The organism is Sneathiella sedimenti, from assembly GCF_017313765.1.
Classification (GTDB): domain Bacteria; phylum Pseudomonadota; class Alphaproteobacteria; order Sneathiellales; family Sneathiellaceae; genus Sneathiella; species Sneathiella sedimenti.
In genome coordinates this window covers 286956-344626 of sequence record NZ_JAFLNC010000003.1, presented here as the reverse complement: position 1 = coordinate 344626, position 57671 = coordinate 286956, and the positions used below count along the sequence as shown (strand labels likewise).

Annotated in this window: 54 protein-coding genes (2 of these 54 cut by a window edge); 22 read left to right on the top strand and 32 right to left on the bottom strand. The window is 51.4% G+C overall.

The window, feature by feature from the left end; translation table 11 throughout:
- The 9 genes from J0X12_RS10960 to J0X12_RS10920 form a co-directional block, all read right to left on the bottom strand.
- Positions 1-2709: the 5' portion of a sensor histidine kinase gene (locus J0X12_RS10960; RefSeq protein ID WP_207045589.1), read on the bottom strand. 42 nt of this gene lie to the left of the window's left edge; only the first 2709 of its 2751 coding nucleotides appear in the window; it begins with the start codon at positions 2707-2709; its stop codon lies off the left edge, out of view.
- Positions 2709-2978, bottom strand: a complete 270-nt coding sequence (locus J0X12_RS10955) for a hypothetical protein (protein ID WP_207045587.1) — start codon at positions 2976-2978, stop codon at positions 2709-2711. The genes J0X12_RS10960 and J0X12_RS10955 overlap by 1 nt, the downstream gene beginning before the upstream one ends.
- A 45-nt stretch (positions 2979-3023) precedes the next feature.
- A complete protein-coding gene (locus J0X12_RS10950) occupies positions 3024-3413 on the bottom strand; it encodes a response regulator transcription factor (protein ID WP_207045585.1) in 390 nt (129 codons plus the stop codon).
- A gap of 184 nt (positions 3414-3597) precedes the next feature.
- The gene (acs, locus tag J0X12_RS10945; protein WP_207045583.1) at positions 3598-5538 is read right to left on the bottom strand and encodes an acetate--CoA ligase; all 1941 of its coding nucleotides are present in this window, start codon (positions 5536-5538) and stop codon (positions 3598-3600) included.
- Between the two features lie 130 nt (positions 5539-5668).
- A complete protein-coding gene (locus tag J0X12_RS10940; RefSeq protein ID WP_207045581.1) occupies positions 5669-6394 on the bottom strand; it encodes an ABC transporter ATP-binding protein in 726 nt (241 codons plus the stop codon).
- Entirely contained in the window at positions 6394-7152 is a 759-nt protein-coding gene (locus J0X12_RS10935) for an ABC transporter ATP-binding protein (protein ID WP_207045889.1), read from the bottom strand. The genes J0X12_RS10940 and J0X12_RS10935 overlap by 1 nt, the downstream gene beginning before the upstream one ends.
- 11 nt (positions 7153-7163) lie before the next feature.
- Positions 7164-8321, bottom strand: a complete 1158-nt coding sequence (locus tag J0X12_RS10930; protein WP_207045579.1) for a branched-chain amino acid ABC transporter permease — start codon at positions 8319-8321, stop codon at positions 7164-7166.
- Positions 8314-9330, bottom strand: a complete 1017-nt coding sequence (locus tag J0X12_RS10925) for a branched-chain amino acid ABC transporter permease (RefSeq protein ID WP_207045577.1) — start codon at positions 9328-9330, stop codon at positions 8314-8316. The genes J0X12_RS10930 and J0X12_RS10925 overlap by 8 nt, the downstream gene beginning before the upstream one ends.
- A 110-nt stretch (positions 9331-9440) precedes the next feature.
- The gene (locus J0X12_RS10920) at positions 9441-10793 is read right to left on the bottom strand and encodes an ABC transporter substrate-binding protein (RefSeq protein ID WP_237688102.1); all 1353 of its coding nucleotides are present in this window, start codon (positions 10791-10793) and stop codon (positions 9441-9443) included.
- Positions 10794-10997: 204 nt separating this feature from the next.
- On the opposite strand from J0X12_RS10920, the gene J0X12_RS10915 reads away from it, so the two are divergent.
- On the top strand, positions 10998-12614 hold the full coding sequence (locus tag J0X12_RS10915; RefSeq protein WP_207045575.1) for a helix-turn-helix transcriptional regulator: 1617 nt from the start codon (positions 10998-11000) through the stop codon (positions 12612-12614).
- Between the two features lie 15 nt (positions 12615-12629).
- Here the strand turns inward: J0X12_RS10915 and J0X12_RS10910 are convergent, their stop codons facing one another.
- The 6 genes from J0X12_RS10910 to J0X12_RS10885 form a co-directional block, all read right to left on the bottom strand.
- Complete coding sequence (locus J0X12_RS10910) at positions 12630-13175, bottom strand: hypothetical protein (protein WP_207045573.1); 546 nt, start codon at positions 13173-13175, stop codon at positions 12630-12632.
- A gap of 144 nt (positions 13176-13319) precedes the next feature.
- Entirely contained in the window at positions 13320-15962 is a 2643-nt protein-coding gene (locus J0X12_RS10905) for a VWA domain-containing protein (RefSeq protein WP_207045571.1), read from the bottom strand.
- A 258-nt stretch (positions 15963-16220) separates the two neighbouring features.
- Positions 16221-17438 carry an MFS transporter gene (locus tag J0X12_RS10900; protein ID WP_207045569.1) on the bottom strand — a complete coding sequence of 406 codons (1218 nt, stop codon included), beginning with the start codon at positions 17436-17438 and terminating at the stop codon, positions 16221-16223.
- 75 nt (positions 17439-17513) lie between these two features.
- Entirely contained in the window at positions 17514-18461 is a 948-nt protein-coding gene (locus J0X12_RS10895) for a Gfo/Idh/MocA family oxidoreductase (RefSeq protein WP_207045567.1), read from the bottom strand.
- Complete coding sequence (locus tag J0X12_RS10890) at positions 18458-19372, bottom strand: NAD(P)-dependent oxidoreductase (RefSeq protein ID WP_207045565.1); 915 nt, start codon at positions 19370-19372, stop codon at positions 18458-18460. The genes J0X12_RS10895 and J0X12_RS10890 overlap by 4 nt, the downstream gene beginning before the upstream one ends.
- A gap of 117 nt (positions 19373-19489) precedes the next feature.
- Entirely contained in the window at positions 19490-20707 is a 1218-nt protein-coding gene (locus J0X12_RS10885; protein WP_207045564.1) for a LysR family transcriptional regulator, read from the bottom strand.
- A gap of 154 nt (positions 20708-20861) precedes the next feature.
- Between J0X12_RS10885 and J0X12_RS10880 the strand changes: the two genes are divergently transcribed.
- The 8 genes from J0X12_RS10880 to J0X12_RS10845 all read left to right on the top strand — a co-directional run bounded on the left by J0X12_RS10880 (position 20862) and on the right by J0X12_RS10845 (position 27648).
- Positions 20862-21599 (top strand): PIG-L deacetylase family protein, encoded by a 738-nt coding sequence (locus J0X12_RS10880; RefSeq protein ID WP_207045562.1) that lies wholly within the window; start codon positions 20862-20864, stop codon positions 21597-21599.
- On the top strand, positions 21599-22270 hold the full coding sequence (locus tag J0X12_RS10875) for a 4-carboxy-4-hydroxy-2-oxoadipate aldolase/oxaloacetate decarboxylase (protein ID WP_207045560.1): 672 nt from the start codon (positions 21599-21601) through the stop codon (positions 22268-22270). The genes J0X12_RS10880 and J0X12_RS10875 overlap by 1 nt, the downstream gene beginning before the upstream one ends.
- Positions 22263-23318: a 4-oxalomesaconate tautomerase gene (locus J0X12_RS10870; RefSeq protein ID WP_207045558.1), complete on the top strand. Its 1056-nt coding sequence runs from the start codon at positions 22263-22265 to the stop codon at positions 23316-23318. The genes J0X12_RS10875 and J0X12_RS10870 overlap by 8 nt, the downstream gene beginning before the upstream one ends.
- A gap of 10 nt (positions 23319-23328) precedes the next feature.
- Entirely contained in the window at positions 23329-24216 is an 888-nt protein-coding gene (locus J0X12_RS10865; protein WP_207045556.1) for an amidohydrolase family protein, read from the top strand.
- A gap of 13 nt (positions 24217-24229) precedes the next feature.
- Positions 24230-24595 carry a protocatechuate 4,5-dioxygenase subunit alpha gene (locus J0X12_RS10860; RefSeq protein ID WP_207045554.1) on the top strand — a complete coding sequence of 122 codons (366 nt, stop codon included), beginning with the start codon at positions 24230-24232 and terminating at the stop codon, positions 24593-24595.
- Positions 24588-25436: a class III extradiol dioxygenase family protein gene (locus tag J0X12_RS10855; protein ID WP_207045552.1), complete on the top strand. Its 849-nt coding sequence runs from the start codon at positions 24588-24590 to the stop codon at positions 25434-25436. The genes J0X12_RS10860 and J0X12_RS10855 overlap by 8 nt, the downstream gene beginning before the upstream one ends.
- A gap of 92 nt (positions 25437-25528) precedes the next feature.
- The gene (glpK, locus tag J0X12_RS10850) at positions 25529-27028 is read left to right on the top strand and encodes a glycerol kinase GlpK (protein ID WP_207045550.1); all 1500 of its coding nucleotides are present in this window, start codon (positions 25529-25531) and stop codon (positions 27026-27028) included.
- A gap of 20 nt (positions 27029-27048) precedes the next feature.
- Positions 27049-27648: a 2-hydroxychromene-2-carboxylate isomerase gene (locus J0X12_RS10845; protein WP_207045548.1), complete on the top strand. Its 600-nt coding sequence runs from the start codon at positions 27049-27051 to the stop codon at positions 27646-27648.
- Here J0X12_RS10845 and J0X12_RS10840 read toward each other — a convergent pair.
- From J0X12_RS10840 to J0X12_RS10830, 3 genes are read right to left on the bottom strand one after another with little or no spacing between them, the layout of a single operon-like run.
- On the bottom strand, positions 27645-28472 hold the full coding sequence (locus tag J0X12_RS10840) for an ABC transporter substrate-binding protein (RefSeq protein WP_207045540.1): 828 nt from the start codon (positions 28470-28472) through the stop codon (positions 27645-27647). The two genes, J0X12_RS10845 and J0X12_RS10840, sit on opposite strands and share 4 nt — an antisense overlap.
- Positions 28469-29185 carry an ATP-binding cassette domain-containing protein gene (locus J0X12_RS10835; RefSeq protein WP_207045538.1) on the bottom strand — a complete coding sequence of 239 codons (717 nt, stop codon included), beginning with the start codon at positions 29183-29185 and terminating at the stop codon, positions 28469-28471. Before J0X12_RS10835 ends, J0X12_RS10840 begins: the two co-directional genes overlap by 4 nt.
- Positions 29179-29883 (bottom strand): ABC transporter permease, encoded by a 705-nt coding sequence (locus J0X12_RS10830; protein WP_207045529.1) that lies wholly within the window; start codon positions 29881-29883, stop codon positions 29179-29181. Before J0X12_RS10830 ends, J0X12_RS10835 begins: the two co-directional genes overlap by 7 nt.
- A 233-nt stretch (positions 29884-30116) precedes the next feature.
- Between J0X12_RS10830 and J0X12_RS10825 the strand changes: the two genes are divergently transcribed.
- The gene (locus J0X12_RS10825; protein WP_207045527.1) at positions 30117-30881 is read left to right on the top strand and encodes a DeoR/GlpR family DNA-binding transcription regulator; all 765 of its coding nucleotides are present in this window, start codon (positions 30117-30119) and stop codon (positions 30879-30881) included.
- 119 nt (positions 30882-31000) lie between these two features.
- Positions 31001-32503 (top strand): glycerol-3-phosphate dehydrogenase, encoded by a 1503-nt coding sequence (glpD, locus tag J0X12_RS10820; RefSeq protein ID WP_207045525.1) that lies wholly within the window; start codon positions 31001-31003, stop codon positions 32501-32503.
- Here glpD and J0X12_RS10815 read toward each other — a convergent pair.
- A complete protein-coding gene (locus J0X12_RS10815; protein ID WP_207045523.1) occupies positions 32500-33402 on the bottom strand; it encodes a DMT family transporter in 903 nt (300 codons plus the stop codon). The two genes, glpD and J0X12_RS10815, sit on opposite strands and share 4 nt — an antisense overlap.
- A gap of 297 nt (positions 33403-33699) precedes the next feature.
- Here J0X12_RS10815 and J0X12_RS17415 point away from each other — a divergent pair, with 297 nt between their 5' ends.
- On the top strand, positions 33700-34761 hold the full coding sequence (locus J0X12_RS17415) for a DegT/DnrJ/EryC1/StrS family aminotransferase (protein WP_207045521.1): 1062 nt from the start codon (positions 33700-33702) through the stop codon (positions 34759-34761).
- Between the two features lie 54 nt (positions 34762-34815).
- On the opposite strand, the gene rffA is transcribed toward J0X12_RS17415, so the two are convergent.
- Positions 34816-35946: a dTDP-4-amino-4,6-dideoxygalactose transaminase gene (gene rffA, locus J0X12_RS10805; protein WP_207045518.1), complete on the bottom strand. Its 1131-nt coding sequence runs from the start codon at positions 35944-35946 to the stop codon at positions 34816-34818.
- 275 nt (positions 35947-36221) lie between these two features.
- Between rffA and J0X12_RS10800 the strand changes: the two genes are divergently transcribed.
- From J0X12_RS10800 to J0X12_RS10790, 3 genes are all read left to right on the top strand, one after another.
- Complete coding sequence (locus J0X12_RS10800) at positions 36222-37769, top strand: AMP-binding protein (RefSeq protein ID WP_273543414.1); 1548 nt, start codon at positions 36222-36224, stop codon at positions 37767-37769.
- Positions 37770-37858: 89 nt separating this feature from the next.
- The gene (hspQ, locus tag J0X12_RS10795; RefSeq protein WP_207045514.1) at positions 37859-38200 is read left to right on the top strand and encodes a heat shock protein HspQ; all 342 of its coding nucleotides are present in this window, start codon (positions 37859-37861) and stop codon (positions 38198-38200) included.
- 108 nt (positions 38201-38308) lie between these two features.
- A complete protein-coding gene (locus tag J0X12_RS10790) occupies positions 38309-39367 on the top strand; it encodes an alcohol dehydrogenase (RefSeq protein ID WP_207045505.1) in 1059 nt (352 codons plus the stop codon).
- 63 nt (positions 39368-39430) lie between these two features.
- Here the strand turns inward: J0X12_RS10790 and J0X12_RS10785 are convergent, their stop codons facing one another.
- The 6 genes from J0X12_RS10785 to J0X12_RS10760 form a co-directional block, all read right to left on the bottom strand.
- Positions 39431-40648, bottom strand: a complete 1218-nt coding sequence (locus J0X12_RS10785; protein WP_207045503.1) for an ABC transporter substrate-binding protein — start codon at positions 40646-40648, stop codon at positions 39431-39433.
- A 68-nt stretch (positions 40649-40716) separates the two neighbouring features.
- A complete protein-coding gene (locus tag J0X12_RS10780) occupies positions 40717-41724 on the bottom strand; it encodes a branched-chain amino acid ABC transporter permease (RefSeq protein WP_207045501.1) in 1008 nt (335 codons plus the stop codon).
- 4 nt (positions 41725-41728) lie between these two features.
- The gene (locus tag J0X12_RS10775) at positions 41729-42601 is read right to left on the bottom strand and encodes a branched-chain amino acid ABC transporter permease (RefSeq protein ID WP_207045499.1); all 873 of its coding nucleotides are present in this window, start codon (positions 42599-42601) and stop codon (positions 41729-41731) included.
- Positions 42602-42610: 9 nt separating this feature from the next.
- Entirely contained in the window at positions 42611-43324 is a 714-nt protein-coding gene (locus J0X12_RS10770; protein WP_207045497.1) for an ABC transporter ATP-binding protein, read from the bottom strand.
- Positions 43321-44082 (bottom strand): ABC transporter ATP-binding protein, encoded by a 762-nt coding sequence (locus tag J0X12_RS10765; RefSeq protein WP_207045495.1) that lies wholly within the window; start codon positions 44080-44082, stop codon positions 43321-43323. The genes J0X12_RS10770 and J0X12_RS10765 overlap by 4 nt, the downstream gene beginning before the upstream one ends.
- Positions 44083-44438: 356 nt before the next feature.
- Positions 44439-46778 (bottom strand): methyl-accepting chemotaxis protein, encoded by a 2340-nt coding sequence (locus J0X12_RS10760; RefSeq protein WP_207045493.1) that lies wholly within the window; start codon positions 46776-46778, stop codon positions 44439-44441.
- Between the two features lie 227 nt (positions 46779-47005).
- Between J0X12_RS10760 and J0X12_RS10755 the strand changes: the two genes are divergently transcribed.
- From J0X12_RS10755 to J0X12_RS10745, 3 genes are all read left to right on the top strand, one after another.
- Positions 47006-47776, top strand: a complete 771-nt coding sequence (locus J0X12_RS10755) for a class II aldolase/adducin family protein (RefSeq protein ID WP_207045491.1) — start codon at positions 47006-47008, stop codon at positions 47774-47776.
- Positions 47777-47961: 185 nt separating this feature from the next.
- On the top strand, positions 47962-48603 hold the full coding sequence (msrA, locus tag J0X12_RS10750) for a peptide-methionine (S)-S-oxide reductase MsrA (RefSeq protein ID WP_207045489.1): 642 nt from the start codon (positions 47962-47964) through the stop codon (positions 48601-48603).
- 168 nt (positions 48604-48771) lie between these two features.
- Positions 48772-49686 (top strand): DMT family transporter, encoded by a 915-nt coding sequence (locus tag J0X12_RS10745; RefSeq protein ID WP_207045487.1) that lies wholly within the window; start codon positions 48772-48774, stop codon positions 49684-49686.
- A 22-nt stretch (positions 49687-49708) separates the two neighbouring features.
- Here J0X12_RS10745 and J0X12_RS10740 read toward each other — a convergent pair whose 3' ends face one another.
- Complete coding sequence (locus J0X12_RS10740) at positions 49709-50290, bottom strand: HD domain-containing protein (protein WP_207045485.1); 582 nt, start codon at positions 50288-50290, stop codon at positions 49709-49711.
- A gap of 128 nt (positions 50291-50418) precedes the next feature.
- Between J0X12_RS10740 and J0X12_RS10735 the strand changes: the two genes are divergently transcribed.
- Complete coding sequence (locus tag J0X12_RS10735; RefSeq protein ID WP_207045483.1) at positions 50419-51027, top strand: 2-hydroxychromene-2-carboxylate isomerase; 609 nt, start codon at positions 50419-50421, stop codon at positions 51025-51027.
- Positions 51028-51060: 33 nt separating this feature from the next.
- On the opposite strand, the gene J0X12_RS10730 is transcribed toward J0X12_RS10735, so the two are convergent.
- Positions 51061-51504 carry a hypothetical protein gene (locus J0X12_RS10730; RefSeq protein ID WP_207045481.1) on the bottom strand — a complete coding sequence of 148 codons (444 nt, stop codon included), beginning with the start codon at positions 51502-51504 and terminating at the stop codon, positions 51061-51063.
- A gap of 205 nt (positions 51505-51709) precedes the next feature.
- On the opposite strand from J0X12_RS10730, the gene J0X12_RS10725 reads away from it, so the two are divergent.
- Both J0X12_RS10725 and J0X12_RS10720 read left to right on the top strand, forming a co-directional pair.
- Complete coding sequence (locus tag J0X12_RS10725) at positions 51710-52117, top strand: hypothetical protein (protein ID WP_207045479.1); 408 nt, start codon at positions 51710-51712, stop codon at positions 52115-52117.
- 41 nt (positions 52118-52158) lie between these two features.
- On the top strand, positions 52159-52563 hold the full coding sequence (locus J0X12_RS10720; RefSeq protein ID WP_207045477.1) for a hypothetical protein: 405 nt from the start codon (positions 52159-52161) through the stop codon (positions 52561-52563).
- Between the two features lie 42 nt (positions 52564-52605).
- Here J0X12_RS10720 and J0X12_RS10715 read toward each other — a convergent pair whose 3' ends face one another.
- From J0X12_RS10715 to J0X12_RS10700, 4 genes are all read right to left on the bottom strand, one after another.
- Positions 52606-53835: an NADH:flavin oxidoreductase/NADH oxidase family protein gene (locus J0X12_RS10715; protein WP_207045475.1), complete on the bottom strand. Its 1230-nt coding sequence runs from the start codon at positions 53833-53835 to the stop codon at positions 52606-52608.
- A 91-nt stretch (positions 53836-53926) separates the two neighbouring features.
- Complete coding sequence (locus J0X12_RS10710; protein WP_207045473.1) at positions 53927-54766, bottom strand: pirin family protein; 840 nt, start codon at positions 54764-54766, stop codon at positions 53927-53929.
- A gap of 81 nt (positions 54767-54847) precedes the next feature.
- Positions 54848-55606 (bottom strand): SDR family oxidoreductase, encoded by a 759-nt coding sequence (locus J0X12_RS10705; protein ID WP_207045471.1) that lies wholly within the window; start codon positions 55604-55606, stop codon positions 54848-54850.
- Between the two features lie 30 nt (positions 55607-55636).
- Positions 55637-57004, bottom strand: a complete 1368-nt coding sequence (locus J0X12_RS10700; protein WP_207045469.1) for an MFS transporter — start codon at positions 57002-57004, stop codon at positions 55637-55639.
- Positions 57005-57305: 301 nt separating this feature from the next.
- Here J0X12_RS10700 and J0X12_RS10695 point away from each other — a divergent pair, with 301 nt between their 5' ends.
- A protein-coding gene (locus J0X12_RS10695; RefSeq protein WP_207045467.1) for a hypothetical protein crosses the window boundary here: on the top strand, positions 57306-57671 show its 5' portion. 177 nt of this gene lie beyond the right edge of the window; 366 of the gene's 543 nt are visible here — the first part of the coding sequence; its start codon is at positions 57306-57308; the stop codon falls past the right edge of the window.

Below are 57671 nucleotides of genomic sequence, written 5' to 3'. Positions count from 1 at the left end.
GACGGTGAAGGCAAAGACAGCTCCGCCCTCATGCTTGTTCGTGACCCAAATATGACCGCCCAAGAACGAAACAATCTCCCGGCAAATGGCAAGGCCGAGCCCTGATCCTTGCGGTTTGTCTTCATCGCGTCCAATCGACTGATGGAACTTTTCGAAAATATGCTCCATCATATTCTCCGCAATTCCTTTTCCGTTATCGGCAACACTCACCTTCAACATATCGTCTCCTGCGGATACCGAGAGGTCGATATGACCATTTTCCTTGTCACAGAACTTAATGGCGTTTGAAACGAGATTAATGACCACCTGGATAAGTTGGTCGCGATCCGCCCGCACCAATGGTAAATCCTCGGGAATTCGCGTTTCCACCTCGACTTCATTTTCCTTGATCAGACCGGCAAGCGTTGCCATTGCCTCGCGTATTGTGGCCGCGATATCGACTGTGTCCAGCGACCAGTCCATCTGTCCGGCTTCCATGCGGGCGAGATCAAGGAGCTGGTCAATTAGCCGGGTCAGGCGTGAGCTTTCCTTGATAATGACATTCAGAAACCGTTCTCGTTCCTCCGGTGATACCTCTGGATTATCTATCAATATTTCGCCAAATGCGCGAAGTGACGTCAGGGGGGTCCGGAGTTCGTGACTCACCATGGAGAGAAAGTGATCCTTCAAGGAATCAAGCTCTTTCAGTCGCTCGTTGGCGTTACGGAGCTGGGCCGTCGCCCGCTCCAGTTCTGCTGATTTCTGCTCTAGCCGATGGCTGTATTCAATAACCTGACTGGTTTCATCAAGAATACGATACACCTCTTCGAGTCCAACGATCTCACCTTTCACTACAGAGCCTACCATCACCCGGGCCGTTGCGGAGCCGATGGCGCCGGCCAGCATTTTCTCCGCAAAGTCGAGCAAGGCGGCATCAGCGGAATGACTTTTACGTAAATTAATGTCCCGCTCAGCTGCGAAATCCGCGAATGCCTGTGCCGCCCGCTGCACCCCGACAAATCGACCCACGAGTTGCTGCAAGTCCGCGACCGTCGCAGAACCACGCCAGTAACGGCTGTCGCGCTCATCATCTGTATGCCCGAAAACATCGACAAACAACGTTCCCTGAATTCGTTCAATCGCGGTTTGGTGAGACACCAGGGAGACGATCCAGTATGCCCCGATGTTAAAAAACATGCTCCAGAACAAGGCATGGGTCAGACGATCAAACCCTTCCATACCGAAAAGCGCATAGGGCTTTAAAAGTGAAATGCTATAAGGTCCCTGTTCTATAAAGCTAATTGGAAGCCATCCTGACTGGGCAAACGACGGGAGCAGCAATGTGTATAGCCAGACGATAAAACCAAGTGCGAGACCGGTCATTGCCCCCCGATAGGATGCCCCTTTCCAGAAAATGCCGCCTATGATGGCTGGCGCGAACTGTGCCGCCGCCGCAAAGGAGACAAGGCCTATGGTAACGAGAGAGTATGACTCACTCGCGATCAGATAATAAACATAACCAAGGATCAGAATGAGAAGAATACTAACCCGCCGGATGGTGAGCAGTAACCCGGTCAGGTCATCATTCTTGTTGATATTGAGGCCACGCCAGCGCAATAGCAGCGGCATGATAAGGTCATTGCACACCATCGTCGCCAGTGCGATCGAGGCGACGATGACCATTGACGTTGCCGCTGACAATCCGCCAATGAAGGCGATGAGCGCCAAAAACGCCTGGTCATGAAAAAGCGGCACGGTCAGCATAAACATATCCGCATCGGCCGAGGCGCCGCCAAACGACAATCGACCTGCGAGCGCGATTGGTAAGACAAATATATTAATGACCAGCAGATAGAGTGGAAACAACCAGGTTGCCTTGCGGAGAAATGATTCATCCGGATTCTCCACGGCTGTCATATAAAACTGCCGGGGCAGACAGATGATTGCCGCCATGGATAGCACGGTCATTGTCATCCACACACTGTAGTCATTATCCTTGGAAACCGTGAAAAGCGAATCCAGCCCCCTATCCGCGGCCGTTGAGAAAAGGTCTGCGAATCCGTTGTAAAGACCAAAGGTGACGAAGAATCCGACAGCCAGAAAAGTGACCAGCTTGACCACGGATTCAAAGGCGATTGCAGCGACCAGCCCCTCATGATGTTCGCTTGCGTCGATATGGCGTGTCCCGAAAAGAATAGCAAAAAGCGCAAGCGCAATAGCCACGATCAGCGTTGTATCGATGAAGAAGATGGCTTCGTTCGGGGCATGCAAAATTGCCGTTTCCGAAGAGCTGACGAGGATTCTAAAGCTGGTTGCGATGGATTTTAGCTGAAGCGAAATATAGGGCATAGTGCCGACCACAGCGATGATCGTTACCAAACCGCCCAATTTCGCCTGCTTGCCGTAACGTGAGGCGATAAAATCCGCAATCGACGTTATCCGATGCACCTTACAAATACGGATAATCTTAACCCAGACGACAGACCAGAGGACAAAAACCAGCGTCGGACCAAGATATATCGGCAGGAATCCAAGCCCTTCCGTGGCGGCAAGCCCGACACTGCCGTAAAATGTCCAGGAAGTACAATAAACGCCGATCGATAAGGTATAGATAAAGGGGTTTCTGGTTAGCTGGCGTCCCTTCGCAGACTGAAGGTCGACAAATTGGGCGATGGCGAAAAGGAGCCCCAGATAGAGAATGGAAACAGTGAGGACCAATCCGCCAGACATTACTGTTTTCCCCGGCCGGGGTCAGTCGAGCTGGGCCCTCCCCTTTCCGCTTCTGGCGGTCCGATCGCCTTCTCGGGTCCCCGCCTTGCGCCCAACGCCGTCATGGCGATTGCGAAAGCCCAGACTCCAAACACGAACAGATAGCTGAGAGGGATGCCAAATACACGGATAGAGCTATCAAACAGGGCAATAACCGGCGGCAGGAGGGCGACAAGACAGGCGACGAACAGAAGAACTGACCATTCCTTTTTTCGCCCTGTCCTTATCATCCAACCTCACCCGTCAAATGGTCAAAACCCGAACTTCAGATTTACTTAGCGTGCTAATGACGTGTTCGCCGGTGCCACAATTTCCTTCACCATCTTGCCAAGGGCACGCGTGGAAAAAGGCTTTGTAACAAATTCATCCGCGCCGAGCGCGACCGCTCTTTCCTTGTCTGCTTCCCGGCTTTTTGCCGACAGCATGATAATTTTTACATTCGCACAGGCCGCATTCGCTCTGATGGCTTCACAAACCGCAAAACCGTCCTGCTTGGGCAGCATAATATCCAATATCACCAGATCGGGCACATAGTCCTCAACGGCCCGCAGTGCCTGTTCCCCATCGCGCGCCACCCGCACAGTAAACCCGGCTTGCCTCAAAATAAATTGTAAAGACAGTACGATATTCGGCTCGTCTTCCACCACAAGCACTGTATGAGTCATGCTCCCGTTTGCTCCCTAGATGATCTCGAGAACGTATATAGGCTGACGACATTACCCGGCTCCTTATGAAGCTCTTCTGTGTCGGCACCCTCATTCTTCGGTTCCCTGCTGAACAATATTACTCCATTTATTAGGATATTGTCATTGGTCAATCTCGCAGGAACAGGCGGACAGGTTTGCTGCGTTACTTGTTCATCCTGTTTTCGATCAGTTCTTCAACTACCGCGGGCTCTGCCAATGTTGACGTGTCGCCGAGACTGGCATAGTCATTCTCGGCCACTTTACGCAAGATACGTCGCATGATCTTGCCCGAGCGAGTTTTAGGAAGGCCGGGGGCCCACTGAATCAGATCCGGTGTGGCAATGGGACCAATTTCATTACGGACCCACTTGACCAATTCGGCGCGCAATTCCTCTGACGGGGCAACCCCTGCGGTCAAGGTGACATAGGCATATATCCCCTGCCCCTTGATATCATGTGGATATCCTACAACGGCCGCTTCCGCCACCAGTTCATGTGCAACAAGCGCGCTCTCAACCTCGGCCGTCCCCATCCGGTGACCGGAGACATTAATCACGTCGTCAACGCGACCTGTAATCCAATAGTAACCGTCTTCATCCCGTCTCGCCCCATCACCACTAAAATAGAGACCGGAGAAATTGCTGAAATAGGTCTGAACAAAGCGTTCATGGTCGCCATACACTGTTCGCATTTGTCCGGGCCAGCTATCCTTGATACACAGCATACCTTCGCAGGGCCCCTCCAGAACAGCGCCCTCGGTATCGACCATTACGGGTTCTATTCCAAAGAATGGAAGTGTGGCGGAGCCTGGCTTCAAGTCCATAGCGCCTGGCAGCGGCGAGATCAGAATACCGCCTGTCTCCGTCTGCCACCAGGTATCGACGATCGGGCAGCGCCCCTCCCCAACGACATCATAATACCAACGCCAGGCTTCCGGATTAATTGGCTCACCGACAGACCCCAGCAACCGCAGCGATTTGCGGGATGTCTTCTTGACCGGTTCATCACCGTCACGCATTAAGGCGCGGATCGCTGTCGGCGCCGTATAGAAAATATTGACGTTGTGTTTGTCGCATACCTCCCAGAAGCGGGAGACCGTCGGATAGTTCGGCACCCCTTCAAACATCAAGGTCGTTGCGCCATTCGCAAGGGGTCCGTAAATGATATAGCTATGACCTGTTACCCAGCCGACATCGGCTGTACACCAGTAAATATCGCCATCGTGGTAGTCAAACACGTACCGGTGAGTCATGGCCGCGTAGACGATATAGCCACCCGTTGTGTGCAACACGCCCTTCGGCTGGCCAGTAGACCCGGAGGTATACAGAATAAAAAGTGGATCTTCCGCGTTCATTTCCTCGGGCGGGCAAACGGCATCGACCTTGTCCATTGCCTCGTGGTACCAGACGTCTCGGCCGTCGACCCAGTTAATAGTCCCGCCAGTGCGCTTGACAACAATACATGTCGTGCAGTCGGGGCAATCCGCCAGCGCCGCATCCGTATTGGCCTTGAGGGGTATCGGCCGCCCTCCGCGAACTCCTTCATCCGCGGTAATCACGCAATTCGATTTGCAATCCCTAATTCGACCGGCCAGAGCATCTGGGGAAAATCCGCCGAACACGATCGAATGAATGGCACCGATGCGTGTACAGGCGAGCATGGCAACCGCGGCCTCGACGATCATCGGCATATACAGGGTCACGCGGTCCCCTTTTTTGATGCCTTGAGCCTTGAGCACATTGGCAAACTTGCATACCTCGGCATGCAATTCGCGATACGTCAGGGTTTTATCGTCATTTGGATCGTCCCCCTCCCAGATAATGGCGGGACTATCGCCACGCGTTTCAAGGTGACGATCAAGACAGTTGTAGCTGACGTTCAAGGTCCCGTCATAAAACCATTTGATATGCAGGTCGTCCTTTGCAAAGGAAACATCTTTCACTTTGGTGTAGGGTTTAATCCAGTCAATCCGCTTTCCATGCTCGCCCCAGAAAGCATCGGGATCTTCAACCGACGCACGGTACATCGCCTGATAACTCGTCTTATCGGCCCAAGCTGTCTTTGCAAGTTCCTGAGGTACGGGATATAGATCCTTTGCTGACATCCTACTAAGTCCTTTCACCCAACATACAGTTTTTTCAATGTTTAATTTTCGGCAGTATGTGACAGGATATTTATGCGTTCGTCTCCATCTAAATACAACCTAAATGTCAGAAAATACTGAATTTCCGCCGTCAAATCGCGAGATATTCATGCCGCAATTCCTGGTCTTCCAGCACTTGCTGCGCGGTGCCGCGAAAGGCAATTTGCCCCATGTCCAGGATGAGCGCCTTGTCGGCAAGCTGTAACGCCGCAACTGCATTCTGTTCAACAATAATCGTGGTAATCCCGAGGTTTTTAACTTCGAGTAGAATTTTCTCGATTTCCTGAACAATGACCGGCGCGAGGCCTTCATAGGGTTCATCAAGAAACAACAATTTCACATCACGCGCAAGCGCTCTGGCAACTGCCAGCATCTGCTGCTCTCCACCAGACATAGTAACGGCATCCTGGTTCCGTCTTTCGCCAAGACGCGGGAAATGGTCATAAATACGCTCTATTTCCCACCCTTTCGGTTCCGCTACCTGGGAAAGCAATAAATTCTCCTCCACCGTCAGCCCGCCAATAATGCGGCGGTCTTCCGGAACAAGCTGGACACCTGCTTGCGCGGCTTGATATGCCTTGAGGGGATGAATCGCCTTACCATTAAGATAGATCTCTCCGCGCTTCAAAGAGGGGCTGTCGACGCGGGCAAGCGCCCGCAATGTAGATGTTTTTCCGGCACCATTCCGCCCCAGCAACGCAACGATATCCCCCTCTTCAACGTCGAAGGAAACCCCTTGCACAATGTAGGATTCACCATAATAGGCGTGAATATCCTTTACACTGAAATATGGCATTGCTTCTGAGGTCTCAGACATTAAGTGGTCCCTCCCAAATACGCTTCCTTGACCTTCGGATCCTCACGTACACTCTGCGGATCTCCGCCTGCTATAATCTGTCCGCGCGCCAACACACTGACCTTGTCCGCAAGACTGAAGACAACATGCATGTCGTGCTCAATAATCACTTTTGTCATCCCGCGAGACTTGATCTTCTTTAACAGTTCAATGGTCTGGTTGGTGTCATGGCGTGCCATGCCTGCAGTCGGCTCGTCGAGCAGCAAAAGACGTGGCCGCAAGATAAGACACATGCCGAGCTCCAGCCTGCGCTTGTCACCCCGGCTTAAGCTTGCCGCCTCGACCATCATCATGTCCTTTAACCCGACATCTTCAAGGATATGTTCTGCCTCTTCGCGGACTTCCCCCTGCTTGCTTAGAAGTTCAGTTGCGTTCAGCCGAAAAGCCCCGTCGCGATGGGAAAGAGCCGGAATCATTACATTCTCAAGCAGCGTCATTTCCTGAAAAATCTCTGGCGTCTGAAAAACTCGGGCAACGCCAAGCTGGGCAATTTCATGCGGTTGCCTGCCGGTTAGAACCTCACCCGCAAAGGTCACTTTCCCTGTATCCGGCTTCAGCCGGCCGATACAAACATTCAGAAGCGTTGATTTTCCCGCTCCGTTGGGGCCAATGATGGCATGCGTCGTCCCTTCCTCCACATGCAGATTGACATCGGACAGAGCACTGAGGCCGCCAAAGCTTTTATTGATATTATCCAGATGAAGAACGAGATCGCCCATGATATTTCCTTTTACTCGCCAGCCTGATTTTGCGCTTCCACGGATTGTTGCTTCGCGTTTCCACCTGACCTGAAATAATTGACGACACGGCGGAATCCTTCCACGAGCCCGCCGGGCAGGAATATCACAATGACCATAAACAACAGGCCCAAAGTCAGATGCCAACCACTGCCGACAAATAGGCCCACCACCGGCACGACAAACTCGACGACGCTGTCGGGCAGGAAGGAGAAGGCCTGTGCAAGCACATTGTCATCGAAGGCAGAGAAGATATTTTCAAAATACTTGATCAAGCCTGCGCCCAGCATCGGCCCGACAAGCGTGCCGGCGCCGCCGAGAATTGTCATCAACACGACTTCACCCGAGGCAGTCCATTGCATTCTTTCAGCGCCGGCCAATGGATCCGTGACCGCAAGCAGGCTCCCCGCCAACCCGGCATACATGCCGGAGATTATGAACGCCGTCAGCATGTAGGGGCGTGTGTTCAGGCCCGTATATTTCATTCGGTTCTGGTTGGACTTGATCCCTTTCAGCATCAGGCCAAAAGGAGAGCGGAATATCCGCATGGAGATGTAAAAACAGATAATCAACAGAACGGCACAGAAATAAAAGCCGGGATAACCGCTCATCGTTTCGCCGAACAAGTCCGTGCTCGGTAGTCCCGCCGATGCCTGGCTGTCTGAGAACAGGTGATCCAGGATGCGTGGATCGGATCGGGCCAATTGCAGCCCCGTTTCCCCGTTTGTAATCGGCGTTAGTACTGAATAGGCGAGATTATAGGACATCTGGGCAAAGGCCAGCGTGAGGATTGAGAAGTAAATGCCCGATCGGCGCAGGCTTAGAAAGCCGATAACCGCCGCAAGAATTCCTGCGAACAGGACGCCAAAAATAACGGCCGGAATGACGTTCATCGTCAACAGCTTGAACGACCAGACAGCGGCATACGACCCGACACCGAGAAAAGCTGCGTGACCGAAAGAAAGATATCCGGTCAGACCGAAAAGGATATTAAAGCCAATGGCGAAAATTCCGTAAATGGCAAATTTCTGCAGCAGGTCCGGATAGTTGCCGCCAATAGGATCCAGCCAGATCGGCATCGCCAAGATGGCGGCGGCAAAAATGATCACGATAAATGTGTCATTAAGTAGCGGCTTCTTGGTATCAGTCATCCATAACTCCAGCCCGGCCCATAAGCCCACGTGGCAAGACCAGTAAGATTACAACAGCGACGAGATATAAAATGATCTGGTCGATCCCCGGAAAAATCTCCTTTACTTCATTCATAGAGGCAAAAGACTGCACAACACCCAGCAGGAAACCGGCAAACACCGCCCCCCCTAGCGACCCCATGCCGCCGACGACCACAACAACGAAGGAAAGCACCAGAAACTCCATACCAAGATGATAATCAGGCGGAAGGATTGGCGTGTACATTACGCCGGCGACACCGGCGACGACGGCGGCGATGGCAAAAACGATAGTAAAGCGACGCTCAATATTGATGCCGAGAATCCCGACGGTTTCGCGATCGCGCATCCCGGCGCGGACCACCATGCCATAGGTGGTGAACTGCAAGAACGCGAACACCGCGAAAATGACCGCACCGGAAAAGCAGAGGTAGATAAGGCGCCACCACGGATAGACGAGGTTATTGCCAAGCCCGACCCAGGAGCCAACATTCGCGCTGCCCGCCAGAATTTCAGGCGCGGGCTGCGGTATCGGGTTGGCGCCAAAATAAGCCTTGATGATTTCCTGAATAACGATTGCAAGGCCAAAGGTAACCAGAATTTGCTCTGCATGAGGACGCTTGTAGAAATGCTTGATCAGTCCCCGCTCCATGACATAGCCGACCAGCAACATGAATGGGATGGCCAGCATGATGGAAAGTGGGACGGAATAATCAATAATTATCCGACCAGTGTCGCCAAACCAGGTTTCGAGGTAAGGCTGCTCCTTGTAGGCAACGAACGCCGTAATCCCTTCATCACGAACCTTAACCGATAAAGTGACAAGCTTCTGAAAGGTAACGGCGCAAAATGCTCCAAGCATAAACAATGCGCCATGGGCAAAATTCACAATTCCCAATGTTCCGAACACCAGTGTCAAGCCAAGCGCAATCAGGGCGTAAGCCGCCCCTTTATCCAGTCCATTTAATATTTGAATAAAAATGGCATCCATGAAACCTACCCCAAACAATCCCGCAAGTTTTATTGCCGGCTAATCCATTGCAAAAGTTCGCGGGTTGGCTGCCCTCCCGACATCTGCCAACCCGCGTGCGGTAATAGAAACTACATTTTTACTTCATACGGACCAAGAGATCCGCCGAAAATGGTCCAGTCATACTCAACCTGGGCCCGCGGGGTAATATCAACCACCTTCAGGAGGTCGAATTGACTACTCGGGTTTTCGTTACCGCGCACCACAAGAACATCCTTGAAGCATTGATGATCTTCTGCACGATAAAGTGTCGGGCCGTTGCCCATGCCGTCAAAATTGAAGCCCTCAAGCTGCTTGATGACTTCCGGCGGATAGAATGTACCAGCCATCTCGCAGGCGTTTGCATAAAGCAATGTCTGGACATAGCAGGTATGGGCTGCCATTGACGGCGGTGCCCCATATTCCGCACCGAAAGACTGAACAAACGCCTGTGATCCTTCATCCTGTAAGGACCAATTCCAGTTCGTTGTTCCAAGAATACCCTTGATCGCATCGCCTGCACCTTGCGCCATCAGACGCGAAAAGAGCGGCACAACAATTTCAAAATTCTTGCCGTTGGCCTGTTTTTCACGCAAGCCGAACTGTACGGCCTGGCTCAGTGAGTTGACCATATCCTTACCGTAGTGGTTGAGGATAAGAACGTCCGCACCTGAATTGAGAACCGGCGTGATATATTGCGAGAAGTCACCAGCGCCGACAGGCGTCTTGACCGTATTGACGGTTTCCCAGCCAAGTGCTTCGGTGGAGTTCTTGATGGATTCCTCCTGTGTCCAGCCCCAGGTATAGTCCGCTGTCAAGTGATAGGCCCGGCGATCGGATCCATATTCTTTATTCAGCACCGGTGCCAGTGCGGCCCCGGACATATAGGCATTGAAGAAGTGGCGGAAACCATAGCGGCGCTTGTCTTTACCCGTGGTATCGTTGGAATGGGTCAGACCCGCCATAAAAATGATGCCCTGTTCCTGGCAGAGGGATTGCACCGCGATAGCCACACCAGAGGAAGACCCGCCGGTCACCATCAGCACGCCATCTTTCTCGATCATGCGTTTTGCCGACGCGCGTGCGGCATCAGACTTCGTCTGCGTATCGCCAGTAGAGTAGGTCACTTTTTTGCCAAGAACACCGTTACCGGTCAGCATGGATGGCTTGAATGTGTTCAGCATACCACCGTCACCTTCACCATTCAGATGCTTAACGGCCAGCATGTAGGCGCGAAGTTCATCCGCCCCTTCATCCGCATAAGGGCCTGATTGTGGTACGTTAAAGCCAAGCTTGAGTTCGCCTGAATTTTTCGGATTGTTACGGAATTCTTGCGCCCAGGCATCTTTGATAAAGAAGCTTGGAGTAGCGGCGACCAGGCCACCAACTGCGCCAGCCTTGAGAAGGCCGCGGCGCGACATGCCTGGTTTTTTGATATCGCTCATGAATTGTCTCCCATGTTCAAGTGGATCATCCCCGGCAAGATGTCTGAGTTATATTTTTCAACGCAAACCTCTCCCTGCCGTGTAAAAGTTTCACATTTTTGCCATTTTTCCCAACAAAACCTTGTAAAACATCACTTTTTTATGTAAATAATTACTAATTTAAATTGTAAATTTGTAAAATTTTGTAAACTTTCGGATATCTTGATGGCGAAATCACCTCTGCTTGGCAATCGTTTACGGAGATTGCGCAAAGAAAGAAACATAACCCAGGTAGAACTGGCCGACCGGCTTGGTATCTCTGCAAGCTATCTAAATTTGCTGGAACATAACAGGCGCAGCATTACAGTCCCGTTACTGCTGCATTTAAGCAAGATTCTGAAAGTTGACCCGCAAGTCTTCTCGCCGCAGGAAGAAGGACATCTGATTGGTGAGATTACGGACGCTCTGAAAGACCCGCTGTTTGCCGAGGATGAATTTACGGATGAGGAAATTGCGGAAATGGCAGCAGATGCGCCTGCCCTCAGTTCAGCTTTCAAGAAAGCATATGATGCGTTTAAAGCTGCGCAAACGGATTTGCAGTTACTGAGCGAGCGGCTTTCACAGGATTTTCTTTTCGCCGGCTCATCCTTTCGGTTGCGGACACTCGTGACGTCAATCATGTCGTCGACCGAAATCGTGCATGACAATGATGATCTTGGCCCGAAAGAGCGAAAAGAATTTCTCCAGATCGCCCTAAAGGACAGCGAAGCCCTCAATGATACGGTGAATGAAATGCTTGGCGTCGTCGGGGATGGCAGCTTGACCGGAAAATCCTGGGCGCCATCGCCAAATGAGGCCGTTTCCGATTTTATTCAGGCCCGGAATAACTATTTTGACCCGATAGAGCAGGCAGCGGCAGAATTTCGCGCCACCTTCAATGAACATAATCTCCTGACACCCCCCATGATGATGGAGTACCTGCAGGAGAAACATGGCATTCAGATCGAGTTTGCCTCAAGAGACAGCCACAATACTGAAGCAACTCTTTATGACGAAAAAAATCACTTACTCGTACTCTCTAAATCTCTGCCTCAATCGAGTGTCAAGTTTCATCTTGCCCTTCTGTGCGGCCAGCTCAACTTTACTCCTCTATTTGAGGACCTTGTAAACGCCCCGGAACTCCCGACAGAAGCGGCGAAGCAAAAGGGTATAGCTGCGCTCTCAAATTACTTCGCGGGCGCCTTTCTGTTTCCATATGATGTGTTTTTTAAATCGGCTGAAGACCTGCGGTATGACATTGAGTTGTTGCAACAGCAGTTCGATGGCAGCTTTGAGCAAATTTGCCATCGGTTGACGACCTTGATGAAACCCGGCAGCAGCGGTGTTCCCTTTCATCTGATCCGAAGTGATGTGGCCGGCAATATCTCTAAAAGGTTCAGTGCGTCAGGGTTGCGCATCCCGCGATATGGCAATTCCTGCCCGCGTTGGGTACTACATGCCGCATTTTTAACACCCGGCGCCCTATGCCCGCAAATTTCCGAGATGCCCGATGGCCAACGCTTCTTTTCCATCGCGCGCACCGTCACCAAGCCCAGCCTCGGGTATGCCCAGCCTAAACGGCATTACGCCATCAGTATCGGTTGCGACATTGCAGAAGCACACCGACTGATTTATGCCGATGGCCTTAACCTTGCGGCGCCAAAAACCGTTATGCCTGTCGGCATAACCTGTCGGCTTTGCGAACGATCAAACTGCGCACAACGCGCGGCGCCACCACCGCCACAAACCCGCCAGGGTACGCCGCAAAAACGCAATATCTCGCCCGGCATTGGAGATTTCTAGCCTTAATGGAAAAGCCTAGTAATTGTTGAGGGTAAGCCGCCCCTTCGCCGTCCGGCGTATGACGCCATCGCGAATAGCGGTGAAATCAAGCTCCATATTAACGCCATTCAACGTGCGTTTGTAAACCTGCATGTCATAATCACCCGTTTCGCTGATCGCCATGATATAGACAGTCAAGGTCTGCTTTTTTAACCGTGCCCAGGCTATGTTGTCACCGGCGTAGACATTTCCGCCGGTGCTGTCCTTCCAGACATTCGGACTATCTGTCTTGACGAAAGTCAAGGTGGTTTCCTTCAGGGACTCTTTGGGACTATCAGGCACCCCTTTCTGCCGCAGAAGTGTGCGCCAGGTAATACTAAAATCGCCATTTTCATCTGGTTTGATGCTGACATCGATATCCCGGCTGGTAATCGGAAAAGTGACACTGACATTACTTTCCGAAATGGCATTTCCGCGCCAATCCCCCTTGAATGCAGAAATCGAAAGATCCTTAGCGTTCACGATGATGGGCATTACCATCACGATTGCCATGACGCCGAGAAAATATTTTACTTTAGCCAATATACGCCCCCTGATTACTCGAAAAACCCCGCTCGGGTGCGGTTATACTACGGGAAGCGATTCAAGGCTTCCAGTCATTTAACCCAAGCAGCAAAAGAAAAAGGCCGCAAAAAATGCGGCCTTTTCCCTCCTGTCAGCAACGAACTAACTTTCGTCGACGACTATTTTCCCATTTGTGATATCGGAGCTGTTGAGCGACGCATTTTCCACGACAATCGAGAATCCGGCGATTTCGGAATCCGCGGCATCCGTAACCGTAATCGTTGTATCGCCCCCCGCTTCCGAGAAAACAACATGATCTGCGCGGTCTGCAGCAGCAATGCCCAATTGATCAAATAGCGCTGTCAGGTCGATGACATCCGCATCCCCGTTAGCGCCAAAATCTTCAATCACATCATTGCCGTCAACACCGGCGTTTTGATAGACAAACCGGTCATCCCCGTCCCCGCCGGAAAGCGTATCATCTCCGCCGGCACCAAGAATATAATCATTTGCGTCACCCCCGCTGATCACCTCAGACGCAGCCGTTCCGGTAAAGGCATTGTCCGGCGCAATAGTGATGGTGAGAACAGCGGAACTTGTCGATCCGTCATCATCAGAAATGGTGTAGCTGAACGCCTCCGTTTCGAAATCGGCGACATCGGATTGAACCTGATAGGCATATTCACCGGTTTCAAAATTCAATTCAAACACACCGAATTCAGTGTCAATGGCGACAACGTTTCCGTCAACAAAGACGCCAGGACCCGACGTCGACGACAAATCATACGTCACACCATTATAAGTGAACGAAACAATCGGGATATCGGCCAGTGGATCGCTTCCAAGAATGTCATTATCAAGGACATTCCCTGTCACCCAGGCATCAGCGGGCTGAAGGCTCGCGGATAGTTCTTCAGGGCTTTCCACATAGAGATACGGATCGCCTGCAGCCGGGTCGAGATTATTGTCGTCCGGGGTATTATCGATCTGGCCCAGATACGCACTATTTTCCGCATCGCCGCCGAGACCGACAGAGTAAACCTTGGCATTGTTAAGGTCATTCGTTACCCAGTCGTTAAAGCTATCTATACCTGCTTGGGTATCACCTATTGTCGGCTGCCCGTCAGAAATAAAGTAAATCGCCTGATCATACCCTGGAACAAAATCTACCGTGCGTGTGAGGTTGAGTGCATCCTCATAGTTGGTATTACCGCCACTCCAAGCATCCAGGGGATCCAAAGCATCCAAGACAGATTCCAGCGTTGTAAAAGTCCCTCCACCGATAAACCGGGCTGTTTCATCGAAATCGATCAAGGTAATCGCTGTGCCGTCCGGGTTTTGCTCAAACAATGTCGTTGCCAGATTTTTGAGCGCCGCCTCCATCAATGACAATTCATTCCAGTCCATGCTCCCGGAGGTATCAATCACAAAGACAGCATGAATGTCTGGGGCTTCCACCTTGACAAAGGGGCCATCGTCAACTGCTGTCGGACCATCATCGGCCGGAGGAACGTCATTGACTGTAACATTAACCGAAAAGGTACTGCTTGCCGTATTATTGGCTTCAGTCAGTTCACCACCGTCGGCAACTGTTGCCGCTTCGGTCGCGGTCGCCGTCACCGTCAATGTGAAATCTGCATCATCATCTGTTGGCGGTGTGATGGTTAGCGCGGCAAGGTCCCATCCTGTAACATCTGCGTCAGAGCCGTCCCCCGTAAAACTGTTCACACCATCAGACAGTGTTGCCCCTACCGGGACACCGCCGATTGACACAGCGAGTGTTTCGGATCCGTCCGTATCCTGTAGCGCCGCTGTGATTTCAGGTATCGCAATCGCCGTATTCTCGTCACCGCTGGCATCACCACCGGATATCGTGGGTGCATCAGCAACCGCATCAATCACTGCTGTACCGGTAACTTCTGACGTTCCTGTGTCACCCGTGCCATTAACAAAATTAGCAAGTACGGTAAGAACAATGTCCGCATCGCTATTTGCAGGCGGGAGTAAATACATCGCGGGCAGAACACCGCCCGCAGCCAGAACTGAATAGCTCCCGCTTGTCACGTCTACTTCATCGCCTGCCGCCGATCCACCAACGAAAAACCGCGTGCCTGCCGGAAATCCGGAAATATCTATGGATGTCAGTTCCTCGTCCGTTTCCGGCGTAAACTCTACCAACATCTGCATCGGCGTTTCGGTAGTGTCCCCAACATTCTGATTGGGCTGCCAGTCTTCATATCCCCCCGCTGCGGGAGCGGCGCCTCCAATAGGAGTGGAGAAATTCAATGTAATTATCCCGCCAGGGTCATCTGTCGGCGTCCTCGTGGAGGAGGAATCCTCATTCTCCCCGATAATTTCTTCTTCTTCTTCGCGGGAAAATGCGAGTTCTGTCGGGGCAAGTAGATCAGAAATTCCCAGCGGGTCGCCAATGCTGCCGTCTGTAAAGGGCCGGAAGTTCGCGCCGCCGCCATCGCTGTTGTCATCACCCGCCTGAGGATTTATATCCGCGACGGAAAAGCCTTGAACCAGAGGCGTAATTTCCCCGATTTCGAGGACGTCACCATTTTCCAGCTCAATGTTAGGGGGATTTTCGGTCGTGCCGAACGTCAGGAAGTCCTGAAGCAAATATGTATTTCCGCCGTCAACCGGTACGACAAGCAAGTTACCGCCGTCCTGTACGAACTGGATACTTGCCAGGGACTCAACTGGTAATTTAATCGTTTTTCCCGGAGTTGCCTCAATGATAACCTCGGCCCCTGTTGATTTTTCGGTGCCGCTACCGCTATTACCGTTAGACGTCGCCATTTTGCCCTACTCCACTCACTTTACGTTGCCGCGGCTATGCCGAATCAGCTAACCCTTTAAAAAAATAGCCAAACCAGGCCAGTCTGTCTTTAATTTTCTCAACTATGGGGGAAACCTACTACGATCCGGCGGCCTGCCACATCCCCTAAACGGGGGATAAAGCAAGAAAATTAATAAAATTTTAAATAACTCAATTCGGACTGGGAATATCCTGTTCAGACAAACGTCGGCGCTATAGTAAATTGACGTCGCCAGGCCTTATCTCGAACGAAGCGCAATTTTGGCAAGCAGCGCAGAAATAATGACGATTACGACAGAGACAATAGCAATAAATTCAATGGATAGGGACGCATCCAACGCCAAGCCCATGAATACGGGGCCAAGGGCAGAGCCAAAAACCATCACAACTGTCGCAACGGAGCGAATGGCACCGAGATGCTGTGTCCCGTATATTTCCGGCCAAAGTGAAGAAAGCACAGGATTTGTCCCGCCTGCGCCAAAGCCAAGGCAGAACATTACAACAACGGCGAAGATCTGCGTCGGAGCATAGGCAAAAATCAAAATGCCCACGGACAATGGGATCAGGATGAAGGGGACGAGCCGTCTGGCCCGAAACAAATCCACGAGAAATCCCGACGCCACACCGCCAATTAACGATGCCAACGCGAAAATCGCGAATGACAAGCTCCAGACTTCGAAACTCCATCCTTTAAGCCCAATAAAGTACACCTGATGGAAGAAGAGGCCCGTGATTATCGCCGCAGGCGCCATAGCCGTCGGCATAAGAAGATAAAATCTCTTATCACGAAGCATTTCCGCGCGAGTCCAATGCTTGGCATCTTCATCAGCGGCCCGAAGGACCGCAGCACCAGCACCGTCCTGATGACTGGTATGACGTATTAGCAAGGGCGCGACCGGCAATAGGGTAAAGGCTGCCAGGACTGCCATTGCCGGCCAGATCAGGCGCCAGTCAACAAAGCCGAGCGCCAACACAATGAGCGGCGGAAACAGAGCTTCACCCAGAGGAAAACCAAGTGCGGCAATGGCGACGGCCCGGCCACGTTCCGCTTCATACCGCCTCGCCATTGAGGTCAGCGCGATATGCGTCATCATTCCCTGGCCCATAAATCGGACAGCAATGATCCCGAAGAAAAGCGTCACCGGCCCCTGGATAAACCCGAAAGCCATTGTCGCAGCCACCATGAGGACCCCGACCTTCAGCACAAAGCTTTTGAGAGGCAACCGGTCAACAAGTGGCCCCGCTTTCCAGAGCATTGCCGCACATACAAGGGTCGCGACAGTATAGATCGTGCCAAACTCACCATTGGTGAGATCAAAATCCGCACGGATATGTCCGCCAATGACCGAAATGACATAGGTCTGGCCGGGACCGGACCAGAAAGCTAAAAGCAAGCCAAAGAGTAGGAACCGCCATTCCTGACGGACAAAAGGCAGGGTGCCTCTAAGACGCAACATAGATGAGACCGACGTTTGCAGAATGAAACGTCGGCCATTGCGTCATGTCTCGTTTGGGAAGTCAACCAAACAAACCTAGTCAATGAAGCATTTTTCGATACGATCCAGGGTTTCCATCGCTGGAAGACATTGCGCCACGGAGCTGTTGGGTTCACGCCCTTCCTGAATAGCAGAGAAGAATTCCCGGTCAATCAGTTCAATACCATTGTTGGAAATCGCGACATCCGACAGGTCAATCGGGTTTTCATAGCCGTCCACCAGATCATCATAGCGAGCAATATATGTCCCGTTGTCGCAGATATAGCGGAAGAAGGTCCCGAGAGGACCGTCGTTATTGAAGGAAAGAGACAAGGTGCACAGCGCACCGGAGGGTGCCTTCATTCCGATACTCATATCCAGGGCAATGCCAAGCTCCGGATGGTGCGGTCCTTGTAACCCATAGACCTGTGCCGCCGTGGCACCGGTTTGATACTGGAAGAGGTCGACAGTATGACAGGCGTGATGCCAGAGCAAATGATCTGTCCAGCTTCTGGGCTTTCCAAGCGCATTGGTATTAGTCCGGCGGAAAAAGTAGGTCTGCACATCAAGCTGCTGCAGGGACAATTCCCCGGCCTTGATCTTGTTATGGATCCATTGATGGCTGGGGTTAAAGCGCCTAACATGCCCCGCCATTGCGACCAGACCCGTTTCCTGCTGAACCGCAACGAGCCGTCGGGAATCCGCAAGATTGTCCGCCATGGGAATCTCGACGAGCACATGCTTTCCCGCCTGCAGACATTGAATGGCCTGGGCCGCATGCATTTGCGTCGGGGTCGATAGTATCACGCTATCCACATCATCACGTGACAGGCTTTCGGCAAGATCAAGCGTCCAATGTCCGATCCTGCGCACTTCGGCCGCCGCTTTCGTACTCTCCGCTTCCCTGCCAACGATTGAGGTCACTTGCACGCCCTCGATCTTGCTAATGGCGTCGAGGTGCTTTTGTCCAAAGGCACCGGCTGCACCGGCAACACAAACTCTCATTCTTCCGTCTCCATTTTCCCAGTGTTTTTATTGAACCGCGCAAGCAACGCATCCGCCCGCTTCTGATAGTTATCTTCACCGGCGGTCATTCCGAGATTACCTATGCGTGATTGCCAGTTGACTATTGCATGCGCCATGTCATTTGGAAGGCCCAGTTCCTCGATGGTCAACGCAACCTCTTTCATTTCTTCCGCGCGCCGTTTGCCGTGAGCTGTCATTCGCTCAAAACTGTAGCTGGCGCGATCTGTGAAGTTAAAGCCAGGATAAGTCACATCAAGGGACGCCAGCACCTCTTTATCCACCCCTGCCTGCCGACCCGCCAGAACACATTCAGCGAAGAGCGCCTCCAGTCCTTTCATCATGATACTCCGAACCATTTTCACTGAAGACGCACGCCCCACGTCTCCGTCCATCACCTTCGCACTCATTTGAAGATAGTCAAATACTGCCATTGCGGCTTTCGTATGAGGTCCGGAAATCAACAGCGGTGTTTTATGCAATTTCGGGTATACCGGAGACATGACCGCCACATCAACGTAGCGACCGCCCGCGTTTTCAATACATTTTGCCGAGCGGCGTTTCGTTCCGGGGGCGCAGGAATTGCAATCCAAAAAGAGGCTCCCCCGTTCCATATGAGGTGCTGTGGCCCGTGCGGCTGCATGCGCCTGGTCCGCAGTCACAAGGGAGAATACAACAGACGCTCCCTTCAGCGCCGTCGAAAGGCTGTCCTCTCCTCCAACCAGGTGGGTTGCATAATCTTCACGCTTTGCCGAAGCAATAGCAGTATCAGGATTCTGCGTTTTCACATCGAATGCGCGCAGAGATAATTCACCGTGTTCCCGCCACCCTTTAACAAAGGCCATGGCGGCCTCGCCAAATCCAACGAAGGCAATCTGATAGCTATCCTGCATTGTGACTATTCCGATCCTGTACTGCGCACTGACTTTTCCTACCCGTCCTGAAGGCTTTCAGGAAATTAAAAAAGTCAGCCCCCTCATTCAAATATTGAATAACCGGCCATGGATAATCTAGGCGAGACTACGTCCCACCGACCGAAGGGCCTCGACAAATTCCGCCTGCGTTTTCGTCGGATGCCAGTCTTGCCGTGTCGTTAATCCAATAGGCCGTCGGGTATTTCCAAGATCAAAAGGTATCTGCACCAGCAAGCCTTGCTCCCGCTCATGCCTAGTCTGATGGGCGGAGAGAATTGTAATCCGGTCACTTTCGAGAAGGAGGCCTCTGATCAACACAAGAGAACTGGCCTCTATCTGGCTTTCGGGGGCGGAACACTGTCGACGTGAAAAGAGTTCCTCAAACTTGATCCGCGTCGGGGATCCTTCTCGCGGTGTAATCCAGGGATAGGCGGCAAGTTCATCGATCGTGATCTTTTTCTTGTGTGTAAGAGGGTGGCCTGCGCGAACAATTAGCGCGAGTTCGTCCTCTAGCATTGTTTCTTCGACAACATCATCAATCGGTGGCGGATTGCGTAACGCACCGATCAGAATATCTATTTCACTGTATCGCAGGCCATGCAGCAGATCTTCATATCGACCATCGATAACACTGATCTTAACGCCGGGACGGGCATCCAAAATACGGTTTATAGCCGTCGGCAAAATATAGGTCCGGGCGAGCGGCATCGTGCCGATAACAATCCGTCCGCTATCGATCCCCTTGTACTCTGCAATTTCCATATACCCTTGCGTGAGTTCCGCAAAAGCAAGCTTTGCGTGGCGCGCACAGGCTTCAGCCGCGGGGGTAAGTTCAATACCCTGGCCACTTTTACGAAAGAAGGCCATTCCCGAGAGACGTTCGAGATCCCTTGCCGCACGATAGAGGGAGGGTTGAGAAATACCGACGCGCTTCGCCGCGAGACTGAAATTACCCGTATTCGCGATGGCAATCAGGGCGCGCAGCTGTACACCGGTAACCAGATGGCCGAGGTTTTCGAAGCCGTCCCCGCTTTTTACTTGCGCGATGCGGCGCGCTTCCACAATTCCAGCTTGGATAAATTCCTGTGCGCGCGTCGCCCGCACTAAAAAAAGCCTACCCGCATCGGTAATAAAAACGCCGTCTGTCCGGCGGGTAAAAAGTTCAACCCCCAACGCTAATTCAATCTTTGCAATCGCCTGTGTGATCGCTGGCTGAGAGAGAAATACCTCTTCCGACGCACGGCTGATGCTCTGATGCGCCGCCACCAGACAAAAGGCACGCAAGTGCCGGAGATTTGGTGCCATATTATCCATGTCGCTATAATATTTTCCTCATAGAGCATCTGGCTATAGGAAAAAATTATATCATGAATGTGAATTTGAAATAGAAAATTCGCCCCAACAGGAAGATGGTACAAAGAGAAGCAGAAGAACGATCGGACAAACGTTCGCAAGTTAGGAGCAGAAAATGTCAGAGAATAAAACGGCACTTGTTATCAGCGCCCACGCCGCCGATTTCGTCTGGCGTTGCGCTGGGGCCATCGCCTTGCACGAGGAAAAAGGCTATGACGTGACAATTGCCTGCCTCTCTTTCGGGGAGCGCGGAGAAAGCGCGAAACTTTGGAAGCAGGAAGGCGGTACGACGCTCGAGGCCGTGAAGAAAGCGCGCCGTATCGAGGCGGAGAATGCCGCAAAGGCGCTGGACGCCCATGATATCGTATTTTTTGACCTCGGTGACTATCCGCTGGAAGTGACGCGTGACGATAAGTTCAAAGTGGTTGACCTGATCCGTAAAGTTCAACCGAATTTCATGCTGAGCCACTCGCAGTATGACCCCTACAATACAGATCACAGCTTTGCGACCACGCTGGCCATGGAATGCCGGATGATTGCGCAGGCCTGGGGTCATAACCCGGGAGAGAAAGTTCTGGGCGCCCCGCAGCTCTACCTGTTCGAACCGCACCAGACCGAGCAGATGGGATGGAAGCCCGATGTCTTCCTTGATATCACGTCCGTCTGGGACAAGAAGCGTGCTGCCATCGAATGCATGCAGGGACAGGAACATCTTTGGGATTACTACACAAATGTAGCCGAAAACCGTGGCAATCATTTCCGGCGCAACTCCGGCGGTCAGGCGGGCGGGCGACCGGCACGATATGCTGAGGGGTTCCAGTCGATCTATCCGCGTACCGTGGATGAACTGTGATGGCTGTTGTTGTACAGAATATAAAACGGGCCGATGCCGAGGTGATCTCGCGACTTGCGAAGTGCGGCGTCGCCACCGTGCATGAGGCGCAAGGCAGAAAAGGTCTCCTTGCCTCCTACATGCGGCCGATATATTCCGGAGCATCTATTGCCGCCTCCGCAGTTACCATATCCGCTCCGCCGGCGGACAACTGGATGGTCCATGTCGCGATCGAGCAGGTAAAACCGGGCGATATTCTTGTTCTGGCTCCCACCTCCCCGTCGGATGCCGGCTATTTTGGCGATCTCCTGGCAACCTCCATGCAGGCACGAGGCGGGGTCGGATTGATCATCGACGCAGGCGTCCGGGATATCCGCGATCTCACTGCAATGAAGTTCCCGGTCTGGTCAAAAGCAGTTTGCGCCGAAGGAACGGTGAAGGAGACCTTGGGGTCGGTCAATATCCCCATCGTTTGCGCCGGCGCCCTCGTCAATCCGGGCGATGTGATTGTCGCCGATGATGATGGAGTCTGTGTTGTCCAGCGGGAAGAAGCTGCCAACGTAGCCGACAAAGCGGAGGCCCGCATAGCCAACGAAGAAGAGAAGCGCAAGCGACTGGCGGCCGGAGAATTGGGCCTTGATATGTACAAGATGCGTGAACGGCTTGCAGAGAAGGGCCTGAAATATGTCTAGCGCCCCCTGCATATGGATGCGCGGCGGGACGTCGAAGGGGGGCTATTTTCTGGAAAGCGACTTACCGTCTGGCAAATCCGAACGCGATGCTTTTCTGCTCAGCGTTATGGGTTCCCCTGACTTGCGGCAAATTGACGGGATGGGAGGTGCGGACCCGTTGACCTCCAAGGTCGCAGTCATTCGCCCCTCGACGCGCGATGGTGTTGACGTTGACTATCTTTTTTTGCAGGTGATGGTCGATCAGCCAATTGTTACGGACGCCCAAAATTGCGGCAATATCCTTGCTGGGGTCGGCCCATTTGCAATTGAACGGGGCTTGGTCAAGGTTAAGGGCGACGATACAGACGTGACCATCTATATGGAAAATACGGGTCAAACAGCAATTGCACGGATCCCGACACCTAACGGGCGTGTTTCCTATGCGGGGACGGCGACGATTGATGGCGTGCCCGGCAGCGCCGCCCCCATCCCGATCACGTTCACAGAGACTGCCGGCTCTACATGCGGCGCACTTCTACCAACAGGAAATGCCTGCGATGTAATCAACGGTGTCGAGGTGACAATGATCGACAACGGCATGCCCTCGGTGGTTATGCGCGCGTCAGACATGGGGATCACAGGCCGAGAAACACGGGAGGAGCTCGAAGCAAACGAGCCGCTTAAAGAACGTCTGGAAGCCATTCGCCTGCAAGCAGGTCCAAAGATGAATTTGGGCGATGTGATAAACAAGACAGTTCCGAAAATGTGCATGGTCAGCAAGCCGCTCTCCGGCGGGGCAATCTCTACCCGGACTTTTATTCCGCACCGTTGCCATGCCTCTATCGGCGTTCTGGGCGCGGTAACAGTCGCGACCGCGGCCGCACTTGAAGGCTCCCCAGCTGCGGAACTGGCCGTCATTCCCAATGGCAGACGGAAGGAGCTTAAAATCGAGCATCCTATCGGTGAGACGACTGTAGTTCTGGAAATGGATAATGTGGGCGGAGTTGAGAGCGCGGCCATCTTACGGACAGCCCGCAAGTTATTTGATGGCGTTATCTTCGCCCAATAAGGAAGAAAAAATGGACCCGGATTACCTGCCCTTTCACCCCAATCCATCTAGACCCAAGTTCAAGGTGCCGAAAGGCGCGGTTGACGCCCATTGCCATGTCTTTGGACCTGCGGACAGGTTTCTTTATGCGCCAGAGCGGAAGTACACCCCGTGCGACGCACCCAAAGCCAAGCTGTTTGAGCTTCGGGATTATCTCGGCTTTTCCCGCAATGTCATTGTACAGGCCTCCTGTCATGGCCGGAACAATGATGCTCTTGTAGATGCCCTGAAATCTTCGGGTGGGCTCGCACGCGGCGTTGCCGTTGTTGGCCCCGATATAACAGATGCAGAACTCACAAACATGGACGCGGCGGGTGTACGGGCTGTGCGCTTCAACTTTGTGAAAAGGCTGGTAGATGCGACCCCGAAAGAAGTTTTTCTTGGCATTGCCGATCGTATCGCGAAACTTGGTTGGCATATTGTCGTTTATTTCGAGGCGCCGGATCTTGAAGAGCTGGTCCCGTTCCTGAAACAGCTGCCCACCACGGTTGTTGTTGATCATATGGGGCGCCCGGACGCCACCAAGGGCGTCGATCATCCAGACTTTCAGCGGTTTGTAAATCTGCTCGAAGAAAATGAGAATTTCTGGACCAAGGTAAGCTGCCCGGAGCGGTTGACCGTGGCTGGACCACCGTATGATGATGTAATTCCATTTGCCAAATATCTTGTGGAACGGTTCCCGGACCGTGTCCTCTGGGGAACGGACTGGCCGCACCCGAACATGAAATCCCATGTACCTGATGAAGGAATTCTGGTCGACGTAATCCCAAGAATAGCCGTCACAAAGGACGCGCAACAGCGACTGCTGATCGATAATCCCTTGCGGCTTTACTGGCCGGAAGAAACAAGCCCGTCTTGAAGGGAGACACCCAATGAAAAGCCTGGCAGGCAAGAAGCCCATTCCCGGCACAATGGTCTTTGAGGGCCGCATGGCTATGAAGGGATATGCGCTCAACAAAATGTGCTTTTCCTTCAACAAGGCGGAAAACCGGGACGCCTTCAAAGCGGACGAAGACGGCTACTGCACAAAATATGGCCTGACGGATGAGCAACGCGACGCTGTCAAGAAACGTAACGTGCTCGCCCTTCTGAACCTTGGCGGCAATATATACTATCTCGCGAAACTGACCGGAATGTTCGGCCTCAACATGCAAGACATTGGCGCGCAGCAGGCAGGCATCAGCCTCGAGGAATTCAAGGCCAAGCTACTGGCCGCAGGAGAGACGAAAAATGGCTAGATTAATCGGCGGTGTTGGCAGCTCTCATGTTCCGGCAATTGGCAACGCAATAGAGCAAGGCCTGATATCAGACCCTTATTGGGCCCCCTTTTTCGACGGATATAAACCCGTCTGGAACTGGATGGAGGAGAAGAAGCCCGACGTAGCAATCCTCGTTTACAATGACCATGGCTTGAACTTCTTTCTCGATACCATGCCAACCTTCGCCATTGGCGCTGCGGCTGAGTACCAGAATGCCGATGAAGGATGGGGCCTGAAGCCGCTTGATCCTTTTCAGGGAGATCCCGAGTTTTCCTGGCATATAATCGACAGCCTGATTCATGATGAGTTTGATATTACCATGTGTCAGGAAATGCTGGTGGATCATGGATTCACTGTGCCTATGTCCCTCATGTGGCCGAAACAGGAACAACGCGATCAGGTGAAGGTCATCCCGCTCTGCGTGAACGTGGTGCAGTATCCCTTCCCCACGGCACGCCGCTGTCTCAAGCTTGGGGAGGCAATCGGTAAGGCCGTAGCGTCCTATGATAAAGATTTGGATGTTGTCATCCTGGGGACAGGAGGCCTTTCACATCAACTCGACGGGGAACGCGCCGGCCATACTAACCGGGAATTCGACACGGAATTCCTGGAAAAGCTAAAGGACGAGCCCGAATGGCTGCTTAAATATTCCAACTATGAACTGGCTGAGATTGTGGGACCGCAGGGAGTGGAAATGATCATGTGGTTGATTATGCGTGGTGCCCTTGGCGATAACATTCGGGAGCTGTCCCGCAATTATCATATCCCGATTTCCAACACGGCCGCCGGTGTAATCTTGTTTGAAAATGAGGCTGTCTGACGGACGGAGTTAAAACGGGCTGGTCTATCCCGTTCGCGCATGTCAATATTCCCTTCAGGGAATTTGCGACTATGTAACGGACGAATCACAAGATGACAGGATATATCCTCGCCATTGATCAGGGCACGACATCGAGCCGGGCCATCCTCTTCGATAAAGATTACCGACCCGTTGCCATCGGCCAGCAGGAATTTAAGCAACATTTTCCAGCGTCGGGGTGGGTTGAGCATGACCCGGAGGAAATCTGGAGTACCACCGTTGCGACGGCAAAGGAAGCGCTGGCTAAGGCAGAGGTAACAATCAGCAAGGTTGCGGGCATAGGTATCACCAACCAGCGAGAAACTACCGTGGTCTGGGACCGCGAAACCGGCAAGCCAATTCATAACGCCATTGTCTGGCAGGACCGGCGAACGGCGGATTTCTGTAGCAAATTGAAGCAAGAAGGATTGGAGCCATCCTTCACAGAGAAAACCGGCCTGCTGCTCGATCCCTATTTCTCCGGCACGAAGATCGCCTGGCTTCTCGACAATGTAGCGGGCGCGCGCGAGGCCGCGGAAAAAGGCCGGCTCGCGTTCGGGACGATCGATAGCTTTCTTCTCTGGCGGCTGACAGGTGGCAAGGTTCATGCGACCGACGCAACCAACGCCAGCCGTACATTAATCTACGACATTCACCTAGGTGAATGGTCCGACGAACTTCTGGACATTCTTAATATTCCTAAATCCCTTTTGCCGGATGTCCGGGATTGCGCCGCAGACTTTGGGATGCTGGACCCTGATATTCTGGGTGGGTCAACCAAAATCGCGGCGATCGCCGGGGATCAGCAGGCGGCGACCGTGGGTCAGGCCTGTTTCAAGCCCGGCATGATGAAGTCAACCTATGGGACCGGATGCTTCGCCCTGCTGAACACGGGAGAAACACCTGTCAAATCCAACAACAAGCTTTTAACGACGATAGCCTATCAACTGAATGGGAAGCCAACCTATGCACTAGAGGGCTCTATCTTCGTTGCTGGTGCCGCGGTGCAATGGCTGCGTGACGGTCTGGGCATCATCGAAAATGCTTCCCAATCAGGTGAACTCGCGGAACATGCGGATCCCGGTCAGCAGGTTATTATAGTGCCGGCTTTTGTCGGGATTGGCGCGCCCTATTGGGATGCGGATTGCCGGGGCGCCATATTCGGGCTGACCCGCGCCGCCGGTCCGAAGGAATTCGCGCGTGCCGCACTGGAGAGCGTCTGCTTTCAAACGCGTGACCTGCTCACGGCCATGCATGACGATTTCACAGATAACCATGAAACTGTATTGCGGGTCGATGGCGGAATGGTTGCCTCAGAATGGACGATGCAGCGTCTCGCCGATATCTTGGGCGCACCAGTCGATCGTCCCGCGACAACAGAAACCACCGCGCTTGGCGCCGCCTATCTTGCAGGCCTGCAGACAGGTTTTTACCCCCCTATCGACGAGTTTTCCGAAAGTTGGCATCGGGACAAGCGCTTTTCGCCGACAATCGCCCCCCAGGAACGGGACGCCGCCTATGCCAAATGGCAGGATGCAGTTCGGCGTACATTAACCAGCTATTCGATAAAATAAAGCTGATAAGGGAAACCACAATGTCGACAATAGAATACTACTATGCTGGTTACTCTGCCTATGCCTACCTCGGGCATGCTGAATTGTTGCGGATCGCCAAAGCCGCAAAACGCAGGATTGACCATCGCCCTTTTGATTTGCGCAAACTTATAGAAGCCTCAGGAGCACCGGCGTTCGGAAATCGGTCCGACGCCCATAATAATTATTTTTTTGGAAGAGAAATCATACGCTGGGCAGAGTTTAGGGGCATCCCGGTCCTGAAAGGGACACCAACCCATCACCATCACGACATCACGCTTTCCAACTGTATGCTTATCGCCGGATTGGTTCAGGGACTTAACATCGACAGACTCTCCCACGAGATGCTGCGCGCGCATTGGGCCGAAGATTTCGACCTGGATGATCCTGATGACCTTCGAAAAATAGGGGAAAGAGCCGACGTCGATGCGGAACCGCTACTAAAGGCGGCGACATCGGATGACGTGCGAAGAATCTATCAACAGAATACCGAGGAAGCCATAAAACAGTCGCTCTTTGGCTCCCCCACCTATTTTGTTGATGGCGATATGTTTTATGGGCAGGACCATCTCGAGGTTATGGCCCACACTCTTGGTGTTTAGCTGTCGCTATCCAGGGTACCGGCGTTTGGCGTGAAGAGCCGTTCCCCGGCAATCTCGTAATCGCCGATCATTTTTTGCGCTTTTGGGCTAACCAGCCATTGTTCCAGCTTTGTCGCCAGTTCCTTTTTTACATGGGGATGCTTCTGCGGATTGACCGGCAGGTAAGCATATTGATTGAAAAGAACAGGATCGCCGGAGAACAACAAGACTAGATCTCCCTTGTTCTTGAAGTTGAGCCAGCTTGCCCGATCCGCAAAAACATAACCATTCATTCCGCTCGCGGTATTGAGCGTTGCGCCCATCCCGGAACCACTGGCCCGATACCAGGTCCCCTTAAACTTCTCAGGATCCAACCCCGCCGCCGTCCAAAGAGCCCGCTCCTTGCGATGAGTGCCGCTATCATCACCACGGCTCACAAATATCGCGTTCCTGTCTGCAATCGCCGTGAGGGCCTCGGCCGCCGACTTGGCATTCGCAATGCCGGCTTCATCTGACCTGGGGCCGATCAGAACAAAATCATTGTACATAATCTCCCGCCGATGCGTCCCATATCCCTCCCTCACAAATTCCTCTTCCGCCCACCGCGAATGAACAAGTACCGCATCCACGTCCCCGGCGCGCCCGAGCTTGAGCGCCTGCCCGGTTCCGACCACGAGTAAATACACGTCTATCCCTGTATCTTTCTTGATCGCGGGGATCAGGATGTTCGACAGGCCGGAGTTATGAAACGACGTTGTCACGGCCATTTTCATGTCATCGGCAAATGCGTTTGCGTTGGCCAGCGCCAACAGAGCGAACGCCGCGAAACAGAACCTGAATTTCATACCAAAAGATCTCCCCTTAAAAATTTTCTTGCTTCTTCCGATTGCGGATCGTCGAAGAAGGTATCTGCGGTGGCGCGTTCATGAACCTTTCCATGATACATAAACAAAATTTCTGTTGCGAGGCGCCGTGCCTGACCAAAATCATGGGTTGCCATAATGACGCGCGTCCCTGCCTCAACTGCAGCACGGATCAGCCCTTCAATCTCCAGGGTCGCCGCTCCATCAAGATTTGCGGTTGGCTCATCAAGAAATAATACCTCCGGTTTGGTGATAAGCGCCCGGGCCATGGCCAGCTTCTGCTTTTCCCCACCGGATAATACCGATGCATCGTTATTCCCCACATCGCGAAGACCAATATCGCCAATCCATTTTTCCGCCTCGGCGCGCGCGGCCTTTTTTACAACACCCCGGACATAAAGCGGATAGGCAATATTCTCTATACCCGAGCGACGCAAGACAACAGGTGCCTGAAAGACGAAGGATTGTCGGCTATAAGTGTCGCCTTTTCTTGCTGCCCACCTAACCGTGCCGCTCGTCGTCCGCTCCAGACCATGCAGCAACCGCAGCAAAGTGGTTTTTCCGGCGCCATTGGGCCCGATAACTATACTGCAGCCCTTTCCCCCGAAAGTCAGGTTGAGGGGGCCAATTATGTCCTTTGTCCCCTTTCGTACAATGGCGTTCTGCAGTTCTACGGGCAGAATAGTCTCTACCATGTCCCCTCCCGTTCAGTTCGGGAGAGAACATGGATCGAGAGATTTATCAGGATCGCGATGGAAATCAGAATGATGCCAAGCCCGAGCGCGAGGGGAAAGTCTCCCTTTCCAACCTCAAGCGCGATTGCTGTCGTCAGGACCCGGGTGAGATGATCAATATTACCCCCGACAATCATGATTGCCCCGATCTCCCCGATCCCGCGTCCGAACCCGGTAAGCGTCGCGGTCAGAAGGCTGCGTCGACCATCCCAAAGTAATGCCTGCATGCGCTGCCATTTTGTCGTTTTGATTGAGATGAGCAGATCATGATAGAGAAACCACAGTTCACGCATCGATTGATGAGCAATGGATGCAATGATAGGTGTCACTATGATCACCTGGGCAATTATCATTGCAGTTGGTGTAAACAGAAGATCAAGAACCCCGAACGGACCGGAGCGAGAGAGCAGGATATACACGAATAATCCGACGACAACAGGTGGAAGCCCCATCAAGGCGTTCAACAAGGCGATCGCGAACCGACGGTACCTGAAACGGGTCACGGAGAGCCACGCCCCAAACGGCAACCCAATAGCCGCGGATATGAAAACGGCCGACAAGGTCACCTGTAAGGACCTGAGGGAAATTTCAACCAGATCGTGATCCAGATGAATTATCAACCCGAATGCCGATTGCAATCCTGCCAAGAGATCATTCATACTGATTTGGCTCTAGATGTTCCGGAAATCTTATTGTCACCTTCTTATTCTCCCGAACGCCTGCTCGCTTGTCTTACTTGGAAGCGACGCTCCAAAAGATGAATACGCCACTCGTCAGAACGACGCAACTAATCCGCGTCGAGTAATCGGAATTCAATACCAATCGAGAATATTTTTCTTTCCAACTGGCGCACTAAAGTCAGTATACTCGCCAGAAAAGAGGAGAATAATAAATGCATTTGACCACCCGTCAGGCCGAAATTGTCGAGCTAGCAAAAACACAGGGACGCGTGCAGGTCGATGAACTGGCGGCGCATTTCAACATCACCCCCCAAACCATTCGAATGGATCTGAACAGCCTATGTTCCAATAATATCCTGGTCCGGCTCCACGGCGGCGCCGTCTTTCCGGAAGCCCGGGAAAATGTCGAGTATGAATCTAGGCGGCAAATTGCAGCGAAAGAAAAGGCCGCCATCGGGGAAGCGACGGCCAAGCTAATTCCCGATCATTCTTCTCTTTTCATTAATATCGGAACCACAACAGAGGCCGTGGGGCAAGCCCTGGTTAATCACACAAGGCTGATGGTGGTAACAAATAATATCAACGTAGCCAACAGCTTACGCCTGTATCCATCGTTCGAGGTAGCCATCGCGGGTGGCGTTGTTCGCCCGTCCGACGGGGGCATTGTCGGCGAAGCCGCCATAGATTTCATCAATCAGTTTCGTGTCGATTATGCCGTCATTGGCACGTCGGCGATTGATCCGGACGGCTCGCTGCTTGATTTTGATTTTCGCGAAGTCAAGGTTGCCCAGGCGATCATCTCTAACGCCCGCCATGTCGTACTTGTCGCTGATTCCACTAAATTTGACCGACGGGCCCCAGTCGTAATCGCACAAATGGCGCAGGTCGACACGCTGGTAACCGACCGCGTAACCAAGCCATCAATCCGTCGCATATGTGCCGACGGGGATGTCCGGGTCATCGAGGTTGCCCCCTAGCTTTCATAAAACGAAAATAACTTCAGGAAAATATTTTCCTTTTATTTTCATTTATACGATATAAATCTTCGCTGTTGGCGGTAAAGTTGCAAAATTGCAGTTCGGGAAAGCTTTGGATTATGACGGCAGATTTTGACATTTTCGTAATCGGCGGAGGCATTAATGGCTGCGGAGTAGCCCGCGATGCGGCAGGCCGAGGTTACTCCGTCGCCCTTTGCGAAATGAATGACCTTGCCAGCGGCACCTCTTCAGGATCGACAAAACTCATTCATGGCGGCCTCCGCTATCTGGAGCATTATGAGTTCCGACTGGTCCGAAAGGCTCTTCAGGAGAGAGAGATACTTTGGGCCAATGCGCCACATATTATCTGGCCTCTGCGTTTTATTTTGCCTCATCACAAGGGCCTGAGGCCCGCCTGGCTTCTAAGGCTCGGGTTATTTTTTTATGACCATCTTGGTGGCAGGAAGAAGCTGCCCGCGTCAAAATCGCTCAATCTCCATAAAGATATTCCCGGGAATCCGTTAAAGGAGGAATTTTCAAATGGTTTCGAATATTCCGACTGCTGGGTGAACGATTCACGCCTGGTTGTCCTGAATGCGATGGATGCCGCCGCTCGCGGCGCGATCATTGAAACACGCACAAAATGTATTGCTGCCGCCCATAAGGACGGGCTCTGGCATGTCACAACACAGGATACAGCGAGCGGCCAAACCACAACCAGATCAGCGCGAATGATCATTAATGCCGCGGGCCCCTGGGTCGACAACATTATTCAGGCCGCATCCCACTCACCGACCTCTCCCAACGTTCGCCTGGTTCAGGGGAGTCATATTGTTGTCCCGAAACTTTATGAGCATGACAGATGTTACATATTCCAGAACGCGGACGACCGCATCATTTTCGCCATTCCTTATGAGAACGACTACACATTAGTTGGAACGACTGACCAGGATTATGACGGGGATCCTGAGAATGTAGAGATCAGTGACGCGGAAATTTCCTACCTCTGTGGCGCGGCGAGTGAGTATTTTGAGAAGCCGGTTCAACAGAAAGACGTTGTCTGGACTTATTCTGCCGTGAGGCCGCTTTTCGACGATGGCGCTACCAAAGCGCAGGAAGCGACCCGCGATTATGTCTTGCAATGGCAATCGGATGAGGAAACCGCGCCCCTTCTGAATATATTTGGCGGCAAAATAACCACTTATCGCCGCCTTGCGGAAGCAGTCCTCGAATTAGCGGAGCAGAAGCTTGGGCGAAAAAGCGGGGACTGGACCCTGAAAGCACCGCTCCCAGGCGGTGATTTTCCCATGGACGGATTTCCGGACCTCCTCTCGAAAGTTCGTGATAGCTACCCATTCCTGGAGCGCGGCCAATCAGAACGCATGTTACGCGCTTATGGCACACGCCTGTTTGACCTCTTGGAAAAAGCGTCAAGTATCGCCGATCTGGGCACCGATTTCGGCTGCGGCCTGTTCGAGAAAGAGGTGCGATATCTGATGGACCATGAATGGGCGAGAACGGCCGATGATATCCTGTGGCGTAGAAGCAAAATTGGGATCGGCATGACGAAAAAACAGATTACCGCCCTCAATAGCTGGATGATGGCAGCAAGCGGAGATTAGTCGGACCGGGTCAGCTTAACCCCCAACAGCACAATTGCGGCGCCAAATATCTGAATTATTGTAATCACTTCATCGAGCAGGATAACAGAGCTCAAGATGGCGACAACGGGGATGAAAAAGCTGTACACCATCCCCTTGGTAATGCCGAGGCGAGCTATTCCTGCACAATACCAGACGAAAGCGAGAGCGGCACCGAAAATAGCGGTAGACGCCCAGCTCAGCCAGCCCAGCGTCGAAATACCAGCCCAGTTCTGCTCGATAAGGTTGGGACTCCCGATCAGGTTCAATATTATTGATCCGAATAACGTCGCCCAGGCAGTTACCAGCAGAGGCCCGCGCTTGGCGACAAGGGGACCGGAGACATATGTATAAAGCGCCCACATCATCGATGCGCCGACAATCAGCATGTCCCCAACTATCGTGCCGGCACTAAATGTAATTTCTGTCAGGCTGTTATTAATTACGACAGCGACACCGAGGAAGGACAGAAGTATGCCGATCCAAGCTTTGGTACTGGGTCGGTTCCCCATCGTTGCGGCAATCAAAGCCCCAAAAATGGGCGACGTCGTGATCAAGACGGAGGCTTTTGATGCGGATGTCAGACTGAGACCGTACGCCCATCCGCCCTGAAACAGGGCGACGCTCAACAAGCCAATGATGACAAGCATCCCCGCCTCTTTGACCGAAATTCGAATTGCTGCATTTTTGAAAAGGAGAATTCCAAATAGAAGAAGACTTGCCGCAAGATAACGTGTGGCCGAAAAAGTAATCGGATCCATGAAATCCAAGGCATATTTCGCGATCGGGAAATTAATACCCCACGCAAGAACAGCGCCGATTAAGAAAAGATCACCGCTCTTTATTCCACTACTCTTCGAGTCAACGGAATCATTGCTCATTGCGGCTTCTCCGTCCGATTGTTATTTTTTGCAATTTTGTTATATTGGCGGCTCCCTCTATGAAATGATAGACTATTTTTCCATTTGCACAGAATGCCCGGTTCATAGAGTTGGTTCGCAGTACATTATTTTAATTGCATATGGTTTCACGCACTATACTAATAGTAGCATCTCCCGTAATCGCTTTTTTTGATTGGTAAACAGAAAATTCAACTTTTATCGTTTATGATAAAATTACGTAAAAGTTGAACATTCATCCAAGTATCGAAAATATTCCGAATTTAAGGCCATATGATTGTGAAATTATCTGATAACAATGCAAAAATGCCATTTGTAGAGAACAAACGGCCGGACATGGCTTATGTTGAGAAGCTTCTCGAGCAGTGCATAAAAACCAATATGTGGGCGAACCGAGGGCCGCTTTATCACCTGCTCGCAGACAAGTATAATAAGCATTTTAATCTTTCTGCCGATCTTGCCATAACGCCATGTGCAAATGGGGGTATCGGTCTGGAAGCATTGGCGAGATTTCTCGAAATCAAATTTGACAAACCGATCCGCTGGGTCGGCAGTTCTTTCAGCTTCAACAATCTGGGACGTGGCTATTTCAACGATATGCACTTTGTTGATTGCACGGAGGAGGGAATACTGAGTCTGGCGTCGCTTGAAGAATTTGGCATGGCCAACTTTGATGGCTTCATCCTCACCAACCCTTTCGGCGCATGGCACGATTTTGATCCATTTATCAAATTCGCCAGGAAACATAAAAAATTCATGGTGATCGACAATGCGGCGGGGCTCAATGAAAAGCTTCCTGACTGGCCGTATCAAAGCTTCAGCCTGCATCACACGAAGCCTTACGGCGCCGGTGAAGGAGGATTGGTTCTGTCGCCAAGGGACGAAATGGAGTCAATTTACAATCTTTTGAACTACGGGCCCATCAGTGCGACCGAAAAGAAGCACTGGATCAATAACGGGAAAGTGTCAGACATTGCCTGCGCGTTTCAAATTGACCGGTTAAGCCGCGTCGATGAGTGGAAACCTCTCTATCTTGAGCAAACAGCAAGAGTGACCGAAATTGCTTCAAAGGTGGGACTGCGACCGCTTTACACATTCGACAAACTGACCCCGGCAACCAGTCTGCCGTTCTGTGCTGAAAATCCTGTCCGACAGGCAGACGTGGATGCGGCGCAACATCTGATGCTCGCAAAATACTATCTCCCGCTCGCGGAGACTCCGAACTGTACAGATATTTACCGCCGTCTTGTCAACATTCCGTGTCATCCGGATATCGCATTCTTGACAGAAGAAAAACTGATTGAAGATTTTGCGAGACTGACGTCAAAACATAACTCGTGAAAAGACGCGCAATTTGCGAGAGGATTGTTTTTGATCAATCCTCTCGCAAATTATTCAGGATCCGAAAAAAGAATAAACCGCAGAAATTACATTTTCTTGTTCTTCTTCGGTTAAACCCGCATAGAGCGGTAACCTCACAAGTCTGTCAGAGGTACTTTCCGTATGATGCATATCCCCATGTGATCGCCCGATCTTCTTGCCAACCGGGGAATTATGCAGCGGAACATAATGAAAATAGGTATGAATGTCGCGAGCCGCCATATAGGAAATGAAGGCTGTGCGACGTTCCAGGTCCGGCAACATCAAATAAAACATATGAGCGTTATGATTACATGTCTGCGGCACAGTTGGTAATCCGATCAGCTCTCTTTCCAGCAACTCCTGGAAGGCATCGAAATAGCGCTTCCAAATTTTAAGTCGTAAATCTGTGATAATTTCTGCCTGCTCCAGCTGCGCGATCAAGAACGCGGCGGCCATATCACTAACAAGGAAGGAAGAGCCAATATCGCTCCAAGTATATTTGTCTACCTGGCCGCGGAAAAACTGCTGCCGGTTTGTCCCTTTCTCACGAATGATTTCTGCCATTTCAGAAAAACGGCTATCGCGCAATAACAACGCCCCTCCTTCACCGGAGGTTATATTCTTGGTTTCGTGAAATGAAAGAGCCCCAATATCGCCGATTGCACCAAGGGCGCGCCCTTTATAGCTGGCCATGATGCCCTGTGCGGCGTCTTCTATAACGAGGAGGTTATGTCGCTTCGCAATATCCATAACGACATCCATTTCGCAACTTACGCCTGCATAATGGACCGGAACAATAGCTTTCGTTTTCTCGGTAATCGCGGCTTCAATGAGCGTCTCGTCTATATTTTGCGTATCCGGGCGGATATCAACAAATACAGGCGTCGCCCCGCGCAAAGCAAACGCATTTGCGGTCGAAACGAACGTGAATGACGGCATGATAACCTCGTCACCATGCCCAACGCCTGAGAGTAACGCGGCGATATCCAATGCCCCTGTACAGGAATGCGTTAGAAGCACCTTCGAGGCGCCTGTCTGGTTTTCAAGCCAAGTGTGACATTGTTTTGAAAATGAGCCGTCACCAGAAAGATGGCCGCTAAACAAAGCTTGTTGGATATAAGCTGACTCATTGCCAGTTAAATATGGCTTATTGAACATAACCATCAGTTCGTTCCTAAATGACTAATATCCGCCTAATAAACAGTCTAGGGCCGGAAAACAATTAATATATCCATTGGATACGTGAAATATTTTTAGCCTGAATTCGTTAATTTTTCGATCTACAAATTGAGACGAAGAATATGTAGAAATTATGACAAGTGCAGACAAAACCGCAGAAAATAACGCTATATAAATGTTGCAGTTAAAGCCTGTGCAACCTATCCTTTTTCTTAAAATATCTTCCATAAAAAGGAAGAAAAAAAAGGGAGGAACGCGGCATGTATCCAGGGAAGTTTGCGACCCAACACCCTAATAGACCGGCCTTTATTATGGCCTCTTCCGGGGAAATCGTCACCTATCAGGAGTATGAGGAAAGGACGAATAAACTCGCCCATTTCCTGCAGCAAAAAGGACTCTCTCACGGCGATCATTACGCGATCTTCATGGAAAACAACGCGTGGTATTTTGAAAGCTGTGGGTCTGGGGAACGGGCGGGCCTGTATTACACCTGCGTCAATTCCTACCTGACGCCGGAAGAACTGACCTATATTCTTAATAACAGCGAATCAAAAATACTCATCACATCGGAAGCAAAAAAGGAAGTCGCGCGAGAAGCGTTGAAATCCTGCCCAAATGTCCTGATGGGAATTGTTGTTGATGGCGAATCCGATGATCAGTTTGTTAATCTTCAGGAGGCAGTTAAAGACTGCCCCGCGACACCACTGGAGAATGAACGGCTTGGTTTGTCCATGCTTTATTCATCGGGCACAACAGGACAACCAAAAGGCATTCTCCGCCCGATGCCCGATAGCCATCCTCTCGAACAAATTCCGCTTTATACATTCCTCCAGAAGCTGTGGCAGTATCGCGAGGATATGGTGTATCTGTCCCCGGCGCCCTTGTACCACTCCGCGCCGCAGGCCGCCTGCAATTTCGCGATCCGTTTTGGCGGAACCGTGATCATCATGGAAAAATTTGATCCTGAACAATATCTCCGGTTAGTCGAGAAATATCAGGTAACGCACAGCCAACTTGTTCCCACCATGTTTTCCCGCATGCTTAAACTTCCAAAAGTAGTGCGGCAGCGGGCCGACCTTTCTTCTCTGGAAATCGCCATTCATGCCGCGGCCCCCTGCCCTGTCCAGGTAAAAAAGGACATGATTGACTGGTGGGGACCGATAATTCATGAATATTATGGCGCCACTGAAGGCCTTGGCTTTACAGCATGCAACAGTGCGGAATGGCTTGCTCACCCTGGTTCTGTCGGCAAAGTGCTCCTCGGAGACCTCCACATTCTGGATGAAGAAATGAATCCATGTCCGGTCGGAACGCCTGGAACCGTCTGGTTCAAGACGGCAACTCAATTTGAGTATTTCAACGACCCGGAGCGAACCAAAGAGGCGCTTTCCCCGGATGGCACCATGAGTACGGTTGGCGACATGGGCTATATCGATGAGGATGGATTTCTTTATCTCACCGACCGGGCGACCTTCATGATCGTCTCCGGTGGCGTGAATATCTATCCGCAGGAATGCGAAAATTTGCTAATCACCCATCCTAAGATCGCGGATGCCGCGGTTTTCGGCGTCCCTAATGAAGATTTTGGGGAAGAGGTAAAGGCCGTTGTGCAACCCATGCCCGGCATCATTCCGGGCGAGGATCTGGCGCTTGAGCTGGACGCCTACTGCCAAGAGCATCTCTCCCCCCAGAAATGCCCGCGCTCTTTTGATTTCGAGGAACAGCTTCCACGCCTTCCCACTGGCAAATTGTACAAACGGTTGCTCAGGGATCGCTATTGGGGGGATAAGAAAAGCCGTATCGTATAAACAGGAAGGCGCTTATATATTTCATTCCGGAATGAATTCTCCCTGTTCAAGGCTTGCCCATAAAGTAAACTCCACTATTATGACACGTCATGAGCAAGGATTCACAAGTCAGGGCAGCCAAGTTTGCGATTGGACAAATCGTAAAGCATCGGGTTTATCCATTCCGCGGGGTCATTTACGACGTCGACCCCACCTTCAATAACAGCGAGGAATGGTGGCAATCCATCCCGGAAGAGGTTCGGCCGAAGAAAGACCAACCGTTCTATCACCTGTTTGCAGAGAACGCCGAAACAACCTATGAAGCCTATGTATCTGAGCAGAACCTCTTAATTGACGACAGCGGAAAGCCGATTTCGCATCCGGCCGTGAAGGACTTCTTCTCAGAGTTGCGCGATGGGCGTTATCTTTTCAGCAACCGCCTGCAGTCCTAGCAAACGGCGGACAGGCGCAACAATCAGGCATAGAAATTCTGGCCGTCGTCCCCGAAACGAGCTAGCATCTTTTCTCCAATTAAAAATAAATAAATGGGGAGAATTACCATGCACTGCCAACAAATTATCCAGTTCGGCGAGCCGCTCGAAGCGCGCGATTATCCGACGCCAGAGCCAAAGGGAACTGAAGTACTTCTGAACGTCGCGGCATGCGGCGTTTGCCATAGTGATTTGCATATTTGGGAGGGTTTCTTCGATCTGGGAGGGGGACAGAAAATGGACCTCCTACAGCGCATGAAACTACCCTTCACCCTCGGGCATGAAGTGGTCGGTGAAGTCGCCGCACTTGGTCCGGATGCGGAAGGCGTGGAGATCGGTGACAAGCGCATTGTCTTTCCCTGGATCGGCTGTGGTAAATGCAATGTCTGCCTGGCAGGGGACGAGCTTCTCTGTATGGCCCCGCAAACAGTGGGCACGCGCTACAATGGCGGATATGCGAACGAGGTAATTGCGCCCCACCCGAAATACCTGATTCCTTATGACGGCGTCCCGACCGAACTCGCCTGCACTTATGCCTGCTCAGGGCTGACGGCCTATAGCGCCCTAAAAAAGCTCTCCCACCTCCGAGAAGACGATCACCTTGTAATCATCGGTGCCGGAGGGGTCGGTCTTTCCGCTGTGCATTTTGCTTCGAGCGTCGTAAAGGCGAAAATCATTGTTGCCGACATTGACGAGACAAAGCGCTCTATCGCCCGTCAATCGGGCGCACATGAAACTATTGATAACAGTGACCCGGAGGCGGCGCTCGCAAAACTTCAGGAAATAACAAACGGGGGCGCTGCAGGTTCCATCGATTTTGTGGGAGCTCCGGCGACCGCTCTTTTTGGATTTAACGGGTTAAGAAAGGGCGGTCATATGGTAACGGTTGGCTTGTTTGGGGATTCCATGCCCCTCTCCATTGCCATGCTGCCGCTTATGATGCGAACGATCCAGGGCTCCTATGTCGGCTCCCTAGAGGAAATGCATGAAATGATGGCCCTTGTTCGGGCGGGGAAAGTGGCTCCAATCCCCTATGAAGTCCGTCCGCTTGATGAAGCCAATAGCGCGCTCACTGACCTGCATGCCGGAAAAGTCAAAGGCCGCATTGTGCTCAGCCCGCTAAAATAGTCATACAAAAAGGGCAGAGGAAACAGACTTCCCCTGCCCTTTATTTTTAGATCAGATATCCGATTAGTTTACGGATACAACCTTGCCCAGAGAGTTAAATTTCTCACCATTAAACTCAACCGGCATCATTGCCTCAATCGGGAAGAAGTCAGTCGGGCTGGTTTGAATTTTAATGCCTGGCAGCATCATATCCAGTTCCAGATCCAGATTAGCAGCTTCCTTCATGATATTTTCACGTGTCAGGTTGTCACCTGCCTGCTTCAATACCTGTTCCATCGTCTGGCCGACAAGATAACCATAGGCCGTGAAGGCACTGGTTTTGTCCCCATCCGGATAGTACTCATCCATGAACTTCGACCACTTTTTGTATCCTTCTGTCTCGAAGTTATTAGGATCGGTAATATCCATGTAGTACATCAGGGAAATGATACCCTTAGAGTTTTCAAGGCCCGCCGGCTTGTAAACAGCACCGACGGAATTGGAAACAGAGTTATTCAGGAAAACGGCATCCCAGTTCAATTCGCGGAATTTCTTAATAGCCTGTGCCGCGAACTTCGGTGTTGAAACGTTGAAAAAGACGTTGGCGCCGCTGTCTTTCAGCTTGATCATCTGAGAATTGATCGTCGGGTCCGTCACTTCAAAGCTTTCCTCCGCTACAATGATGGAATCAGCCTTGTCGCCAAGATATTCTTTCAGCCCGTGAACGTAATCTTTACCGTAGTCATCATTCTGGTAAAGAATGGCGACCTTCGGGTCTTTCACATTCTCCATGATATAGGCACCAAACAGTTTACCTTCTGTCTGATAGCTTGGCTGCCAGCCCATTGTCCAAGGGAAGTTCTCCGGATCACCCCATTTAGTTGCGCCAGTTGCGACAAACAACTGCGGGACACCTTTCTTGTTCATATAGTTATGAATCGCCGAGTTTGTTGGCGTTCCGAGGCTTTCGAAGATGAGCAATACTTCATCCTGCTCAACCAGCTTGCGGATCTGTTCCTTCGTTTTTGGTGGGCTATAGCCGTCATCCAGCGAAATAAACTCGATCTTACGACCGTTTACGCCACCATTTTCCTTATTAATCTTGTCGAAATAGGCGGCTGTCGCCTTGCCAATCTGGCCGTATGCAGCCGCTGGGCCGCTATAAGGCATTGTGTTACCGATTTTAATGGAATCATCGGTCACACCCGGCCCGTACATCTTGTCAGCTAATGCTGACGTCGCAGCCATGCCCATTGCGGCAACGGCGGCGAAGGTAATCGCTAATTTTCTCCCGGTATTCATTAGTACCTCCTGTTTATTATTACCATATCGTGTCGATACGAAATTTCTTCACGCATACAACTAAGAGTTTATAGCATATTTTTTATGCGAACTCTTAGCAGATTTACCAACCCTGCAAAACCTGAGGGCATGACATAAATTACTAGGATAAGGATAACGCCAAAAATGGCGTAGGAAAGACCTGTGGAAATTTCTTCCGCAAAATTCGGGACTGTCAGTATGAAAAAGCCACCAAAAATTGCCCCCCAGATTGAGCCGGTTCCTCCAACAACCATGCCAATAAACAGCAAGATCGAAAGCTGGAAAGTAAAGCTGTCCGGCGCGACAAACTCGATTACGATTGCCGCCATTGCGCCAGCGATACCCGTATAGAAGGCGCTGACACCGAAGGTAAGGGATTTATATAATGAAGAGTTCACGCCCATTGATTTAGCCGCAATAGGATTATCCCGGATTGCCATCATCGCGCGGCCTGTCCGGCTGTTGATCAGGTTCCAGGCAACCCAGAACAACAACAGCATCACCACAAAGACGATCAAGTACCACCATTGGTCCATAGTGATCCCAAAGTTCTCCTTCAGGAAGGCCGGTACTGCAGGGCGGAATACATCCAAGCCCTGAACCCCGCCGGTCAACCCTTCCAGATGCGACGATTTCAGGACTTGCGGTATCGATACGCCCAGAGCAAAGGTTGCCAGGGCAAGATAAAGGCCTTCCAGGCGCAACGCCGGCAAACCAAACAAGAACCCGGCAAAGAAGCAAACCACGCCCCCTACCGGGATGGCCGCATAAACCGGCCAATCGAGATGATAGACCAGAATGGCCGCTGTATAGGCGCCAATTGCATAAAAGGCGCTATGACCAAGCGAGAACTGCCCATTAAAACCCGTCAACAAGTTCAGGCCCAAAATCGCAATGGCGTAGATCATTATCAAGGTGCCCTGGAAGGTTGCATACCCCCCAAGGAAAAAGGGCAGGATTGCGCCAATCACAATGAACGGGATGACCCACTTAAAGGGAATTTTTGCAGCGGCTTCCATATTCGTATCCATACGCGTTTCTACATCCGTTGCCATATTTTTACACCCTGGTCACAATGGTTTTACCAAACAAGCCGTTTGGCTTGAACAACAGGACGGTTACAATCAGGATCAGAGCGACCGTCAATTTCAATTCACTTCCAATTGCCGGGATATATGTCCCCGCCAAATTCTCAATGATCCCGACCAGAAATCCGCCCGCAACAGCGCCACCCGGGCTTGATATTCCGCCAACGATCGCAGCGGCAAAGCCGTACAACAGAATGCCCAGCATCATATTCGGCTCGAGGAAGACGATCGGTGCGATCATCATGCCGGCCACCGCGCCAATCGCTGCCGCCAAGCCCCACCCCAGGGCCAGCATCCAGCCAACCCGGATACCGACAAGACCGGCTGAATCCGGATTCGCCGCCGCCGCCTGCATGGCCATTCCAACCCGCGTAAAGCGGAAAAAGCAGAAAATGGCGAGCAACAGCAGCAACGTTACAAAGAACATGCCGACTTCATGCAACCCAATCAGGCCGCCGAAAGAGCCTTCGGGAAAGGGCGATGGAAAGGTTTTGATATTGTGATCCCAGATCGCCCCGGCCGTACTGTTGAATATGGCGACGAGGCCAATAAAGACCACGATGTGGCTCAGAACCGGCGCACTATGCAGTGGCTTGAAAATTATCCGTTCAATTGCCAATCCGCCGAGGAAGGAAATGATAATCGTTGCAAAAAACGCTAGCCAGTAGGGAACTCCGCCAGCGATCAACGCCCAGCAGATATAGGTACTGAACATCGCCATTTCACCCTGTGCGAAATTGAAATGATCGATGGCCTGATAAATCATCACAACCGCCAATGCCAGGCATGCGTAGATCGCGCCGTTTGCGATACCGGTTAGTATTTGCTGTAGAAAAAGATCCATGGGAACGTCCTAATACCCTAAGTAGGACCGACGAACGGTCTCATTTTCAAGAATTGACTCCGAGGTGCCGGAAATGACGATATTTCCCGTTTCCAGCAAATAGGCGTGATCCGCCAAATCAAGGGCGAGCGACGCATTTTGCTCAACCAGCAACATGCTCACCTTTTCCTCAGCATTGATCCGTTTCAAGATTTCAAAGAGTTCCTGAACAATCAAAGGCGCAAGGCCGAAAGAGGGTTCATCAAGCAACAACAACTGCGGCCGCAGCATCAAGGCGCGTCCGACAGCCAACATCTGTGCTTCACCGCCGCTCAGTGTGCCGGCCTGTTGATTTCGCCGTTGCTTTAGAATGGGGAAATAGCCATATACCCGCTCTATATCCTCGGCGATACCCGCCCTGTCGCTCCGGCTGTAGGCACCAAGACGCAAATTGTCTTCGGCCGACATTCTGACAAAGGTGCCGCGCCCTTCCGGGACATGAGCAATCCCTTTTCTCGTAATATCCGCGGTTTGCAGGGCGACAAGCTCAGTGCCATCCAGCTCAATCTTTCCTTTTCGCGTGACCATCCCGCTAATTGCGCGCAAAGTCGTTGTTTTTCCGGCGCCGTTTGCGCCGAGAATTGTTGTAACGCCGCCCCGCTCAAGACTGAAATCCAGCCCATGCAGAACTTTCGTCGGGCCGTATGACGCTTCAAGGCCCTTTACTTCAAGCAAATGACTCATTTCTTGCCTGTCCCCAGATACGCTTCAATAACATCAGGATGTTGCTGGATTTCAGCGGGTGGCCCTTCCGCAAGTTTACGACCAAAGTTGAGAGCTACAACTTTCTCGGAAACTTCCATGACCACGCCCATATGGTGCTCCACCAAAAGAACCGTCGTGCCGAACTCATCTCGAATACGACGGATAGTATCCACAAGAAGAGACAACTCATTGTGGTTAAGGCCGCCTGCGGGCTCATCCATCAACAGGAGCTTCGGACGACTTAACAATGCACGGGCAATTTCAAGGCGCTTTTGTATACCGAACGACAGACCGCCAATCCGCTGCAACGCCGTATCTTCCAGCTCCATAAACCGCAGCATCTCAAATGCCCGTTTACGAAGCTCCTTCTCTTCCCGTTTTATCCAGGGTAAGTGCAGGGCGTTGCTTATATAGTCCGACTTTGCCGTCGAATGTCCGCCAATCATAATGTTATCGAGAACGCTTAGATTGGAGAAAAGAGCAAGGTTTTGAAAAGTCCGGCCAAGCCCGATCTCACTCATCCTGTGTACGGGGCTTTTCAGTATGGATTCCCCGTTAAAGAGGATGTCGCCCCAATTCACGTCATAGAGACGACTTATGCAATTAAACAGGGTCGTTTTCCCGGCCCCATTTGGTCCAATCAACCCGACAATTTGGCCAGAGGGAATATCAAAAGACACTCCGTCCAACGCGACGATGCCGCCGAAATGAACGCTTACATCTTGAACACTTAACAAGGCGTCGCTTGCTGAAGCGTCCGTAGAAGCTAAATTATCTGTGTTTTTGTTCACTCATAACTAATGGCTGCACGAGCTCCCAGATGCATCTTCAAACATTCTATGAATACGCTTCTGGACGCCTAGGCGTCCACCTCCCAGTTTAAAACGTTATTCTTATTTTGCCCTGTAACTGTGACTCAAAGAATAAATTTTTGCCAGAAAAAAATATAGTGATTTTAAAGGGAGCTAGCTGAGTTAATTGCTTAATTTTTAATCTTTGCAATTATTACGGGCAAATAATTGAAAAGAAAAAGGCAGTATTTGTTTCAGGATATTTCGCCTGTAAATACTGCCTTTGCTGGATATTTCAAGAATTAGCTTGCGCGAATTTGCGCCAGAAATCCTTCTACCTGTTGATCAAGCTCTGTCACTTCCTTGGCAATTCCATTCGAGATTTCTTCAACCTCCTGCGCCGTCTTGCCGGTAGATTCCGCTGCATTTCTCACAGTGAGGATATTCTGGGATACCTCTTGCGACCCTTCCGCAGCCTGCTGAATACTGCGGCTGATTTCACCCGTGGCCGCGCCTTGTTCTTCCACGGCGGCGGAGATTGACGTCGCAATCTCGTTTATCTTTCCGATCGTAGTCGTGATTCCGCCAATCGCGCCAACCGCATTGCCGGTTTCTTCCTGAACAGCCTTGATCTGCTCCGAGATTTCTTCCGTTGCCTTTGCTGTCTGTGCCGCCAGGTTTTTCACTTCGCTGGCCACCACCGCAAATCCCTTGCCGGCATCACCGGCACGGGCTGCTTCAATCGTGGCGTTCAAGGCAAGCAGGTTGGTTTGGCCGGCAATATCATTAATCAGGCCGACCACATCACCAATTTTCGATGCTGCTTCGTTCAGTGAAGTGACCATAATGTTGGTCCGTTCGGCTTCCGAGACGGCTTCACCCGCAATGTTGGCAGCCTGGTTGACCTGACGGCTGATCTCATTGATGGAAGATGTCAGTTCCTCCGTCGCGGCAGCGACCGAATTAACACTGGACGTTGCAAGATCGGATGCCGACGCAACGGTCGCGGACCGTTGAGTAGTATCTTCAGCAGATCTGGTCATTGACTGCGACATTTCCGTCATTTCGGACGCGGCGGCGGCAAACTTTTCGACCAGATGCTTTACGCTGCCCTCAAAAGTATCGGCCAGTTGGTTCCGCTCCCTGGTTTTTGTTTCCATCGCTTCGCGTTCGATCCGCTCACGCTCTTCTTGGGCAGCTTTTTCCGCATTTCGCTGTTCTTCCTCACGCTTTGCTTTTTCCTCATCGCGTTTTTGCCGTTGCACTTCCGCTTCAGCGCGGGCCGCTTCGGCTTCCCTTGCGGTATCACGGAAACCGACCAGTGCATGTCCCATCCGTGCGATCTCATCGCGTCCTTCACGGTAGATGCTGGACTTCAGATCACCTTCAGAAAGCCGCTGTGCAGACGCCACCAGAAGCATTAGTCGGCGAATAATATTCCGACGGACATAGAGCCAGCCAATTGCAATTGTTATCAACAACGCGACCACAGCACAAAGCAGCAACGTCATTTTTGTTGTATTGGCAAGTGTGGCATTCTGTTCTGCCGCAACACCAAGGGATTCCTCAATTTCTGCAGTGAAGGCATTTACGTTCTTAACAAGGATGCCCGCCAGGAACCTGCTTTCATTGACGATTGCCTCCGCGGTTTCTGCGGTCTCCAGCTCTTTTATACGTGTCTGAAAAATATTGACCGAATCACTGGTGCTGTCTTCTACGCCCATGGCAAGAAAGTTGTTGAACAACGTAGAAAGCTCTTGGGTTTGATCCTTGGACGCATTCTGTTCAATTTCATTCAAGGGTGTTCCCATTGAGGAAATCGACGACAAGAACACGGATTCAAGGTCTCGCACAGCATTGATATCGCTCGTCTGCAAACCTTCCGTCAGCAGGCTCAGCATTTGATATCCACTACTCTTGAAGGAGTAAATAGCATCCTGGTCATTGAGAATGCCGAGAGTCTCCATGGAGAGCTCTGACGTATCATTTTCAGGACGGACTCCTGTTAGGGCCTGATCAATGGACTGAGAAAGCAGTTCATTCCAATTATCGGAATTCTTGATTACTTTCATTCTCAACGGGAAAAGCAAGGGACTCAGGCCCGTATCAAGAATATCGCGGGCGACAGAAAGACCCGGAACAGTCGTACTCAGCTGCTTTGAAAACTCAATGCGCTTTTGAACCTGTTCGTTGAGCCGTGACAAACTGTCCAGCATCTTGGTCAGGCCATCGTCAATTTTTTGAAGAGACAGGTTGCCATCCATATACTCGCGCAATGAGGTTAGTCGCTCTGACGCCGCTTTACCTGCATTCGTGATCGCCTTATAGCTCCGCGAGCGTTCAGCTTCCGATTCAGCAGTGCTGAGTTGCGGGGCAGCCGCTGCGAGTGCCGTTGTCTCATTCGCGAGTTTCAACGCGAGGGAGATTGCGGGGACTTTCTTGTTAATAAGATCTTCCTGCGCCGTCGTGATGGTTCCCAGGCTAACCCAGCTGATTGCCGATATGGCAATTGTTAATATTGCGACTATAGAGAAGGCAGCAATAAGGCGCGGCCCAATTCCAAACTTGGAATATTTTACCGCTTCTCCTGCGCTATCCGGCTTGTTTTTTTTCTTAAATACCTGGATTATTTTTTTCATCATTTGTTAAATCAGCCCGCACGGCCCCTCTTCAATTGCAATGACACAAGCACAACTACCGCAAAATTATTAACAACGGGTTAGGGCGCATTGGTTGAAAAGAGGTTTGCTCAAACGCAAAAACATCCGCTACACTTGAATATCAGAATTTGAGAAACTTACTCTTTCCGAGAGTGGTCGGGCGTTCCAGATCGATACCTCGGCACAGAAAATAAAAAAAGGAGATCAGAATGAGCTTGGCAACAGTACAGAACACATCGGGGCAGGAGCATATAAGCGATGAGGAATGGAAAATTCGGGTCGATCTTGCGGCCGCGTATCGGCTCGTCGCTCTATTCGGGTGGGATGATCTGATTTTCACTCATATCTCTGCGCGCCTGCCGGGAAATAACAACCATTTTCTCATCAATCCCTATGGCATGACATTTGATGAAATCACCGCATCGTCCCTGGTCAAAATTGACATGAATGGCGAGATCGTCGGAAAAACCGACTATCGGGTGAACCCTGCCGGTTTTACCATACACTCCGCCGTGCATGAGGTACGGCACGATGCGGGTTGTGTCATGCATCTCCACACCGCCGCCGGCACAGCCGTCGCAACGCAAGAAGAGGGTCTGTTGCCGCTTAACCAAACGGCATTACTCGTCCGCGAACAGCTTGCCTACCACGAATATGAAGGTGTCGCGCTCAATCATGATGAGCGGCCACGTCTGCAAAAGGATCTGGGTGACAAGAGCATGATGTTACTCTGGAACCACGGCACACTTGCCCTTGGCCCAACGGTCCGGGAAGCCTTTTTGAATATGTATTTTCTGGAACGCGCCTGCGAAATGCAGGTAGCCAGCCTGGCTGGCGGTCGCAAACTCCACTACCCTTCCGACAGCGTCATTGAAGTTACGGCAAAGCAGGGCGAGAATGGTCTTGCGGCTGTTTCGGGAATAGCCTGGACGGCTCTTTTGCGCAAACTCGACCGGCAATTACCGGGTTACGCGGACTAGAGGCAAACAATATTTCCGGGGGTCTGCCATTTGGTCCGGCCAGGCTGACAAAAGGAATGCGGCCGGAAGCAGCACCCCCGTTGATATTTTTGTGATATCAAATCTCCGCGAGATGCACTGGTAATTGAAGAACATATAGGCCAGCTTCCGTTTACTGAATAATTATTAAAAGCGGAGTTGCGTTTATGCAGAAATTATACTCGCCCTTTTTAAAAGTTTTGGTGGCGATCACAACCATCTTGGGAGGGGCCCATGCGCTGTCCTCCCAGGCTGCCGCGGCAGAGGAAACTGCAATATTGGCAGGCGGCTGCTTCTGGTGCGTGGAATCAGATTTTGATCATGTTCCCGGTGTGCTGGAAACGACCTCGGGCTATATCGGCGGGAAGACACCCAACCCGACATATAAAATCGTCTCTGCAGGGGGCAGCGGATATCTGGAAGCGGTTGAAATCGTCTTCGATCCGGACAAGATTTCCTATGCAAAGCTTCTGGACATATTCTGGCGGAGTGTCGATCCGACGGATGATGGCGGGCAGTTCTGTGATCGGGGTGAAAGTTACAAAACCGCTATTTTCGTCACCAGCGAAGCCCAAAAATCAACAGCTGAAGATTCCAAAGCCGCTCTTAATGCGTCTGGGCTATTGAAAAATCCTGTTGTTACGCCCATCCGAACCGCCACGAAATTTTATCCTTCGGAGGATTATCATCAGAACTATGCGGAGATAAACCCGATCAGATATAGCTTTTATCGATTCAACTGCGGTCGGGATGCCAAGGTGGAAGAACTTTGGGGAGATCAGGCCCACCGCGGTATAATGGAGCATTAATGGTGCCTGAGCGAGGGTGAAATTTCCTGCTCCATGACCTTCAAATAAAAGGCAATCCGAAATAGAGTAGTCAAATGCAGTCGCGCGTCCTAAAATGAAACCCGGCGCGACTGCTTTGAGCAACAATTTGTAATAAGGCGCCATAAAAAAAATAATAAAGGCCCCCGCATGTCAGTCTCCAGCTCCCTGAGAAATAGTACGACCTTACAGGGAATTGCCTGGATGATCCTGACCAGCTTTCTCTTTGTCGGCATGACCGGAATAGTGCGCCATCTTGGGTCCGATATGCCCGCGATCGAGGCCGCGTTTATCCGTTATTTATTGGGGTCATTGATTATTCTCCCCATGGTTATCCGGCATTGGCCCGGCATGCCGAGCAAGCGGAATACCCGGCTTTATATTTTGCGCGGCCTGGTCCATGGAGTTGGCGTTATGCTCTGGTTCTACGCCATGGCCCGTATTCCGATTGCGGAAGTAACCGCGATTGGCTATGTCGCCCCGATTTTCGTTACCTTGGGGGCTGCGATTTTTCTCGGGGAGAAACTGCAGTTTCGACGGATCGGCGGGGTAATCGCCGGATTTGTCGGGGCGCTTATTATTTTGCGGCCGGGCTTTCAGGAAATTCAGCTTGGCCAGCTTGCGCAGCTTTGCGCGGCGCCGTTATTCGCCGTCTCTTTTCTTATTGCGAAGAAACTGACTGGTTCTCAAAGTTCATCCATGATCGTCGGCATGCTCTCGATAGGGTGCACCATAACCCTGTTGCCTGGGGCGATAATACAATGGCGCACGCCAACGGAACATGAACTTGCCTGGTTGTCCCTTGCGGCTGTTATTGCCACGATGGGACACTACACCCTGACCCGGGCCTTTCAGGCAGCCCCGATTACCGTTACCCAGCCTCTTGGCTTCCTTCAACTGGTCTGGGCCGCAATACTGGGCGTACTGGTCTTTGGAGAACCGCTTGACCCCTTTGTCATGATTGGCGGCGCAGTCATTATCGGCGCAGCAACCTATATTTCCCACCGGGAACTTCAGGTCAGCCGCAAGGCGCAAACACCCTCAGCCATCGAGACGAAGTTATAGAAGTTGTAAGGGGGCGGGCCCCCTACTCCATCAGATAGATTGATTTCTTGGGTGCGGCCATTACCCGGCGGACCATTGGCTCGAAAAATTCAAGCGGAGCAGAGTCAAAATTCTTGTCAAAGGCAGCCTGATCATACGCCGCGCAAAAGTGAGCACAATCCTCGAAGTGTTCATGGCCACGGAACTGCTCCCGCATGTCTCGGTCAAGTCCGATATGATGGAAGAAATAATATCCTTGAAATATGCCGTGCTTTTCGAGGATCCAGTGGATCTTGTCCGACACAAATGGCTTTAGCATCGCGGCGCCGATGTCGGCATGATTGAAGGTTCCCAGCGTATCCCCGATATCATGAAGCAGGGCCGCCACGACATACTCCTCATCCTGTCCGTCCTGATGGGCGAGGGTCGCGCTTTGCAAAGAATGCTCCAGCCGGTCCACCGCAAATCCACCAAAATCTCCTTCCAGTAATTTCAGGTGACTAAGAACCCTGTCTGGCAACTCCTTGGAAAAGACCTTAAAATTATCGGAGATGATCTTGTAGTCAGCCGCTGTTCCTTCTTCCATCTGGCTGAATCTTGCTCTCTCGTTGGAGATATCATTCATCTTATCGCTCCCGTTTATCTTTCTTATTATTGGTATCCGTTCAACTTAAGACAACCCTTGCCTCTTGTCTCGGCTCGGTTCAGACTGCAACATATCACAGCGTTGGAAGACTAAAAAGGAATGATCGCATGACTGTAAAGGTTGAATTTCACTATGACTTCGGCAGCCCCAACTGCTACCTCGTTCATAAGGTTATTCCCGACATCGAAACAAGAACCGGCGCGAAGTTCAGCTATTTTCCGATTTTGCTGGGCGGTGTCTTCAAGTTGACCAACAACAAGTCCCCGATACAGCAGTTCGAGGGAATTCCCTTGAAAATGGAGTACATGCATCTTGAAACAAGACGTTTTATCGAAGAGCACAAGCTGACCAAATATGCCATGAACCCGCATTTTCCGGTGAACACAGTACAGATAATGCGGGGGGCAATTGTCGCTGAGGATGAAGGGTATTCAGCTGCATACAGAGACGCCGTGTTTACTGCCATGTGGGAAGAGGAAAAGAAGATGGATGATCCCGAAGTGATCTCCTCTGTGCTAGGTGCCGCCGGTCTCGATGGTGCACATATTCTGGAACGCGCTCAGGACCAAGCCGTAAAGGAGGCGCTAATCAAGAATACGAATGCATCCGTCGAACGTGGCTGTTTTGGCGCGCCAACCTTTTTCGTCGGCAATGAAATATTTTTTGGTAAGGACCGGCTGGAGGTCGTGGAAAAAGAAATCTTGCGACAACGCTGAGACGTCCCCTGGGATGAAGGTGGCAGATCCCTGCTATAACGGACGCTTTAGAACCGTGGCCTTGCCTTCTCCGCCAAATTTAGTTGCGAAGTACCCGATGATGAGGCCGACAATAACCCCTTCCAGGACAAACCAGAACGGCGATAAAAAAGGAAAATCGGGACCCAGTACATAGATCATCATTTTCTCAAATGTATCATAGGCAAAAAGGGTAAGAACAAAATTCATCCATCCGCCAATCCAGGACGCGCGAATCCACCAGGGCAACGGTATACGGAGTATGGGGTGCCAGTCCATCACGCCGAAAACGCCGATAAATGCGCCGACCGTGACGTACCAGAACAGCACACCAAGCCGCAGCAACATATCACCCTCAGGCCAGATATACGGCATCAGGAAAAAACCGATCAGGCCAAAAACCAGACCGATAGACTTGCCAATCGCGACACGGGTTACCAAAGACGGATTGTCGAACATAGGCTCCTCCTTCCTATGAAAAGAGGTATAACCCTACCCGATCCATTTATGACCGCATTGACCGCGATCAAATCATGCTAAATCTATGGTCTAATTTTTCCTCAGGTAATACACGTAAGTTCTTGCCAACAATGATACACGTATATATTGTTCACTAATCAGTATAAATTCCTCATTGGTGTTTCATAGGTCAGCATGAATAATCATGGATTTAAAAATGTTTAATAAAGCTATCGTAATATTTTCATTAATGTTTCTCGTTTCTGCATGCTCCACTTGGTCAGATTCACAGGTTACTAATGACGGTAAAGCTGTTGAAATTGCTAGCATTTCAGAATCCGAGAAAAAGGATCCCTCAAAAATAATCCTTACTGACGGCGATATTACAGATAAAAAGTATTCTGTTATCGGCGACATTGAAGTAACCGTAAACAAGACAACCATTTTCAATGCTGATCCCACACCAGAAATGGTTAATGAAGCGCTCAAAGAGAAAGCTGCCGAAATTGGGGCGGACGCAGTCATTTTTGTAAGACATGGTTCAGTCGGCGTTTCATTTTTCAGTTGGGGTGCTTTGGAAGGCAAAGGGCGTGCAGTAGTTTTTAACGACTGAAAATTTGCAAATTCAATAACTTAAGAATTTATAAGAATATTATGCCGACCTATTGTAACAAACAATTTCGCGGATACTTTATTACTCTCCTGACGCTGTTGCTTTTGGTTGGTTGTGCTAGGTCCGCTCCTGACCTTCCGATCAGTCGTGCAAATAAATCAGACGCTGAGATCATCAAAACTCTCAATATAGATGAAGACGATCTCTCGAAGGTCTGTGAAGAGCTTGATTCAGAGCTTACGAAAGTCAATGAAGCGATCGAAGACAATGAATTGGTGATTAAGGGGGATCGCGTAAAGAACCAAATTGTCGGCTATCTTGGCGCGTTGTTTATCTTTCCTGCGTTTGGGGCTGACAACAACGACGAAGCAAAGGAGAACCTTTCTAATTTGCAATTTCGGAAAGATCAGCTTTACTACCTTAAAAGCAGAAAAAGCTGCAAGTGATTCAATTCAAGCAGCATAATCCCCCAATGATTTTTTAGTCGGCTAACCTACATTCATTCCTTTTAACGAGGCGGCGGTCCTCTCTTCATTCTCAAGATAAGCTGTAATGGCTTCCTCTCCGGTCATATCCGGGTTAGGCCCCGTCCCCTCTGCAATCTTGATAATATTGAGGCAGAACCAGCCGAGCGCCCCTTTTGATGGCTTTATCTGCTGTTCATAGGCGACAGTGCTGGCGTCTGATGAAGCGAGCAGCTGGTTAGGCGCGTCCGTATCAACGCACATGGGACGAGCAATACCGATAACATCCACATCGCCCCCGGCAAGCGCCTCATCCATTGCCGCACGGCTCCGAAAGCCGCCAGTAATCATCAGAGGAACATTTGTCGCTTCGCGAATGCTTTTGGCATAACCCATAAAATAAGCTTCCCGGGCGATGGTCGAATTGCGGATTTCGTCCGCTCCGCGCGCGCCGATCATCATGGCGGGATTCTCGTAATTACCACCTGAAATCTCGAGAAGGTCAACCGTATCTTCCTCCAGCCATTTCACGACCTGCAGGCAGTCCTCATGACTGAAACCGCCGTTCTGGAAGTCAGAAGAATTCAGCTTGACGGATATCGGATAATCCGGCCCGACCGCCTTTCGGATGCCTTGTACTACGGCGCGCAAAAGACGGGCCCTGTTTTCAAGGCTGCCCCCCCATTTATCCGTCCTCTGGTTGGCGAGGGGGGAGAGAAATTCAGAAATCAGATAGCCATGCGCACCATGAACCTGAACACCGGAAAAGCCCGTCTCCCTGGCAACCTTTGCCACATGGATAAATCGCCGGATCACATCCTCTACCTCGTCAGAGGTAAGCGCGCGAGGCGCACCAAAGGCACTCTCCGGCAGGGTCATCGCGATTTCCGACGGTGCCACGGGCCGAGGGTTCACCCGACGCGGCGTCTGACGCCCCGCATGACCAATCTGCATAAACAGCAAGGTATTGTTAATCGTCCCTGCGGCAGCGAAAGCGCGAAGTTCCTCCAGGCCGCCATTCTGATCGATAACGACATTGCCCGGCCGCTCCAAATATCTCCGGTCCACCTGAACATTACCCGTCACGAGAATACCCGCGCCCCCTTCCGCCCATTTACGATAGAGCCTGACGTGACGCTCGGTCGCCCGGTTCATCGGGTCGGCCAGCCCTTCCGTCATCGGGGCCTTGGCAATCCGGTTTTTAACGGAAACACCGCATGGGAGGGTAATGGGTGAAGAAATATCCACTGACATCGGCACTTAATCCTTTTTTTTCGTCATTCTCTTGGTGACAATTTCTGCCGGGGAAAATCCTAACGGCCTTTCCCCGGACGATCAAGCTACCTTAAAAGTTACCTGTCTGGAAGTCACGAACAGCCTGCTGAATTTCATCAAAGCTGTTCATTACGAACGGGCCATAGCGAGCCACCGGTTCGCCGATCGGTCGGCCGGCGACAAGAATGGCCCGGCCACCCGTTTCACTCGACAAATGAACCTGATCCCCATCCGAGAGAATGGCAAGATGATGCTGGTTCACTTCCTGACCGCTGATGTCAACCACACCTTCAAAGACGTAGGCGAACGCCGTGTGTCCTTCAGGCACCGTGTGGCTATAGCTTCCACCCGGGGCAAGGGCGACATCGATATAAATCGGGTCGGTTGCAACACCCACAACTGGGCCCGCAACCGCGCCATCCAGGCTGTCGACCGTTCCTGCGAGAACACGCAGTTTCACCCTGTCGAGTTCAACTACGGGCACATCCTCAGGGTCGATGTTCTGATATCGCGGCGTGCACATCTTGTCCTTCGCCGGCAGATTGACCCAGAGCTGAAACCCACTCATCCGGCCTTCCCGCTGCTCCGGCATTTCGGAATGTACTATTCCACGCCCCGCCGTCATCCACTGGACACTTCCTGGACCGAGAATGCCTTCTGATCCGGTCGAATCCTTATGACGCATCTGACCATCGATCATATAGGTAACGGTCTCGAAACCACGATGGGGATGAGATGGAAAGCCGGCAATATAATCATCCGGGTTCTCTGTGCCGAAGTTATCAAGCAAGAGGAACGGATCCAGATCCGATATCAATTCCGATCCGATGGAGCGGCGCAGCTTCACACCGGCACCATCCGAAGCCTCAATAGAGAGGATAACGCGATCCACTTTGCGTAAGTTGGACATAATACACCTGACTTTCCTTTTCAGTAATTTTGGAACGATCGGTTAGATATATGTATCAATTCCCAGTTTGAAAGCCCTAGCTTATCCGCGCCCGATGAACGGCATTTTTGTCGCCATAATCGTCATGAACTGGACATTCGCATCCAGACTCAGGCTATCCATGTAAAGAACGGCAGAAGCAACATTCTCGACGTCCATGACCGGCTCCGGCATCACTGAGAGATTGGCCTGCGGAACACCTTTTTTAATAACGGCTGTCATCGGTGTTTCCGCATTGCCGATGTCAATCTGCCCGCAGGCGATATCAAAGGCGCGCCCATCCAGCGAAAGGCATTTCGTCAGCCCCGTGATGGCGTGCTTGGTCGACGTATAAGCAATACTGTTTGGGCGGGGGACATGTGCCGAGATTGATCCGTTGTTGATAATCCGGCCCCCCATCGGGCGTTGTTCCCGCATGAGACCAAATGCAGCACGTGCGCAGTAGAAGGAGCCGTTGAGGTTTGTGTTCACCACATTCTGCCAGAGATCAACAGCCAACTCATCCGGCGTAACAGGCGGTGCACCAATGCCGGCATTATTAAAAAGAAGGTCAAGTCTGCCAAAGTTTTCCCTGATTGTATCGAACAGGGCATCCACCGACACCTGGTCACTGACATCTGTAACAACGACCAGTCCATTGGCAGAAGCAGAACCCGCAAGATCCTTGGTTTCCTGAAGAGTTACACGATTGCGGCCAGCCAAGGCGACACGGTATCCATTTTTCATCAGCGTCAGGGAAACCGCCCGGCCAATCCCCGCCCCCGCTCCGGTAACGAGCGCGATCCTGTTTTTCTCAGTCATTTCTTAATCCACATTACTTGAAAATTACGTTTAGCCTGCTGTCGCTAACGCGGCACGCTTTTGGGCCTGACCCGCGACCAGTCGGCGTTTCCTCGGCGCTGCCAGCCAGACGGACAAAATCGACAAAAAAGACATGCCGATAATGACATAAAAGGCGAGATGATAGTTCCCGACTTCATCATAAAATAAGCCCGTCAGCCAAGGCCCAACCGCCCCGCCAACCAAGGCGAGCGTACTGATCGTCCCGAATATAATACCATATCCCCGCCCCTGGAAAAGATCTGCAGGCATGGAACCGTATACGGTCGCCACGCCATAACCAAGGCCACCCTGCAGGATAACCATCGCATACATCATCACGGCGCTTGGCACATATTCCATGACCAACAATAATACACTGCTTAACAGGAACCCCGTGGTCGAGATGGTCCAGACCCATTCCCGACCGATCCGATCAGAAAGATTACCAAGATAAATCTGGCCGAGAACCCCGGCGAATCCGACGAGTCCCAATGCAGACGCCGCCTCCAGATCCGAAAAGCCGATCTCAATTAGATACTTAGTTTGATGTACCTGGACCGCATACCAGACATAGAGCGCTGTTGAACATGCCAATGCCAACCACCAGAACGTCCCTGTCTTCACCGCCTTTTTTATGGTCCAGTCGGTACTGACCCAGTCGTGGTCCACCACAGGATCTGCGGCGTCTTGCTGCGCGCGGGTTTTCTCCTTATCCGGTGCCGCATCCCCATCAGGATAAAGGCCAATGTCCGACGGTTGCTTGCGCTGGAAAAAGAAGTTGAGCGGCAATATGATGAACAACAATAGGGCCGCCATCAGCCAGCAGGCATCCCGCCAGCCATCCGCAGAAATCGCCTCCTGAATTATTGGCATCAGGATCATTGAGCCTACCCCGACCCCGGAAAATGCAATCCCCACCGCCAGTCCACGTCGCCGCTGAAACCAGTTCGGCAGAAACATCGATTGGCCAACATAGGTGAGGACAATACCGGTTCCGACCATCAACACTCCAAGCGTGAGGTAAAAATGCCAGGGTTGCGTAGCAATCGTCGACAGTATCAGGCCGAGACTGACCGTTATCGCCGACACGGAGAGGAGAAACCGCGGCGCCACGAACTCAAGAAGCTTGCCGACAATCGGCGCCAGAATTGCGGCCAGCGCGAAGCCAATTGAAAAAGCGGCCGCTGTTGTAGCCCGGTCCCAGCCGAACTCATTCAGGATGGCCGGAAATAGCAACGAAAATGAGGTCCTGACATTTACGCCGATCCCCATGGTGATGAAAACAATGGCGACCACCGCCCATCCATAAAAAAACGGGGTGCGTGCCAATACTGCGTCCACACCGCTCAACTGAACCTTGCTTTTATTTTGGGTCATGCTGCTTCCCTGTTATTTATTTTCGATGCGGAATTTCCCGTCAGCATGCGTAAAGCTTACTCCGCATTGCCGGAAAATCGAAATGGAAAAATATTCGCTGCAGTATTGCAGCGAGATGCTGGCCGGAAAATTATGCTACCGAGAATTGACTTGCGGAAATCCATGGCTATATTCGCCGCAGGCTCTCAGGGGCGCCTGCCCGCTCAAGATGACATCACCCTGAAACGACTTCAGACACAGACATGTTAAATAATTACAAGTTTGGCCTCGCGGGACGCCGATAAAACTTTGGAGTTAAGATATGTCTATTTCGGAAAATACGTCCATTACCTGTCGCTCGCTCGCGGAACTGAAAATCCGCAGCCGCATCCTTTTGAAGGCTGCCGCCGATAAAAAGCCGGAAGCGGTTAAAATCTTGAAAAAGTCCGGCAAGCAGGAACCCCCTTATCAACATAAAGATGCGCTGAAGGCAGTCGCTCGTCTGGCTGGATATAAAAGCTGGCAACATGCCCATCATGTCCTCAGCGGATCCGCAAGAGTTGGGGATGATATGGGAGTGTTATGGTACGACCCTAAATGCTCAGGGCTTTTAAACCTCTGGTGTCGCAACTATGAGGAGGCTCTGATTCAATTTGTTCAGCGCGAAGGTTACTTCCTCTTTCCGTAT

Excerpts from the sequence above, each read along its gene's own strand:
- J0X12_RS10955 (WP_207045587.1), bottom strand. The coding sequence starts at position 2,978 with ATGATAAGGACAGGGCGAAAAAAGGAATGGTCAGTTCTTCTGTTCGTC.
- J0X12_RS10950 (WP_207045585.1), bottom strand. The coding sequence starts at position 3,413 with ATGACTCATACAGTGCTTGTGGTGGAAGACGAGCCGAATATCGTACTG.
- acs (WP_207045583.1), bottom strand. The coding sequence starts at position 5,538 with ATGTCAGCAAAGGATCTATATCCCGTACCTCAGGAACTTGCAAAGACA.
- J0X12_RS10940 (WP_207045581.1), bottom strand. The coding sequence starts at position 6,394 with ATGTCTGAGACCTCAGAAGCAATGCCATATTTCAGTGTAAAGGATATT.
- J0X12_RS10935 (WP_207045889.1), bottom strand. The coding sequence starts at position 7,152 with ATGGGCGATCTCGTTCTTCATCTGGATAATATCAATAAAAGCTTTGGC.
- J0X12_RS10930 (WP_207045579.1), bottom strand. The coding sequence starts at position 8,321 with ATGACTGATACCAAGAAGCCGCTACTTAATGACACATTTATCGTGATC.
- J0X12_RS10925 (WP_207045577.1), bottom strand. The coding sequence starts at position 9,330 with ATGGATGCCATTTTTATTCAAATATTAAATGGACTGGATAAAGGGGCG.
- J0X12_RS10920 (WP_237688102.1), bottom strand. The coding sequence starts at position 10,793 with ATGAGCGATATCAAAAAACCAGGCATGTCGCGCCGCGGCCTTCTCAAG.
- J0X12_RS10915 (WP_207045575.1), top strand. The coding sequence starts at position 10,998 with ATGGCGAAATCACCTCTGCTTGGCAATCGTTTACGGAGATTGCGCAAA.
- J0X12_RS10905 (WP_207045571.1), bottom strand. The coding sequence starts at position 15,962 with ATGGCGACGTCTAACGGTAATAGCGGTAGCGGCACCGAAAAATCAACA.
- J0X12_RS10900 (WP_207045569.1), bottom strand. The coding sequence starts at position 17,438 with ATGTTGCGTCTTAGAGGCACCCTGCCTTTTGTCCGTCAGGAATGGCGG.
- J0X12_RS10895 (WP_207045567.1), bottom strand. The coding sequence starts at position 18,461 with ATGAGAGTTTGTGTTGCCGGTGCAGCCGGTGCCTTTGGACAAAAGCAC.
- J0X12_RS10890 (WP_207045565.1), bottom strand. The coding sequence starts at position 19,372 with ATGCAGGATAGCTATCAGATTGCCTTCGTTGGATTTGGCGAGGCCGCC.
- J0X12_RS10885 (WP_207045564.1), bottom strand. The coding sequence starts at position 20,707 with ATGGATAATATGGCACCAAATCTCCGGCACTTGCGTGCCTTTTGTCTG.
- J0X12_RS10880 (WP_207045562.1), top strand. The coding sequence starts at position 20,862 with ATGTCAGAGAATAAAACGGCACTTGTTATCAGCGCCCACGCCGCCGAT.
- J0X12_RS10875 (WP_207045560.1), top strand. The coding sequence starts at position 21,599 with ATGGCTGTTGTTGTACAGAATATAAAACGGGCCGATGCCGAGGTGATC.
- J0X12_RS10870 (WP_207045558.1), top strand. The coding sequence starts at position 22,263 with ATGTCTAGCGCCCCCTGCATATGGATGCGCGGCGGGACGTCGAAGGGG.
- J0X12_RS10865 (WP_207045556.1), top strand. The coding sequence starts at position 23,329 with ATGGACCCGGATTACCTGCCCTTTCACCCCAATCCATCTAGACCCAAG.
- J0X12_RS10860 (WP_207045554.1), top strand. The coding sequence starts at position 24,230 with ATGAAAAGCCTGGCAGGCAAGAAGCCCATTCCCGGCACAATGGTCTTT.
- J0X12_RS10855 (WP_207045552.1), top strand. The coding sequence starts at position 24,588 with ATGGCTAGATTAATCGGCGGTGTTGGCAGCTCTCATGTTCCGGCAATT.
- glpK (WP_207045550.1), top strand. The coding sequence starts at position 25,529 with ATGACAGGATATATCCTCGCCATTGATCAGGGCACGACATCGAGCCGG.
- J0X12_RS10845 (WP_207045548.1), top strand. The coding sequence starts at position 27,049 with ATGTCGACAATAGAATACTACTATGCTGGTTACTCTGCCTATGCCTAC.
- J0X12_RS10840 (WP_207045540.1), bottom strand. The coding sequence starts at position 28,472 with ATGAAATTCAGGTTCTGTTTCGCGGCGTTCGCTCTGTTGGCGCTGGCC.
- J0X12_RS10835 (WP_207045538.1), bottom strand. The coding sequence starts at position 29,185 with ATGGTAGAGACTATTCTGCCCGTAGAACTGCAGAACGCCATTGTACGA.
- J0X12_RS10830 (WP_207045529.1), bottom strand. The coding sequence starts at position 29,883 with ATGAATGATCTCTTGGCAGGATTGCAATCGGCATTCGGGTTGATAATT.
- J0X12_RS10825 (WP_207045527.1), top strand. The coding sequence starts at position 30,117 with ATGCATTTGACCACCCGTCAGGCCGAAATTGTCGAGCTAGCAAAAACA.
- glpD (WP_207045525.1), top strand. The coding sequence starts at position 31,001 with ATGACGGCAGATTTTGACATTTTCGTAATCGGCGGAGGCATTAATGGC.
- J0X12_RS10815 (WP_207045523.1), bottom strand. The coding sequence starts at position 33,402 with ATGAGCAATGATTCCGTTGACTCGAAGAGTAGTGGAATAAAGAGCGGT.
- rffA (WP_207045518.1), bottom strand. The coding sequence starts at position 35,946 with ATGGTTATGTTCAATAAGCCATATTTAACTGGCAATGAGTCAGCTTAT.
- J0X12_RS10800 (WP_273543414.1), top strand. The coding sequence starts at position 36,222 with ATGTATCCAGGGAAGTTTGCGACCCAACACCCTAATAGACCGGCCTTT.
- hspQ (WP_207045514.1), top strand. The coding sequence starts at position 37,859 with ATGAGCAAGGATTCACAAGTCAGGGCAGCCAAGTTTGCGATTGGACAA.
- J0X12_RS10790 (WP_207045505.1), top strand. The coding sequence starts at position 38,309 with ATGCACTGCCAACAAATTATCCAGTTCGGCGAGCCGCTCGAAGCGCGC.
- J0X12_RS10785 (WP_207045503.1), bottom strand. The coding sequence starts at position 40,648 with ATGAATACCGGGAGAAAATTAGCGATTACCTTCGCCGCCGTTGCCGCA.
- J0X12_RS10780 (WP_207045501.1), bottom strand. The coding sequence starts at position 41,724 with ATGGCAACGGATGTAGAAACGCGTATGGATACGAATATGGAAGCCGCT.
- J0X12_RS10775 (WP_207045499.1), bottom strand. The coding sequence starts at position 42,601 with ATGGATCTTTTTCTACAGCAAATACTAACCGGTATCGCAAACGGCGCG.
- J0X12_RS10770 (WP_207045497.1), bottom strand. The coding sequence starts at position 43,324 with ATGAGTCATTTGCTTGAAGTAAAGGGCCTTGAAGCGTCATACGGCCCG.
- J0X12_RS10760 (WP_207045493.1), bottom strand. The coding sequence starts at position 46,778 with ATGATGAAAAAAATAATCCAGGTATTTAAGAAAAAAAACAAGCCGGAT.
- J0X12_RS10755 (WP_207045491.1), top strand. The coding sequence starts at position 47,006 with ATGAGCTTGGCAACAGTACAGAACACATCGGGGCAGGAGCATATAAGC.
- msrA (WP_207045489.1), top strand. The coding sequence starts at position 47,962 with ATGCAGAAATTATACTCGCCCTTTTTAAAAGTTTTGGTGGCGATCACA.
- J0X12_RS10745 (WP_207045487.1), top strand. The coding sequence starts at position 48,772 with ATGTCAGTCTCCAGCTCCCTGAGAAATAGTACGACCTTACAGGGAATT.
- J0X12_RS10740 (WP_207045485.1), bottom strand. The coding sequence starts at position 50,290 with ATGAATGATATCTCCAACGAGAGAGCAAGATTCAGCCAGATGGAAGAA.
- J0X12_RS10735 (WP_207045483.1), top strand. The coding sequence starts at position 50,419 with ATGACTGTAAAGGTTGAATTTCACTATGACTTCGGCAGCCCCAACTGC.
- J0X12_RS10730 (WP_207045481.1), bottom strand. The coding sequence starts at position 51,504 with ATGTTCGACAATCCGTCTTTGGTAACCCGTGTCGCGATTGGCAAGTCT.
- J0X12_RS10725 (WP_207045479.1), top strand. The coding sequence starts at position 51,710 with ATGGATTTAAAAATGTTTAATAAAGCTATCGTAATATTTTCATTAATG.
- J0X12_RS10720 (WP_207045477.1), top strand. The coding sequence starts at position 52,159 with ATGCCGACCTATTGTAACAAACAATTTCGCGGATACTTTATTACTCTC.
- J0X12_RS10715 (WP_207045475.1), bottom strand. The coding sequence starts at position 53,835 with ATGTCAGTGGATATTTCTTCACCCATTACCCTCCCATGCGGTGTTTCC.
- J0X12_RS10710 (WP_207045473.1), bottom strand. The coding sequence starts at position 54,766 with ATGTCCAACTTACGCAAAGTGGATCGCGTTATCCTCTCTATTGAGGCT.
- J0X12_RS10705 (WP_207045471.1), bottom strand. The coding sequence starts at position 55,606 with ATGACTGAGAAAAACAGGATCGCGCTCGTTACCGGAGCGGGGGCGGGG.
- J0X12_RS10700 (WP_207045469.1), bottom strand. The coding sequence starts at position 57,004 with ATGACCCAAAATAAAAGCAAGGTTCAGTTGAGCGGTGTGGACGCAGTA.